The organism is Bradyrhizobium sp. (genome assembly GCF_035570375.1).
In the GTDB taxonomy this organism is placed as follows: domain Bacteria; phylum Pseudomonadota; class Alphaproteobacteria; order Rhizobiales; family Xanthobacteraceae; genus Bradyrhizobium.
Window position 1 is genome coordinate 1 of sequence record NZ_DATMLW010000244.1, and the last position, 41,542, is coordinate 41,542.

The window sequence follows — 41,542 nt, forward strand, 5'->3', positions numbered from 1 at the left end:
AGGCGGGGGCGGTTCAGCAGCAGGTTGCGACCGCGGTGATGAAGCAGAATCTCGATAGCGAAAAGTCGTCGGTCCTGACGCTGCTCGGCTCGGCCCAGCAAAGCCTGTCGCTCGCCAATGTCGGACCCGGCGTCGGCGGCAATCTCAATATCGCGGCTTAAATAGATTCAATCCAGTCATTCCGGGGCGACGCGCAGCGTCGAACTATGGTGCGCAATTGCGCGCCTGAGAATCTCGAGATTCCGGGTCCGGTCCTGCGGACCGTCCCGGAATGACTGTTGGACTGCTTCGCTCGCGATGACGTGTCGCGCCTAATGATTATCCCTCGCCACGCCGACCCGGCCGGCGATGTCATGGTAGCGGGTAGCGAACTCCATGCAGGCGCCGGTGGCTTGCTGGCCGACGGTCGAGCGATAGAGTTCCTGCCAGGGCGTCTGGTTCGCCGGGTAGGGGAAGCCCCCCCTGGCTTTCAGTTCGGCGCGCCGCTTCTTCACCTGGTCATCGGAAATCAGGATGTTGGCGGCGCCCCTGTTGAGGTCGATGCGAACCTTGTCGCCGGTCTTGAGGATGGCGAGCCCCCCGTCGGCGGCGGCTTCCGGCGTGGCGTTGAGGATTGATGGCGATCCGGACGTGCCGGACTGGCGGCCGTCGCCGATGCAGGGCAGCGACAGGATGCCGCGTTTGATCAGGGCTGCGGGCGGCTGCATGTTCACGACCTCGGCGCCGCCGGGATAGCCGATCGGGCCGGTGCCGCGCACGAACAGGATGCAGTGCTCGTCGATGTCGAGCGAGGGATCGTCGATCCGCGCGTGGTAATCCTCCGGCCCCTCGAACACGATCGCGCGTCCTTCGAACGCGTTCGGGTCTTTCGAATTTGAAAGATAACGGTCGCGAAACTCCTTCGAGATCACGCTGGTCTTCATGATGGCGGAATCGAAGAGATTGCCGCGCAGGACGAGGAAGCCGGCATCCTTCACCAGCGGCTTGTCGTAGCTCCAGATGACATCGCCATCGGGCGGAGCAGCCTCACGGCAATTGTCGCCCATGGTGCGGCCGTTCACCGTCATCGCGTCTTCGTGGATGCGCCTTTGCTTCATCAATTCGCGCACCACCGCCGGCACGCCGCCGGCGCGGTGGAATTCCTCGCCGAGGTAGAACCCGGCCGGCTGCATGTTGACCAGAAGCGGAATCTGGTGGCCGAGCTTCTGCCAATCGTCGATCGAAAGTTCCACGCCGATATGGCGAGCGAGTGCGTTGATATGGATCGGCGCGTTGGTCGAACCCCCGATCGCAGAATTGACGACGATGCAGTTTTCGAAAGCTTTCCGCGTCAGGATGTCGGAGGGTTTGAGATTCTCCCAAACCATCTCGACGATGCGTTTGCCGGTCTCATAGGCGATCTGGCCGCGTTCGCGGTAGGGCGCAGGAATCGCCGCGCAGCCCGGCAGCGACATGCCCAATGCCTCGGCAAGCGAATTCATGGTCGAGGCGGTGCCCATGGTGTTGCAATGACCGATCGAGGGTGCCGACGAGGCGACGATGGTCATGAACTCCTCGTAGTCGATTTCGCCGGTGGCAAAACGCTCGCGCGCCTTCCAGACCACGGTGCCGGAACCGGTGCGCTGGCCGTTGTGCCAGCCGTTGAGCATCGGTCCGCCGGACAACACGATGGCCGGCAGGTTGACGGTGGCCGCCGCCATCATGCAGGCCGGCGTCGTCTTGTCGCAGCCCGTGGTCAGGACCACGCCGTCGAGCGGATAACCGAACAGGATCTCGACCAACCCGAGATAGGCCAGGTTCCGGTCGAGCGCCGCGGTCGGGCGCTTGCCAGTCTCCTGGATCGGGTGGGTCGGAAATTCCATCGCGATACCGCCGGCCGCCCGGATTCCCTCCCGAACCCGATGCGCCAGTTCGATGTGATGACGGTTACACGGCGACAGATCGTTGCCGGTCTGGGCGATGCCGATGATCGGCTTGCCGGATTGCAGTTCCTCCCGCGTCAGGCCGTAGTTAAGGTAGCGCTCGAGGTAGAGCGCCGTCATTCCGGGGTTGTGGGGGTTGTTGAACCACTCGCTGGAACGGAGTTTGCGCTTTGTGACACCGGTTGGCGGCTTGTTCATGGGTTCTCCCGCAGCGCACACGCTTTATTCTTGTGCGTAATCTTCTTGTTGGCGGCCAATGTTCGCATGCCACCGCAGGCTTCGCAACGGCTCGGGACGGGCCGTCATCGCCTACGACTTTGATCCAAGGACTCAAGCGAAAAAGTCTGATATGACGCCGTTCAAATAGAGGGTCGCTGCGGCTTTGCCGGTGACCGCAAGCGTTTTCGGGAGGAAGTTCATGTCGTCTGTGCATATCCGCGACGTGCGGAAATCGTTTGGCGGCTTTGAGGTCTTGCACGGCGTCACGATACCGATCGAAGACGGCGCATTTGTTGTGCTGGTCGGCCCCTCCGGCTGCGGCAAGTCGACCCTGTTGCGGATGCTTGCGGGACTGGAAAACATCACCTCTGGCACTATTTCGATCGGCGAGCGCGTCGTCAACAATGTCCAGCCGAAAGAGCGTGACATCGCCATGGTGTTCCAGAACTACGCGCTCTATCCGCATATGACGGTCGCCGACAATATGGGATTTTCGCTCAGGCTGCGGGGAGCGAACCCGGCCGAGATCAAGAAGGGCGTCAAGCGCGCGGCGGAAATCCTGGCACTGACGCCGCTGCTTGACCGCTACCCACGGCAATTGTCCGGCGGGCAGCGCCAGCGGGTTGCGATGGGACGCGCGATCGTGCGCGACCCCCAGGTGTTCCTGTTCGACGAGCCGTTGTCGAACCTCGATGCCAAATTGCGCGTGGCCATGCGTACTGAAATCAAGGAACTGCATCAGCGGCTGAAGACCACCACTGTCTATGTGACGCACGACCAGATCGAGGCCATGACGATGGCCGACAAGATCGTGGTGATGCATGATGGTATCGTCGAGCAGATCGGCTCTCCGCTCGAACTTTACGACCGGCCGGACAACCAGTTCGTTGCAAGCTTCATCGGCTCGCCCGCGATGAATTTCCTCAAAGGCAGCATCAGGGTTAACGGCAGCGCGGTTTTCGAGGGTCCCAACGGCGTCAAACTGCCGCTCGCGAAAGCGCCGGCCAATTCGGTCGGTCGCCCCGCAGTCTATGGTGTGCGGCCTGAGCATTTCACGATTGCCGATGACGGCGCGGAAGCCGAGATCGTGGTGGTCGAGCCGACCGGATCGGAAACGCAGGTGTTCGCCACCCTCGGCGGCGAGCAGGTCGTCGCGGTATTTCGCGAGCGCCATCAGTTCAATCCGGGTGACAGGATCCGGCTGAAGCCGAATCCGTCGCTCGTGCATCTGTTCGATGACGCGACCGGCAAGCGGCTATAAACTTGGCAAAAAGCGATTGGTCGATCTACGGACCAATCAAACAGGGAGAAGTGAGACGATGAGCCATTTTACACTGGATCGGCGGTCCTTGCTCAAGAGCGGCGGCGGCCTGCTCGCGGTCGCGGCCACCATGTCGAGCGAGCAATTGCTGGGCTATGCAAAGGCCTGGGCACAGAGCGCACCGTGGAAGCCGGAAGCCGGAGCCAGGATCAACCTGTTGCGCTGGAAGCGCTTTGTAGAGGCCGAGGACGTCGCGTTCCTGAAGATCGTCGATGCCTTCCAGAAGGCGACCGGCGTGACCATCAACGTCTCCAACGAATCCTATGAGGACGTCCAGCCCAAGGCGTCGGTTGCTGCCAATGTCGGGCAGGGCCTCGATATCGTCTGGGGTCTCTATTCGCTCCCGTTCCTGTTCCCGACCAAGGTCGCCGACATGACCGATGTAGCCGATTACGTCGGAAAAAAAGGCGGTGGCTGGTCCAAATCGGGCGAGGCCTACGGCAAGCTCGAAGGCAAGTGGATCGGCGTTCCGGTTGCCGCGACCGGCGCTCTGCCGAATTACCGCATCGCCGCGATGGAAAAGGCGGGTCACAAGGAGTTCCCGAAAGACCTCGCCGGCTTTGCCGATCTGATCAAGGGCCTGAACAAGAACGGCACGCCGGCCGGCATGGCGCTCGGACACGCTTCCGGCGACGCCAACACCTGGCTGCACTGGGCCTTGTGGGCGCACGGCGGCAATTTGATCGACGCCAACAACAAGGTGGTGATCAATTCGCCGGAAACGGCCAAGGCGCTCGAATACGTCAAGGGCCTTTACGACAACTTCATTCCGGGCACCGCGTCCTGGAACGACAGTTCCAACAACAAGGCTTTCCTGGCCGGTCAGCTTTTCCTGACCGTTAACGGTATTTCGATCTACGTCACAGCGAAGAGGGAAAATCCGCAGATCGCCGAGGACATGAACCACGCGCATCTCCCTGCGGGTGTGGATGGAAAGACCCGGGAACTCAATCTCGGTTTTCCGATCCTGGTCTTTAACTTCACCAAATTCCCGCAGGCCTGCAAAGCCTTCACCGCCTTCATGCTCGACCCCGATCAGATGAATCCCTGGGTCGAGGCCTCCCAGGGTTACCTTTCGCCGTTCCTGCTTGGCTTCAACAAGAACCCGATCTGGGCCGCCGATCCCAAAAACACGCCGTTCCGCGACGTCGCCGAAACATCGCTGACGCCTGCGGGCCTCGGCCAGATGAGCGAAAACGCCGCGGCTGCGATTGCCGACTTCGTCGTGGTCGACATGTTTGCAAATTACTGTACCGGTCGCGAGGATGTGAAAACCGCGATGGCCTCGGCGGAGCGCTCCGCCAAGCGCATCTTCAGGTAAGATGGAGCGCTGGCGCGGTCAGTGTCCCGGTTCTGACATTCGTATTATTGTCGCGGCGGGTTCATTTACGAATGTCAGAACCAAAAGGACACTGTAAAATATCAATTCTGGTGTGGTTTTGGATTTGACATTCGCTTTGAGGACCCGCGGCGAATCTGAAGCGAATGCCAAATCCACCACGCCAGGCGCGCCGGCCTCTATCTAATGGAAATCCGGGTGGCGTGCCCGCGTTGATACAAATGCACGGCCGGGCATATTTCCCCGGGAGTGGAATTGGAGCGAGATGACAACCCTTCAGACATCCGTGCCCGTGCCGGCGGCGAGCGTCGAGACGCCGCCGCTGTGGTCGCGGCTCAAGCACAACCGCAATCTCCTGGCGCTTTGGTTCATGCTGCCGGCCGCGGCATTCCTCATCCTGTTCCTCGCCTATCCCCTCGGCCTCGGTGTCTGGATGAGCTTCACCGATGAGCGGATCGGTCGCGGCGGCGGTTTCATCGGCCTTGAGAATTACGAGTGGCTCTGGGATGACGCGATTTTCTGGCTCTCGGTTTTCAACACGCTGCTCTACACCATCGTCGCGAGCGCCATCAAATTCGCAATCGGCCTTTATCTTGCGCTACTGTTGAACCGGCACATGCCGTTCAAGGCGATCATCCGCTCGATCGTGCTGATCCCCTTCATCGTGCCGACCGTGCTGTCGGCGATCGCGTTCTGGTGGATCTACGACTCCCAGTTCTCGATCATCTCATGGTCGCTGATCAAGCTCGGTTTGATCGACCACAACATCAATTTCCTCGGCGATACGAACTGGGCGCGTGCCAGCGTGATCTTCGCCAACATCTGGCGCGGCGTTCCCTTTGTCGCGATCACGCTTTTGGCCGGCCTGCAGACGGTCTCGCCGTCGCTCTATGAAGCCGCAACGCTGGACGGCGCCACCAACTGGCAGCGCTTCCGTTACATCACCTATCCGCTCCTGACCCCGATCATCGCGGTGGTGATGACGTTCTCGGTGCTGTTTACCTTCACCGACTTCCAGCTGATCTGGGCGCTGACGCGCGGCGGCCCGGTGAATGCCACGCATCTGATGGCGACCTTGAGCTATCAGCGCGGCATCATCTCAGGCCGCCTCGGCGAAGGCGCGGCAGTTGCGACCGCCATGATCCCGTTCCTGCTCGCGGCGATCGCGATTTCCTGGTTCGGCATGCAACGCCGCAAGTGGCAGCAAGGATCGAGCAATGACTGATTCCGCGCTCGAAGCCAAAGTCAGGGTTGCCCATGGTGACGATACCGAGGGCATGAGCTATCTGGAATCGTTGCCGCGCCGCTTGGTGACACTCTATCTGCCGCTGGCCATCATCCTTTTGGTGCTGCTGTTCCCGTTCTACTGGATGGCGCTGACGGCGATCAAACCGGACGAACAGTTGATCGACATGAACACCTATAATCCGTTTTGGGTGGTTCATCCGACGTTCAAGCACATCAGCAAGCTGTTGTTCGAGACCCAGTACCCGCGCTGGCTCTGGAATACGATGTATGTCGCGGTCGGCGCCACGACATTGTCGATCTTCGCGAGCGTGCTTGCCGCCTATGCCATCGTGCGGCTGCGCTTCAAGGGCGCCGACACCGTTGGCGTGCTGATCTTCTTTGCCTACCTCGTGCCGCCTTCGATCCTGTTCATTCCGCTGGCTTCCGTGATCCAGGCCTATGGCCTGTTCGACTCGCCGCTGTCGCTGATCCTGGTCTATCCGACGCTGCTGGTGCCGTTCTCGACCTGGCTGTTGATGGGATATTTCAAGACCATTCCTTACGAGCTTGAGGAATGCGCCCTGATCGACGGCGCCTCGCGCTGGCAAATTCTCACGCGCATCGTCGTGCCGCTAGCGGTCCCCGGCCTGATCTCGGCCTTCATCTTCTCGTTCACGCTTTGCTGGAACGAATTCATTTACGCGCTGACCTTCCTGCAATCGACGCCGAACAAGACCGTGCCGGTCGCGATCGTCAACGAGTTCGTCGACGGCGATATCTATCGATGGGGTTCGCTGATGGCGGGCGCGCTGGTCGGCTCGCTGCCGCTGGTGATCCTTTACGCGTTCTTTGTCGAGCACTACGTGTCGGCGATGACCGGAGCCGTCAAGGAATAAATAGTGCGACGGCAGTCGCGAGGTGAACATAGTTGCTACCGCGTACGCGAAACTAACCCTCTCCCCCTGCGGGAGAGGGTGGCGCCGAAGGCGCCGGGTGAGGGGTCCTTCTTTGCGAGAGCGAGATTGCGTTGCTAACCCTCACCCCGAGTGAGTATGTCGCGGATCCGGTGCTGCCCTCTCCCGCAAAGGGAGAGGGCGCAACAACGAGCACTGCGCGACGATGAACCACACATAAGGAGTGGGTCTTGCATATTCTGGTTTTCGGAGCGGCCGGCATGGTCGGCCGCAAATTGGTTGATCGCCTCGTCACTGACGGCAGGCTTGGCAAAGACGCCATCACTAAAATGACGCTGCACGACGTGGTGGCGGCGAAGAAGCCTAAGAAGGTCGGCTTTCCAGTCGAGGTTTCGGCCGGCGATTTCGCCGTGCCTGGTGTTGCCGAAAAACTCCTCGCCAATCGCCCCGACGTGATCTTCCACCTGGCGGCGATCGTTTCCGGCGAAGCGGAACTCGATTTCGACAAGGGCTATCGCATCAATCTCGACGGCACGCGCATGCTGTTCGATGCGATCAGGCTAACGGGGAGCTCCTACAAGCCGAGGGTCGTTTTCACCTCGTCGATCGCGGTATTCGGAGCGCCATTTCCCGAGGCGATCGGGGATGAGTTCTTCACGACGCCACTTTTGAGCTACGGCACCCAGAAGGCGATCGGGGAGCTTTTGCTTGCGGATTATTCGCGCCGCGGATTCATGGAGGGCGTCGGCATCCGCCTGCCGACCATTTGCATCCGGCCGGGGCTTCCCAACAAGGCGGCTTCGGGATTTTTCTCCGGCATCCTGCGCGAGCCGCTTTCCGGCAAGGAAGCGATTTTGCCGGTGTCGGAAGACGTGCGGCACTGGCACGCCTCGCCGCGTTCGGCCGTGGGCTTCCTTATTCATGCCGCAACCATGGACACGGCCGCTATCGGTCCGCGCCGAAACCTCACCATGCCCGGCCTGTCGGCAACCGTCGGCGAACAGATCGCAGCCCTCAAGCGCGTCGCCGGCGAGAAGGTCGCCGCGCGCATCAGGCGCGAGCCCGATGCTTTCATCGCGGGTATTGTCGCCGGGTGGCCGCGCAATTTCGACGCCCGGCGGGCGCGCGAACTCGGCTTCACGACGGCCGAAAAGACCTTTGACGATATTATCCGGATTCACATCGACGAGGAACTTGGTGGTAAGTTCGTCGCCTGAACCTTGTGCGGGAGAGAAACCATGACTGCCAGTATCGTCGGATGGGCGCATACGCCGTTTGGCAAGTTCGATGCGGAGACGGTGGAGAGTCTGGTGGTCCGGGTAGCGAATGAAGCGTTGGCTGACGCCGGCGTTGCCGCCGCGGATGTCGATGAGATCGTGCTTGGTCATTTCAACGCCGGCTTCTCGCCGCAGGACTTCACCGCAGCGCTGGTGCTGCAGGCCGATCCGAATTTGCGGTTCAAGCCGGCCACACGCGTCGAGAATGCCTGCGCCACCGGTTCCGCCGCCGTTCATCAGGGCATCCGGGCCATCGCCGCGGGCGCGGCAAAGATCGTGCTCGTGGTCGGCGTGGAGCAGATGACGCGGACGCCTGCAGCCGAGATCGGCCGCAACCTGTTGCGCGCATCATATCTTGCCGAGGACGGCGATGCGCCTGGCGGTTTCGCCGGCGTGTTCGGCAAGATCGCGCAGGCCTATTTCCAGAAATACGGCGATCAGTCGGATGCACTGGCGATGATCGCGGCGAAGAACCACAAGAATGGCGTTTCCAACCCCTATGCGCAGATGCGCAAGGATTTCGGCTACGAATTCTGCCGCGCCGAAAGCGAGAAGAATCCGTTCGTCGCAGGTCCCTTGAAGCGCACCGATTGCTCGCTGGTGTCGGACGGCGCGGCCGCGCTGGTCATGGCGGATGCGGAAACCGCCAAATCGATGGGCAAGGCGGTCAATTTCCGCAGCGTAGCCCATGCCCAGGATTTCCTGCCGATGTCCAAGCGCGACATCCTGCAATTCGAAGGTTGCAGCGTCGCCTGGGCCCGCGCGCTGCAAAAGGCCGGCATCAGGCTCTCCGATCTTTCCTTTGTCGAAACCCACGACTGCTTCACGGTCGCCGAATTGATCGAGTATGAGGCGATGGGATTGACGCCGCGCGGGCAGGGCGCGCGAGCGATCAAGGAAGGCTGGACGCAGAAGGACGGCAAGCTGCCGATCAATCCGTCCGGCGGATTGAAGGCCAAGGGCCACCCGATCGGCGCCACCGGTGTTTCCATGCATGTGATGACGGCGATGCAGCTTTTGGGCCAGGCGCCAGAGGGGATGCAGATCAGAGACGCAAAGCTCGGCGGCATTTTCAACATGGGAGGGGCCGCTGTCGCCAACTATGTCTCGGTGCTGGAGCCGGCGAAGTAGTTGTCCTCAAAGGGGTGAGCGATGAACGTCGCCGAATGGCTCGCGGCAACGGCGCGTGTTCGCCCCTCAGCCCCGGCGCTTCTGACCGGCTTCGATCTTGACGCGGACTATAAAACCTTTGCGCGGCGCTCGGCGGCGATCGCTTCGGCATTGCCGCGCGACTACGGGATTGCGCCCGGCGATCGCGTCGCGCTGTTTTCGACCAATTGCACCCAATACCTCGAATGCCTTTACGGCATCTGGTGGATGGGCGCGGTCGCAATTCCGATCAATGCCAAGCTCCATGGCCGCGAGGCGGCGTGGATATGCAGCGATGCCGGGGCGAAACTGGCCTTGGTTTCCGACGACACCGTCGAAGCGTTGGTGGAAGCGAAAGGCGATCTGCCTGAAGGTATGAGAACGCTGTCGGTCGAGAGCCAGGCCTATCGGGCACTGCGCGAAGGCGAGGGTGCGCGCCAGCCGGTCGAGCGCGAGGTCGATGACCTCGCCTGGCTGTTCTACACCTCGGGCACCACCGGCCGGCCGAAGGGCGTGATGCTGAGCCACGGCAATCTGGTGGCGATGACGATGTGTTATCTCGCCGATGTCGATCATGCGACACCCAACGACGCCTCGCTTTACGCCGCGCCGATTTCGCACGGCGCCGGCCTCTATAACTTTCCGCATGTCCGCACGGGCGGGCGGCATGTCATCCCGGAATCCCGCGGTTTCGATCCGGATGAAGTGCTCAATCTCGGCCGGCAGCTCGACAATGTCGTGATGTTTGCCGCGCCCACCATGGTCCGTCGCCTGGTCGATGCCGCCAGGCGCCGCGGCGTCCATGGCGAGGGGATTCGCACCATCATTTACGGCGGCGGCCCGATGTATCTCGCCGACATCCGCGATGCGATCGCGACCATGGGCCAGCGCTTTGTGCAGATCTACGGCCAGGGTGAATCGCCGATGACGATCACCGCGCTGAGCCGGGAATGGCACGGACACACCGACCATCCGCGTTATCTGGAGCGGCTGGCGTCCGTCGGCACGGCGCAGAGCGTGATGTCGGTTCGCATCACCGGCCGAGATGGAGAGCTGCTGCCGCCCGGCGAGACCGGCGAAGTCGAAGCCAAGGGCACCGCCGTCATGCTGGGCTACTGGAACAATCCCCAAGCCAACGCCGAAACGCTCAAGGACGGCTGGCTGCGCACCGGCGACGTTGGACGGCTCGATGAGGACGGTTTCCTGACACTCTCGGATCGATCCAAGGACGTCATCATCTCAGGCGGCACCAATATCTATCCGCGCGAGGTGGAGGAGGCGCTTCTGACGCATCCGGACGTGCGCGAGGTCTCCGCGATCGGCGTCCCCGATCCCGATTGGGGCGAGATCGTCGTCGCCTGCGTGGTACTGGAACAGGGCATTGCGGGGGACGACGCCAAGCTCGACGCGCATTGCCTTGCCTCGATTGCGCGCTTCAAGCGGCCCAAGCGCTACGTCTATCTCGACGCCTTGCCGAAGAACAATTACGGCAAGGTGCTGAAGACCGAACTGCGGCAAATGATGCGGAAGTAAGCTTGCCGCTGCTCCCTTGCGTGCGCTCACTCGATGACTTCGTCGGCACGCGCAAGCAAGGTTGGCGAAACTGAAAGTCCCAGGGCCTTGGCGGCCCTGAGATTGATCGCCAATTCGTACTTTGTCGGCATCTGCACCGGGAGTTGAGACGGCTTTTCACCCTTGAGGATGAGATCCACATAGCCTGCCGAACGCCGGAATATGTCGGCGCGGTCGAAGCCGTAACCGATAAGGCCGCCGCTTTTGACGAAGGCCGGGGTCGAATAGATGGCTGGCAAGCCTTGCCGGGCGACCAGATTTGCAATCATATCACGGTGGGACGACGTAAAGCTGTCGGGCAGGAAGACAAGACCGCCTTCCTGCTGCCCGCCGGCAATTGTGATGGCTCGCTCGAGATCGTCCTCTGTCCGAACCTGGGAAACTGCCAGCTCGAATGAAAGGGGCACCTCGACGTTCTTCATGGCCGGCAAAAACATTCCCGCAGAGGGAGACGAGTTGGGATTGTAGATCGCGGTGATGTGCCTGACCTTCGGCGCAATCTCTTTGAGCAACTCGACCCACTTGGCTCCCATTTCGGGTTCTTCGACGGCAAATCCGGTAATGCTGCCGCCAGGCCGCTCCAGACTATGCACGAAGCCTTGCGCGACCGGATCGGCAACCGCAACCATGACAATCGGTATGGTGCCCGCGACGCCGCGCGCAGCGATAACGCCCGCAGTCGCATTGATCACGAGGATATCGGGCCCGGCCGCGACCAGCTCTTTCGCAAGGGCTTCGGCGAGACGGACGTCGCCCGGGGTCCAGCGATAGATGATCTCAACGTTGTGGCTCGATTTCCATCCGAGTTGCTCGAGTGCCTGGTGGAAGGCGGTGATGTAGCCTTCACCCTCCGGGTCGTTTTCGGGACGCGCGATCAACACACCGATGCGCTTCTTGCTCTGGCCCTGCTGCGCATGCACGAGCAAGGGCCAGCCGACGATTGTCCAGCCGACGAATCCTGTGAACTCGCGCCGCCTCATGCCGGCTGCCTCCGGGGCAATGGCGCAATCATAGCGGCTCAGTCCGGGCCAAAGGAAGGGGATGAATGCTGCCGACATGCGGGATCGAAGCGAGGGTCAATCTGCCCTTCATGCGATCCGCCCGGGATTGCTGCAAAGGCTGTTACGAATACCGCAAGAAGTCGGAACTTTGTCCGCCCTTGATCGTCATCGGTTCCTCGGACGTCAGCGTTATGACGGGGTGCATGCGCCCATCCGCGGGGAAGCCTTGATCTTCCCTTTCCCATGCCGTTACTAGTGTCCTGATTCCGAAGTTCGCATCATTTTGCGGCGACCCCTTTTGCGAACTTCGGAATCGAAAGGACTAGCAAATCTATGATTCTAGTGTGGCTTTTGGTTCAGAAGTCCGCATAACGAATGCGCGGGCTGCAATGATGCGGACTTCTGAACCGCCACACTAGGGAGAAATTGCAACGTGGCCGACCACCGCGCCGCGCATGAGGGAGCAAGCGCAACCATGGGACCTCTGGAGGGCGTCAAGGTCATCGACATGACGACCGTGCTGATGGGCCCCTATGCCACCCAGATGCTCGGCGACTACGGTGCCGACGTCATCAAGGTCGAAAGTCTCGATGGCGACGTGACGCGCCTGATCGGCCCGACCCGCCACCCCGGCATGGGGCCGGTATTCCTCAACACCAACCGCAGCAAACGCTCGATCGCGCTCGACCTGAAAAAGCCCGCGGGCCGCGATGTGGTCCTCCGCCTGATCGCATCCGCCGATGTGCTGGTCTACAATGTGCGACCGCAGGCGATGGCGCGGCTTCAACTCGGCTATGATGTCGTCTCCGAGGTCAATCCGCGTCTGATCTATGCCGGCGTGTTCGGCTTCGGCCAGGACGGTCCCTATGCAGCCAAGCCCGCCTATGACGATCTGATCCAGGGCGCGACCGCACTGCCGGCGTTGATGGCGCAGACCGGCGATGGCGTTCCGCGCTACGTTCCCAATGCACTGGTCGATCGTATCGTCGGTTTGACGGCGGTCGGTGCGATCTGTGCGAGTCTGGTGCATCGTGACCGCACCGGGCGCGGCCAGCGGGTTGATATTCCGATGTTCGAAACCATGGCGGGCTTTGTGATGGGCGATCACATGGGCGGCCTGACCTACGAGCCACCGCTGGACAAGGGAGGCTATGCGCGGCATCTGTCGCGTGACCGCAGGCCTTACAAAACCTCCGACGGCTTTATCTCCGTGATCGTCTACAACGACAAGCAGTGGGAAAGGTTCTTCGAGGCGACCGGCCGCGACGATTTGCGCCGCGATCCGAAGTTTGCGACCTTCGCCGGCCGTGCCACCAATATCGACACGGTTTATGCCGAGTTGGCGCGCATCTTCGAAACCAGGACCACGGCCGAGTGGACCGAACTGCTCAACAGGGCCGACGTCCCGGTGATGCCGATGCACGATCTCGAAAGCATTTTGCAGGATGAACACCTGGTCGCTACGAATTACTTTCCGGTCGTCGAGCACCCGAGTGAGGGCAAGATCCGCAGCATGAAGGTGTCGGCGAAATGGTCCGAAACGCCCGGCGAGCCGACGCGGCTAGCGCCGCGCCTGAACGAGCACGGTCTCGAGGTCTTGCACGAGGCCGGATTTTCCGATCGGGAGATAGCGGCCTTGGTACGCGATGGCGTGACCAAACAAGGCAGTTGAGTTGAGGGGCCATGGATTTCGCGCTCACGGCCAGCCAGGAATCGATCCGCGATGCGGTTGCGAAAATCTGCGCGCGCTTCGATGACGCCTATTGGCTGAAGAAGGACAAGGAGGGCGGCTATCCCGCCGATTTCCACAAGGCGCTGGCGGATGCCGGCTGGCTCGGCATCTGCATTCCCGAACAATACGGCGGCTCGGGCCTCGGCATTCTCGACGCCACGATCATGATGCGGACGATCGCCGAATCCGGTGCCGGCATGTCCGGCGCGTCTGCAATCCACATGAACGTGTTCGGGCTCAATCCCGTCGTCGTGTTTGGCACGGAAGAACAGTGCGAGCGGATGCTGCCGGGAATCGCATCAGGCGCGGAACGGTCGTGTTTTGCCGTCACCGAGCCCAACACCGGACTAAACACCACGCAATTGAAGACCCGCGCGGTGCGCTCGGGCGGCAAATATATCGTCAATGGTCAGAAGGTCTGGATTTCGACCGCGCAGGTCGCCGAGAAAATTCTCCTGCTCGCGCGCACCACTCCGCTCGAGGAAGTCAAAAGCCCGACCCACGGCTTGAGCCTGTTCTACACCGATTTCGATCGCAGCCGCATCACCGCCCGGGAAATCGAGAAAATGGGGCGCAAGGCCGTCGATTCCAACGAGCTCTTCATCGAGAATTTTGAAATTCCCCTCGAGGATCGCCTTGGCGAAGAAGGACGCGGCTTCGAGTACATCCTGCACGGCATGAATCCCGAACGCATCCTGATCGCGGCCGAAGCGGTGGGGCTCGGCAAATGCGCATTGTCGCGTGCTTCCGCCTATGCCAAACAGCGCAACGTGTTCAACCGTCCGATCGGCAAGAACCAGGCTATCCAGCATCCGCTGGCAAAGAACTGGATGGAACTAGAGGCGGCGTGGCTGATGACGTTATCGGCGGCCTGGCAATATGACCGGGGCGAGCCTTGCGGCCCTGCGGCGAACGCGGCGAAATATCTCGCCGCCGAAGCCGGCTATCATGCCTGCGAACAGGCCGTGATGACCCATGGCGGTTTTGGCTATGCCAGGGAGTTTCACGTCGAGCGTTACTTGCGCGAATCCCTGATCCCCCGGATCGCCCCGATCAGCCCGCAGCTCATTCTCAGTTTCATCGCCGAGAAGGTGCTGGGCCTGCCGAAGTCGTATTGAGGGTCAACCCGCAAATGTACACCCTTGCAGTTGCCGCCGTCATTCCGGGATGCGCCGCCAGGCGCAGACCGGGAATCTCGAGGTTCTCTGATGTGCAAGTGCACATCATAGTTCGCATCTTCGATGCGCCCCGGAACGACGGTTTAGCCGGTTAGATCGTCCCGGAGTCAAACTTCATGAGCCGTCTCAAGGCCGCACTTGATCCGCGTTCCGTCGCCATCATCGGCGCGTCGGAAAATCCCAACAAGGTCGGCGGTCGTCCCGTGCATTACCTCGACAAGTTCGGCTTCAAGGGCAGGATTTTCCCGATCAATCCGTCGCGCCCCGAGGTGCAGGGCCACACGTGCTACAAGAGCCTTGACGACCTGCCGGAAGCGCCCGAGATGGTGATTGTGGCGGTCGCGGGCGACAACGCGATCGGCGCGGTCGAGGATTGCGCGGCCCATGGCGTCAAGGTCGCCGTGGTGATGGCTTCGGGCTTTGGCGAGGTCGATGCGGTTGCCGGCAAGGCGAAGGAGCGGCGGATGGTCGAGGCCGCGCGAAACGCCGGCATGCGCATCGTCGGCCCCAATTCGCAAGGGCTCGCCAATTTCGGCACCGGCGCGATCGCCAGCTTCTCCACCATGTTCATGGATATGGACCGCGCCGAAGGGCACGTCGCGATGCTGAGCCAAAGCGGCGCGCTCTCGACGGTACCGGTTGGATTTTTGCGCCAGCGTGGCATCGGCGTGCGTCACACCCACGCCACCGGCAACGATTCCGACATCACTGTCGGCGAACTGGCGGTTGCGGTGGCCGAGGACAGGGAAGTCAGGCTTTTGCTGCTTTATCTGGAAAGCATCCCGGAAACGAAATATCTGGAAGAGCTTGCCGCGGTCGCGCTCGACCGCGATCTGCCGATTATCGCCTTGAAATCCGGCCGCTCCGAAGCCGGGCGCCAGGCGGCGCAATCGCACACCGGCGCGCTCGCCAACGAAGACCGCGTGGTCGACGCCTTTTTCGAGCGCCACGGCATCTGGCGCGCGCCGGACATGCGTGGCCTCGTCGAGGCGACCGAGCTTTATCTGAAAGGCTGGAAGCCGAAAGGAAGGCGGCTCGTCGCCATCAGCAACTCCGGTGCGGTCTGCGTCCTGACGGCGGACGCGGCAAGTGCCGTCGGCATGCCGATGGCGAAACTCTCGGCTGAGACTGACAGGAGGCTCAAGGGCATCTTGCCGAGTTTTGCCACGACCACCAATCCGATCGACCTCACCGCGGCGCTACTGTCGAACAGCCGCCTGTTCGGCGACATTCTTCCGGTGCTCGCCGAAGACCCGGCCGCGGATGCGTTCCTGATCGGCGTGCCGGTCGCGGGCCCAGGCTACGATGTGGAGGCGTTTGCGCGTGATGCGGCCGCGTTCGGCAACAAGACCGCAAAGCCGCTCGTGATCGCGGCAACCCAGAAGAGCGTCGCCGATCAATTCGCAGCCGAAGGTTCTTCGGTATTCCCGACCGAGACCGAAGCCGTCACAGCCTTGCATCAATTCCTGGCCCACCGCGAACTGATGGCGCGCACATTGGCGCGCAGGGCACAGCAGGGCGGCGTCAGCGCGCCTTCGATCTCATCGGCTTCGATGACGATGCTCAACGAAGCCGACAGCCTCGCTCTGCTGGCAGCGCGCGGCGTTGGCGTCGTCGCCCACCGGCTCTGCCGGTCGCGCGCCGAGGCCGTTGCGGCGTTCGAAACGATCGGCGGGGTGGTCGTGGTCAAGGGATGTTCCTCCGACATCGCCCACAAATCCGAGCTAGGGCTGGTGAAGCTCGGCGTAACCAGCCGCGAGGAGGCCGGCGAGATCTGGTCGCAGATGGAGGCCATCATCCGCGCTCAGGGCGCGCGTTTCGACGGCGTCATTGTCGCGGCGATGGCGAACGGCCGGCGCGAGATCATGATCGGTGCGCATCGCGATGGCGTGTTCGGCCCCGTGGTCGCGGTCGGCGACGGTGGAAAATATGTCGAGATCTTCCGCGACACCGCGCTGTTGCTTCCGCCATTTTCGAAGGAGGAAGTGAGGCAGGCGCTTGGTAAACTGAAAATCGCGCCGCTGCTTGCGGGCGTGCGCGGCGAGCCTGCGATGGATGTCGATGCCCTCTGTGAAGCCGTCCTGCGGATCGGCGAGCTGATGCTCGATCCGGCAGCGAAGGTGATGAGCCTTGACCTCAACCCGGTGCTGCTCGACAGCGAAGGAAAGGGTTGCGTCGTGGTGGATGCCGTTGTTTTTCGGGACTGATGTCTATCGGGGCTGATGTCTTTCGTGGTTGACGTCTTCCGGGCTTGATTTCCTTTAAGAGCTGCATGGTCGCGAACGCAACGAAGCAATCCCCCGGTTACGCAAAACTGTTCCCCGATATTGCTTCATCGCATTCGCTAACTGCAATGACGATTTTGAATCTCAACGCGTGTAGAAGACGAAGCTGGCGATGACGAGCATCGCCGTCACCGCCAGCATTTGCGCGAGCACTTCCGAGGCCGCCCTCCTGGTGGCGTCCTTCATGCCGTTCTCCTTCGGACTCAAGCTCCCTAGACCTGGGCGCGATTCATCGTTGCCCGCAAAGGCCCGACGATCCGGTTGTTTTACTCGGAACACCCCACGACGAGTATTCGCTTTGACGAGTCCCCACTCAGCGAATATCGATGTGCCAAGGTCGATCAGCAATGCGGCGGCATTTTGGCTCGCCTGCAGCCGGTTTATGCGCGTCACAAGGAATTTTCGGGCGTGATGTTTGCTCTCATTGAAGCGCATGCCGTTGATGCTGCATTGCCCACAGGATGCGGTTTGGAAACTGCCCGCCGATCGAAAACGGTCAAACAACTCAAGGTGAAAGATGGCCCGCATCGACTATTGCGACACGAAATCGAACGAACGCACGCGCGAACTTCTTGGCAAGAACCGCAATGCCAATATCTTTCGGATGATGGCCCATTCGCCGAGCCACCTCGAACAATATTGCCGGCTGGGTGGCGCGATCCGTCATAGGGGCGAGCTCGATCCGGTAGTGCGCGAGCTTGCCATCACGCGCACCGGAATTTTATGCCAGGCGCCTTACGAGATCGTGGCGCACAAGCGGATCGGAAAGAATGTCGGGGTCAGCGACGAGCAGAATGCGGCGCTTGAGAATTGGCGGGAGGCAACCTGCTTCAGCGAGGTGCAGCGCGCGGCGCTCGCCTTTGCCGACGAGGTCGTGGCGCTGCGCCGTCCAACCGACGCCACGTTCAACGCCATTGCCGCCAGGCTGACTCCAGGCGCGCTGGTTGAGTTGCAGCTCGCGGTCGGCTTTTACGTCATGACGTCGAAGTTTCTGGAAACCTTCGATATCGACCTGCAGCCGGTGGAGCAGGTGGTGTGACGAATTGATCCCGGCAGCGGCAAGCCGGTTGCAATGCCGGATGATACCGCCGAATGTGCGCCTTGCGTGCCCTCAGGTCTCGAGAATGACGAGAGCCTGTCCCTCGGCCACGACGTCATCGAGATTGACAAGGATCGATTTGATTTTGCCGGCAGCGGGCGAGGGCACCGGGATTTCCATTTTCATGGCTTCGACAAAGGCAACGTCATCGCCTTCGTCGACCCTTGCGCCCGCCTGCACCGAAAGCGTGCAGATGCGGCCTGAAACCTCGGTGATGATCTTGATTTCTGCCATGCCGTTCTCCAGGAGACACGCTGCGAGCTCGATAAGTGCGTTGGGCGAGGCCTAGTGGTCCGCATTCGCATCCCTTTCGGCCGGCACTCTTGCGAATGTTGGAATAAAAGGACCACTGGAAAATATGGAGTTCTAGTGGAGTTAGGGATTTGACATTCGCTGACGAACTCGTGGCCGGGTGGGGGGCGAATGTCAAATCCCCTCCACTAGCTTCCGGTTGTGGGCTCACGTTGCTCAAGGTAGTTTGGCTTGCAATGGAAATTTATCGGTGACCCCCACCCGATCGTCCCGCGCTTGCGGGGGAAGGAAGGGAGGGGTGGCGAACGGAGCGTCTGAATGAACTGGAAGCCGGAACTCGACGAACTCGCCCGGCGCGAAGCGCTTGCGCGCGCCATGGGCGGCGTTGACAAGGTCAAGCGGCAACGCGACCAGGGCCGGCTCACCGTGCGCGAGCGCATCGACAAGCTGCTCGATCCGGAAAGCTTTCACGAGATCGGCGCCATATCCGGCACCGGTGAATATGACGAGAACGGCGAGCTTACCAACGTGACACCCGCCAATTGCGTGTTCGGCCGCGGCAGGGTTGAGCGGCGCACCGTGGTCGTGGTCGGCGACGATTTCACGGTGCGCGGCGGCTCGGCGGACGCCTCGATTTCCGCAAAGCCCTTGATGGCCGAAGAGATGGCGCACGACTTCCGCCTGCCCATCATCCGCCTGATCGAGGGCTCCGGCGGCGGCGGCTCGGTGAAAACCATCGAGACCAAGGGCGCGGCCAACCTGCCGGGCGGCATCGGCGGCACCCGCTGGTATGCCTACACGGCCAAAAACCTTTCGCGGGTCCCGGTGGTGGCCCTGGGGCTTGGTTCGGTGGCGGGGCTCGGCGCGGCGCGGCTTGCCGCCAGCCATTATTCGGTGATGACAAAGACCTCCGCGATGTTCGTTGCCGGGCCGCCGGTCGTCAAGCGGCTCGGCCAGGATCTCGGAAAACGGGAGCTCGGCGGCGCCGATATCCAGACCCGTGCGGGCGCTGTCGATCACGCCGTCGATACCGAGGAAGAAGCATTCGCCTGCGCGAGACGATTTCTCTCCTATCTCCCGGCGTCGGTCTACGAGCTCCCGCCGACGACACGGTGCGACGACGATCCGCAGCGCGCGGAGGAATCGCTGCTCTCCGCGGTGCCGCGAAACCGCCGTCAGGTCTACAAGATGCGCCCCATTATCAACGCGGTCGTCGATGAGGGTTCGTTCTTCGAGATTGGTGCGAATTTCGGCCGCCCGATCATCGTGGGGCTTGCGCGTCTTCAAGGCCGCGCGGTGCTTGTGCTTGCGGGCGACCCCTTTCACTACGGCGGATCATGGACGGCTGACGCCTGCCAGAAGGTGGTGCGGTGGGTCGACTTCGCGGAGACCTTTCATTTGCCGGTGGTCTATCTGATGGACTGTCCGGGTTTCATGATCGGGCTCGAGGCCGAAAAGGCCGCGACCATCCGCCATGGCGTTCGCGCGATGGCGGCCGTCAACCAGAGCACGGTTCCGTGGTGCACCGTCATCGTGCGCAATTCGTTCGGAGTAGCCGGCGTGGTGCATCAGCCGGCCGACCGCTTCTCGCTGCGCTATGCGTGGCCGTCGGCCTATTGGGGCTCGTTGCCGCTTGAAGGCGGCATTGAGGCGGCCTATCGCGCCGAGATCGACGCGGCCGAAGACGGGGAAGCCAAGTTGAAGGAGATCGAGGAGCGTTTGAACAGGCTGCGCTCGCCGTTCCGCTCCGCCGAAAAATTCTGGGTCGAGGAAATCATCGACCCGCGCAAGACCCGTTCGCTCTTGTGCGAATTCGCGCGCCTCGCCGAGCCCCTGCGGACACCGGGCCCTCCAACCAGCATGACGACGAGGCCTTAAAACCCTGGTGCCGCCCGTTTGAAGTTTCTGCAGCGCTTGCGGCAAAATTTTTCCTGGAACTTCAAATGGAAAAGCGGCACCAGATTGATCTTTGCCAGGGTAAAGCGGACATCGCCGGGTGACGGCGAAACGGAAAGCGGCGGGACATCGCCGCGCATTTGCGCCGGGCCTGGTCGCTCACGGTGTTCTGGCCGGACCGATCTGCGGCGCGCGCACCGGCTTGGCCATGCCGAAGAACACTGTCAGTCCATTCCCTCCACAGAGTGTTGAGGTTGCTTCGCTCGCATAGGGAGCAAAGCAGCTCTGCGGTCGCTGCCAGTTGTCCGCGACCCAAACGTTGCCCGCTGGATCTATGCCAATGTCGGTCAACGGCTGCATGCCGCCGCCCACATAGCCGCCGGGCGGTGAGATCGGATCGCCCGTCTTCATTCCCGGCGGGCAGGTCTCGGTGCGCGCGCCACAGAGATGCGTGATGGACGCGCCGGCAAAATTCGAGCTCCAAACCTGATCGTTCCCGTCGATGGCGACCCCCCAAGATCCCCAAGCGCCGCCCCCATGGAATGGCGAGCCTGGTGCCGGGGTCCCGTCAGGACGCAACATCGAAATGTTTCCGAGCGAAGAGTTGCCGTTCAGATAATCGAAAATCACCCGATGTAGCTGGCTCATTCGACCCGTAAGCTTCAGCTCGAGCAGCTCTAGTTTCGTTCCAACATCAAGGCCGGTTCCAAGCGTGTTGGCAATCCAAGCGTTGCCCTGACTGTCGATCGCCATGCCCTTACCACTGTGCCCGCCGGTCTGGAGCACTTCGACCTTGCTAGGGTCACTCGCTGGAAAACGTGTGACCGTGTCGCCAATCGCATTGGTAATCCAGATCCGGTCCTGCTGGTCGATGGCAAGGTGGAAAGGACCGCTCAGTTTACACGGGTTGTCTTTGTTCGGTTTGCCGTCAGTGGATCGGCAATAGAACTTTACTTTGCTTGCATCGCCTTTAGGCAGATGCACTACCTGGTCCTTTTCGAAATCGAGCGTCCAAATGTCCCCATTCGGCGCAACGATGATTCCCTGCATGATTCCAAGCTGCCCACCGAAATTGTAGCCATCAGGCGGAGAAATCGGTTTGCCGCTCTTGTCAAAAAGCGAAATCGTCTTGCCGCCCGTGCTGGTGACCCACACGTTGCCATCGGCGCCTATCGCCGTGCCGAAGCCGGGCCCTTCGACGCCTCCACCTTGAAATCCGGTCGTCTCGGGCGACAATGGTCTGCCGTTCGGGGCGAACTTCGACAGGTTGCCGTCCCATAGATCGTCTGATGCTTGCGAGCCGACGATGAAGTTGACACCTGTCCAGGCATTACCCTCTACGTCGAACATGATCTTGCCTGGTGCACTTAGCCCGCCGCCGGTGAATTTGAGGGGCAGCGTCCAGGCACTCGGCGCATAATTCAGATATGGCATATATGGCGTCCGCCGTAAGTTTTTGCCCTGCGGAACGGGATAGAACGCATCCAAAAGCGCAATGAGCCTCTCCGGTCGGTACGCGCAATTGCGTGCAACGGATTGCAACGCGCCGAGCGTGTCGGTCGGCGCCTTGCCTCCTGGCGGCGTTGTTGCGTCGAGCAGGCTTGCGCAAGCGTCGGGCCTGACGCGCGTGGTGCAGCCGGCCAACAGACTGGAGAGCGTGGCGAAGTTTGCCATCGTTGTCGTCTGCGAGCTGTTGACCGCATCCTGGATGGCCGCGCCCCAGCCGCCGGTTTGGAGATTGACAAAGCTCGGCACGTTGCCGGCGGCGATCTTGAGACCAAGCGCATGACCTCTGATCGCGGTCCCATCAATAAACTGATTGTGGGTCCACACCGATGCCACGGTTGTCATCTCGTTGATGACCACTGTGGACGCAGGCGAGTTTCCCAGGACCGACAACATCGTAATTGCCGGATTGTCACCACTGCCCTTGTTGACCGAGGCTTCGCCACCTTTGGCGACAACATACAGGATCACGTCCGCACCCGGCGTTTCCTGGCTGGAAAGATCGAACCGGCCGTCGCTATTCGTCCTTGCTTGCGCCAGTTGCCTGGGATCGCCTGCACTCGCTGCCCATAGCGTAACGGTCGAGTTTGCGAGCGGGCCTCCGCCAGCCTGGACTTGTCCCTCGATCCGAACCGCAGCCTCACTCTGACCGCAGCCCAGTATGCCAACTGCCAGCAACGTGGTGACCATGTGAGCTTTATTGATTGTAAACAAGGTTTTCTCCGCGCCCTCGTACCGTTGTCTCAGCGGTGCCTTGTCGTAAGTCGCCCGCGTGCCGGCCGCCGGCCACAACTTAAAATCCTTCGCAATGTCGCCATTGATCCAAGTCAACGCTTGCGGAACCAGACACCGGCTTCAGAAACTGACATCGCTCACGTCCCAAGGGCATATCCACCGACCCATGCATCAAAGACAACCTATCTGCTGGAAATTTGCCTGGAAGCGTGAGCTGTCGCTTCAATGCCGAGCCACGCCGGCTGGAGCGGCGACCGCGTTTTGAGTTGCTATTTAGACCTGGATTTCAATATCGTCTGCGCAAGTGACTTTAGCGCGTCGGATTGCTTCAGGATTAGTTCACATTGCCTTGGTGCTTGCGCGCTCGATAGCTCGACAAATTCTGCGACCGTTGTCGCGCCGGCCAACTCTCGCGCGTACTTCAGGGTCGTGATCACGTTCGCTTTCATCAATTCGATTGCCTCGGCGCGGAATTCCGCTGCGGCTCCCTCGACGACCACCAAAAAATCGCTTTCAAGGCTGGAATCGCTGTCGTCGTTCGACGCGCTTTTCACCGGTGTCTCTGTCAAATTCTTCGCATGGTCCAACGCAGCATTGAGGCTGATTTTGACGTTTTCAAAAATCCTGTTCTGACAGTCCTTGGCAATTCTCACCGCCATTTCGGCGGTGCTGCCGGAATCGACAAGTGACATTGCCGCATTCAGCGATGCCGCCGCCGCAGGAATCGGGGCCGTCGCTTGCCTTGTGGCGACTGTTCGGTCAGATGTCTTCGCTGCGTGCTCCGGTCGAGACGGATCGTCAGGGGAAGCGGCAATCAGGCTGGCAGACAATACAACCAAGCCGTCGTCAACGGCGCGGCTCGCCGCCGCGGTGAGCTCCACCAGCGAGCGGCGCCCGGACCGTGTATTGCTAGCAGGCCGCCTTGTTCGCGTTCTGCTCATGATCAAACGAACCCTCGGCGAGCTTCTTCAAGACCCAGCGCCACAGCCCTCGAATTTCCTCCGAGGCTCTTCCCTCTTGCGCAAACTCGGTCACGCCCAACCCTGTCCCGAGGGCGTCCTGGTGGTCGTTGCGCTGTCCGACATAGGGAAGCGCAAGCACGCCTAGCGAATTGAGCGACGTTGCAGCTTCGCTCACTCGGCAGCCCCGCGGTGGCGTTTGATTGAGGACGAAGGCAAATCGGCGGTTAAGCCTGCGAAGGGCGAAGAGCGTCGGTATCGCAGCTTCGATGTCGGCCGGGCTCGGACGCGCCGGTATCAGGCAAAGATCGGCCCCGGCGATGGCGCGCATGGCCAACGCGTTGTTTGTAGCGGCGGTATCGATGATCGCGAGCCAGACCCCCTCGGCCTCGAGGCCGGACAGCGCCCCTTCTATTTCGGCGGGATCGGTGACCCGAACGACGCGCGGATAGGGATTGCTGCGCCGTGCTTTCCATTTCGATACCGTGCCTTGTGGATCCGCCTCGACAAATGCGACGCGTTCCCCGTTCTCCATCGCCGCGACAGCAAGTCCGACGGCCAGCGTGCTCTTGCCGCTTCCACCTTTTTGCGTGACCAGAGCAAGGACGTACATTTCCCGCTCATCCTCGGATGACAACAACGTGAAACAAAAAAATCGCCGTAAAAATTCAGCCCGCCAAATGCCGCGACATAGCACTCCACGTCGTGAGTCGCATCAAGCGCGAGTGGAACTCACAACCAATCCATGCCCACTGTGCTACAAATGCCATACTGCGCAAAAGCGCTCGGCCGCAAGGTTCCGCAACACGTGCTCGCACGCGCGCGACGGGCTTGATTATCTTGTGCGGTTGGTTTGTTTGTCATGTTTCGCCCTCGAGAAAGGTCATCTCGCCAGCCGCGTTTGCCACCAGATATTCCCCCAAAGCCGACATGGCGGATTTATGAGCAAATGCCCTGGTGCCCGTGACTTTCCGAAGTTCGTGAAAGGTGGACGCTGCGATCGAGCACGAACTTCGGAAAGTAGGCACTAGGCCGCGACCGGCTTTCCCGCCCGAGAAATCGCCAGCGCGATCAGGGCCGCCACCACGCACAGCGCGCCGGCCAGGAAGAAGGCGGGCAGGTAGGTCGCAAGCGCCGTGCGCGAAAGGCCGGCGCCGAAAGCCGCGAATGCGGCGCCAAGCTGATGCCCGGTGAAAATCCAGCCGAACACCAGGTTGGCGCGCTCCGGCCCGAAGCGCTGCGCGGTCAGCCGCACCGTCGGCGGGACCGTGGCAATCCAGTCGAGACCATAAAACATGGCAAACAGCGACAGGCCATAGAACGAAAAATCGGTAAACGGCAGCATCAACAACGACAGGCCGCGCAGGCCGTAGTACCAGAACAACAGCCAGCGATTGTCATAGCGGTCCGACAGCCAGCCCGAGAACATGGTTCCGAACAGATCGAACACACCCATCGCGGCGAGCAGGCTGGCTGCCTGAATCTGGGGAATTCCGAAATCCAGGCACATCGGAATCAAGTGCACCTGGATCAGGCCATTGGTGCTGGCGCCGCAGATGAAGAATGTCACAAACAGGATCCAGAAAGCTTTGGTCCGCGCCGCATCGCGCAAGGTTCCCAGCGCAGCCGTCACGATCGGCCCGCTGCTCGGAGCAGGAGGTGGCAGTGGCTCCTTGCCTTCATCGCCGAAGGGACGCAGGCCAACATCGCCCGGACGATCGCGCATCACCAGCAACACCGCAAAAGCTGCGAGCGCGAGCATCACGCAGACCAGCGACAGCGCAATCCGCCAGCCCATTTTCTCGGTGACGCTGGCGAGCAGCGGCAAAAACAGCAATTGCCCGGTGGCGACGCTCGCGGTGAGGATCCCAAGCACCAGCCCCCGCCGCGCCGTGAACCAGCGCGTGGCGACGGTTGCGCCCAATACCAGCGCGGTCATTCCGGTGCCGATGCCGATCACGACGCCCCACAGCAGCATCAGCTGCCAGACCTGTGTCATCAGAAGCGATGACATCAGCGCGCAACCCACGATCAAGAGGGCCGAAAGCGTCACGTTGCGAAGGCCGTAACGGTTCATCAGGGCGGCGGCAAAGGGCGCCATCAGGCCGAACAGAATGAACCGGATCGACAGCGCCGAGGAAATCTCGGCGGTGCTCCAGCCGAACTCCTGCTGCAGTGGGACAATGAAAACACCGGGCGCGCCGACCGTACCGGCGGTGATCAGCGCGGTGAGGAATGTCACCGCCACCATCACCCAGCCATAGTGGATGTTACGGCGGGTCAGCGCAGCCGACAGCCAGCTTGAGATCATGGCTTTTCCTGTTTTGGCATCAGATGCGCGATCTTCCGGCCCGGCGCCGCTTGATGGAGGAGGGATTTTTCGGGACTTTAGTGGACCGCGCGCTCCACTGCGATGGCGGTTGCCTCCCCGCCGCCGATGCACAGCGCAGCAACGCCGCGCTTGAGATCTTGCGCTTCAAGCGCATGCAGCAGCGTGACGATCAGGCGCGCACCCGTCGCGCCGATAGGATGGCCGAGCGCGCAGGCCCCGCCATTGATGTTCAGCTTCTCGCGGGGGATTGCGAGGTCGCGCTGAGCCGCCATGGCCACAACCGCGAATGCCTCGTTGATCTCGAACAGATCGACGTCGCCGACACGCCAGCCGACCTTGTCGAGCAGCTTGCGGATCGCCGGGATCGGTGCGGTGGTGAACCATTGCGGCTCCTGACTGTGGGTCGCGTGGCCTCTGATCTCGGCCAGAACCGGCAGACCCTCGCGGTTCGCGATCGATCGCCTGGTCAGGATGAGCGCGGCGGCGCCATCGGCGTTTGCGGAGGACGCAGCCGGCGTGATCGTTCCATTGGGGCGGAAGGCCGGCTTCAGGCCCGGGATCTTGGCGGGATCGACCTTGAGCGGAATTTCGTCCTTGTCGATGATGCGAGGGCCGGCTTTTTCCTTCACCGTCACGGCGGCGATTTCGGCCCCGAATGCGCCGCCTTCGACCGCCTTGCGCGCGCGCCTCAAGGTCTCCATCGCATAGGTGTCCTGGGCGTCGCGCGTGAACTGATAGGCTTCCGCGGTAGCTTCGCCGAAATCGCCCATTGAACGTCCGGCCTCGTAGGCGTCCTCAAGTCCGTCCAAGAGCATGTGATCGATGATCCGGTCGTGACCGGCGCGATAGCCGCCTCTCGCCTTGGCCAATAGATAAGGCGCATTGGTCATGCTCTCCATGCCGCCGGAGACGACGATGTCGGCCGAGCCGGCGTTGATGATGTCGTGGGCCAGCATGGTGGCTTTCATGCCGGAGCCGCAGACCTTGTTGATGGTGGTCGCACCCGTCGCATCCGGGAGGCCCGCACCGCGAGCGGCCTGTCGCGCCGGGGCCTGGCCCTGTCCGGCGGGGAGCACACAACCCATGAAGACCTCGTTAATCCGTTCCGGCGAGAGTTTTGCCCGCTCGACCGCGGCACCGATCACATGCGAGCCGAGCTGGTGCCCGCTCAACGGCGAGAGGTCACCCATGAAACGGCCAAGTGGCGTGCGGGCGGCGGAAACGATGACGACGGGATCGGGGGTTGCGGCCATGACGGTGATCCTCAGAATCGGGGTGATTGGATTACGATAATCATATGATGCGTTGCAAAACTTGCAATGCATGTCTCACATGACAAATTGTCGTGATCGTATGAGTTCTCCGGCTCGCCGCCAAAAGCAGGGTTTCCGCAACCCGCCGACTGTCAATCTGCCGACTATCGCTTCCGATCGATAAAGCCCTGCATCAGCCGTTTTGGTTCATCCGTGAGGTAGGATTGGCCGAACACGCCGATGCTCAAATTGACCGATTCCGTCAGCGGCAGCTCTTCCCATTGACGCAGCAGAGCCTTCTGCGTGCGCAGGGCTTCCGGACCGCAGGCCAGAAGGGAGGCAACGGTTTGCTCCACCGCGGCATCAAGACCGCCTTCGGGCGCGACCACGTCGATCAGTCCCCAGGCGAGTGCGGTGGCTGCGTCGATGTTCTCGGCCGTCATCACCAGCCAGCGCGCGCGACCCCAGCCGATCAGGCGAGGCAGCAGTGCCGCGTGAATGACGCTGGGAATGCCGACCCTGACTTCCGGCATGCCGAATTTGGCACCGTGTGCCGCAATCCGGAAGTCGCAGGCTGCCGCGACCTCTAGCCCGCCGCCGAGACACCAGCCGGGCATTCGCGCGATCACGGGCGAGGGAAACGCGCGCACCGCTTCGCAGAGATCGCGCAAGCCGGTGATGAATTTCTCGGCCGAGGCCTGATCGAGCTTCGCCAGTTCCTTGATGTCAGCGCCCCCGATCATGCTCTTTTCGCTCTGCCCGGCGATGACGAGCACGCGAAGCTGTCGTTCCGTTGCAAGCGCCTGCAATCCCTCGCGCACGCCGTTGATGACGGCCGAACCGAGAATATTGAGCGTCCCTGCATTGCAGATCGTAAGACGGACGACGCCGCGCGTGTCGCGGTCAATACCGCAGTAGGGATTGAGCATGAGCATGAACGGACTCGCAATTGAGGATTACGGCCGTGGATTGTGCCACTTTCGGGCGAAAAAACCATGGGCTGTCAAGGTCCGCCGAAGCAGGATTATTTGCGGCGGTAAAACTTTAGTTCCGAAATAAGTGCAGCTTTTCGCGCCGTCCGATGTTATGAGGATGGCGAACGGCATTGTATGATTTTGAACATATCATAGGTCTGGCATGCGGTACTCCAGGGAACACAAGCTCGAAACTCACGCGCGGATCGTGCGCAAGGCCTCAGTCAGGCTTCGCCAGAAGGGTGCGCACGGTGTTGGCGTTGCCGACCTGATGAAGGAGGCCGGTCTTACCCATGGCGGGTTTTACGCGCATTTCAATTCGCGGGACGATCTGGTGATCGAGGCCTTTACGCACGCGATGGATCGATCGACGGAGCGCTGGCGGAAACTGGCCGGACAGACGTCACGCGAGAAGCGTTTTGCAATGATCGTCGATAGCTACCTGACCTCGCTTCACCGCGACGATCCCGGTCGCGGCTGCGCCATACCGACGCTCGGCGCAGAGATCGCCCGTGAAAGTTCCAGGACGCGAAGGGTATTTGCGGGCCGGCTCGATCAGATGATCGACATGCTCGCGGACCAGATTCCGGGTCTGCCGCGCAAGGCCGCACGCAAGCGGGCGATGGCCACCATGGCTACCATGATCGGGACGCTGGTGATGGCCCGTGTTGCAGGCAGCGGCGAATTTTCCGATGAAATCCTTGGCGCCGGCCGCGAGGCTCTGCTTGGCCGGGCGAAGTCGCCAAGGCCAGGGAAATCGGCGTCCCGAAGGGCGGTCGCCTCGACGCGTCACTGACATTGGCGGCTAGAGCATGATCCGGAAAAGTGGAAACCGGTTTTCCGAAAAGATCATGCTCAAACAAAGAGATGAGATCATGATGCGGTTCCACTTAATCGCATCATGATCTAGTGGAGTGGATTTGACATTCGCTACCCGTAGGCCACGGGCTCGCGAAGCGAATGTCATATCGAAAACTCCACTACATACCTGTGTTTACTCATGGTCCTTTGATTCTAACATTCGAAAAAATGCCTACCGAAACGGGATGCGAATGTTAGAATCGGACCATTAGAATCCTGGCCCTTCCATCAAGCCGCATGGGACATTGGTCGCATGCGGCGGGAAACGCCACGAAGCCGGTATTTTCGCAATTCCGCCTCCCGCTGAAAGTCCTTTCCAAACGCGGCAAAGACTGCAAGATGCCGGTGAAGTGGATTTGACATTCGCTACCCCTTGGCGGCTAGCTCGCATAGCGAATATCAAATCCTAAACTTCACCGGAAACCTATACTTGCTAGGGTCCCTTGGTTCTGACATTCGTAAACGAACCCGCCGCGACAGCAAACGAATGTCAGAACCGGGACGCTAGCCAAAACCCGCAAGTCGTGGAGGAACGCATGCGTATGATCGGGCATTTTATCGGCGGCCGCGAGGTGAAGGGCACATCCGGCCGGTTTGCCGACGTATTTGAACCCATGACCGGCGATGTCCAGGCCCAGGTGGCGCTGGCATCCAGGGCCGAAGTTCGCTCCGCCGTGGAGAACGCCAGGGCGGCTCAAGGGGAATGGGCTGCGACCAATCCGCAGCGCCGCGCCCGCGTGATGATGAAGTTCCTGGAACTGGCGCAGCGCGACTATGACAAGCTCGCCGACGTGCTCGCGCGCGAGCACGGCAAGACGGTTCCTGACGCCAAGGGCGACATTCAGCGCGGGCTTGAGGTGGTGGAGTTTGCCTGCGGCATTCCGCACCTGATGAAGGGTGAATATACCGAGGGCGCCGGCCCCGGCATCGACATCTATTCGTTGCGCCAGCCGCTCGGCGTCGTCGCCGGCATCACCCCGTTCAATTTTCCGGCGATGATCCCGATGTGGAAATTCGCGCCCGCGATCGCCTGCGGCAATGCGTTCATCCTCAAGCCGTCGGAGCGTGACCCGGGCGTGCCGATGCTGCTGGCGCAATTGATGATCGAAGCCGGCCTGCCGCCCGGCATCCTCAACGTCGTCAACGGCGACAAGGAAGCGGTGGACGCGATCCTCGACGACCCCGACATCAAGGCCATCGGTTTCGTCGGCTCCTCGCCGATCGCGCAATATATCTACGAGCGTGCCGCGGCGAACGGCAAACGCGCCCAGTGTTTCGGCGGGGCGAAGAACCACGCCATCGTGATGCCGGATGCCGACATGGACCAGGCCGTGGACGCCCTGATCGGCGCGGGCTACGGCTCCGCCGGCGAGCGCTGCATGGCGGTCTCGGTCGCCGTGCCCGTCGGCAAGACCACCGCCGACCGGCTCATGGAAAAACTGATCCCGCGCGTCGAATCCCTGAAAATCGGAACCTCGATCGATCCGTCCGCCGATTACGGCCCGCTGGTAACCAAAGAAGCGGTCGAGCGCGTCAAGAACTATGTCGAGATCGGCATCAAGGAGGGCGCGACGCTGGCGGTCGACGGCCGCGGATTCAAGATGCAGGGCTACGAAAAAGGCTTCTACTTGGGAGGCTGCCTGTTCGACAACGTCACCAAGAACATGCGGATCTACAAGGAAGAGATTTTTGGCCCCGTATTGTCGGTCGTGCGCGCCAGGGATTACGCGGAGGCGCTCGCATTGCCTTCCGATCATGACTACGGCAACGGCGTTGCCATCTTCACCCGCGATGGCGATGCCGCGCGCGATTTTGCCGCCCGTGTCAATGTCGGCATGGTCGGCATCAATGTGCCGATTCCAGTGCCGATCGCGTATTACACCTTCGGCGGCTGGAAGAAATCCGGCTTTGGCGATCTCAACCAGCACGGTCCGGACTCGATCCGCTTCTACACCAAGACCAAGACAGTGACGGCGCGCTGGCCGTCGGGTGTCAAGGAGGGCGCGGAGTTTTCGATTCCGACCATGAACTGACGAGCGCTGGCTCGTCATTGCGAGGAGCCGAAGGCGACGAAGCAATCCAGGTTGTTGCCGCAGCATTATTTCTGGATTGCTTCGCGGAGCTTGTCATCGGGCCGCGCGTTCGTGCGACCCGTCGGCTCGCAACGACAGCAGGGGTCGCATAGGGTAGGCCAGAGGAAACGCAACGACACATGCAATTTGCTCTTACCGACGACCAGATTGCAGTTCGCGATATGGCGCGGGATTTCGCCGCGGAAAAAATCGCGCCACATGCGATCCGCTGGGACGAAGAGAAGCATTTCCCCGTCGATGTGATGCGCGAGGCGGCCAAACTCGGCATCGGCGGCATCTATATCCGCGACGATGTCGGCGGCTCGGGACTGACGCGGTTCGACGCGGCGTTGATTTTCGAGGCGCTGGCGCAGGGCTGCCCAACCGTGTCGGCTTTCATCTCGATCCACAACATGGCCGCGTGGATGATCGATGCCTTCGGCAACGATGCACAGCGCAGCAAATGGCTGCCGAAATTGTGCAGCATGGAATATCTCGCAAGCTATTGCCTCACCGAACCCGGTTCGGGATCGGATGCGGCCGCACTTCGCACCCGCGCGGTGCGTGACGGCGACCACTACGTCCTCAACGGGCAGAAGCAATTCATTTCCGGCGCGGGCGGAGGCGACGTCTATGTGGTGATGGTGCGGACCGGCCAGGATGGACCCGCCGGCATCTCGACGCTGGTGGTCGAGGGCGATACGAGCGGACTCTCGCTCGGCGCAAACGAGCGCAAGATGGGCTGGAATGCGCAGCCGACGCGCGCGGTGATCTTCGAAAACGCGCGCATTCCCGTCGCCAATCGGCTGGGCGAAGAAGGGATCGGCTTCAAGATTGCGATGGCCGGCCTCGACGGCGGACGTATCAATATCGCGGCATGTTCGCTCGGCGGGGCGCAAAGCGCGCTGGACAAGTCGCTTGCCTATATGAAGGAGCGCAAGGCTTTCGGAAAGCGCCTCGACGAATTCCAGGCGCTGCAATTTCGCCTCGCCGACATGGCGACCGAACTGGAGGCGGCGCGGACCTTTGTGTGGCGTGCGGCCGCGGCCCTCGACCGCAAGGATCCGGATGCCAGCATGCTGTGCGCGATGGCAAAACGCTTCGGCACCGATGTCGGCTTCGAGGTCGCCAATCAGGCGCTGCAATTGCATGGCGGCTACGGCTATTTGAGCGAATATGGCGTCGAAAAAATCGTCCGCGATCTGCGTGTGCACCAGATTCTCGAGGGCACCAACGAGATCATGCGGCTGATCGTGGCGCGCAAACTTATCGAGGGGGCGCGATGATCGCTGGTCGGACGTCACCCTCTCCCCCTGCGGGAGAGGGTGCCGAGCGCGAAACGCGCGAGGCGGGTGAGGGGGCTCGGCCCCTCACGAAGGCTGCTCCCGCCTCTCCCGCAAGGGGAGAGGGGAAGAAAGAGGAGGGGGCGCGATGACCAGTCAAGCCCCTGCCGCGGCCGAGGAAGGCGACCTGATCGTGCGGCGCGAGGGATCGGCCGGCATCATTCGCCTCAATCGGCCGAGGGCGATCAATGCGGTGACGCTCGAGATGTTTCGCGGCGTCGACAAGGCGCTCGATCAATTCGAGGCGGAGGCCGCGGTCAGTCTGGTCCTGCTGGAAGGGGCAGGGGATCGAGGTCTCTGTGCTGGCGGTGATATCCGGGCGCTTTATGACAGTTCGCAGGTCAAGGGTGATCTCGGCAAGATCCTTTGGCGCGAGGAATACATTCTCAACGCCCGTATCGCCAAATTCCCAAAACCCTATGTCGCCTTCATGGACGGCATCGTGATGGGCGGTGGCGTCGGCCTGTCCGCGCACAGCGCCCATCGCGTCGTAACCGAGCGCACCAAGCTCGCGATGCCGGAAGTGGGCCTCGGGTTCTTTCCCGACGTCGGCGGCACCTGGCTGCTTTCGCATTCTCCGGGAGAGATCGGCACCTATTTCGGATTGACCGGTCAAACCATGAACGGCCCCGACGCCATCTATGCCCGCTTCGCCGACGCGGTCGTGCCATCGAGCCAGCTCCCGGTCTTGCGCAACGTTCTCACCGAAGTCAGGCCCGGTACGGCGTCCAGCGAGGTCGGGGCTTTGATCGACGACTTTGCGACCGGTGAGTCCGCGGGCCCCGTCGCAGCAACGGAGCCGCGCATCGATGCCTGGTTCGGCCACGACCGCATGGAAGACATCTTTGCCGCCCTGCAGCGGGACGGTTCGGAACTGGCGAGGGCGACGTTCAGGACATTGAACGAAAAATCGCCGCGAGGCATGGTCGTCACGCTCAAACTGTTGCGCCTGGCGCGCGCTTCTTCGTCGCTCGAACAGTGCCTGGCGCGGGAATATCGTGCTGCGCTCGAAGTATTCCGAAGCGATGATTTTCGCGAAGGCGTGCGCGCCGCCGTGATCGACAAGGATCGTAATCCAAAATGGTCGCCCTCGCGCGTCGAGGACGTAACGCCGGAAATGACGGCGCCGTATTTTGCCGATATCGGTGCCGACGAACTGGTATTTTGAGAAGACGACAAGAAGCGCGCTAGTGGAGTGGATTTGACATTCGCTACCCATCTGGCCGCGAGTCCGGAAAAGCGAATGTCAAATCCTAAACTCCACTAGAATCTTATATCTACTAGTGGTCCTATGATTCTAACATTCGCAACAGTGGCCACCGAGAAAGGATGCGAATGTTAGAATCGGACCACTAGAGCGGAGGGAATTGAAGATGGCCAGCATCGCATTCATCGGTCTCGGCAACATGGGCGGCCCGATGGCTGCCAATCTGGTCAAGGCAGGACAGAAGGTAACGGCGTTCGATCTGGTGGCGGCCTCGCGCGATCAGGCCAGAGCCGACGGCGCGGCGATTGCCGAAAGTTCGGTGGGGGCCGTCAAAGGCGCTGACGTCGTCGTCACGATGCTGCCCGCCGGCAAGCATGTGGTCTCGGTCTGGAATGAGGTGGTTCCGGCGATGGCAAAAGGCGCGCTGATCATCGACTGCTCGACCATCGATGTCGAAAGCGCCAAGCAGGCCCACGCGCTGGCCTCAAGGCACGGCGTCGGTTCGGTGGATGCGCCGGTCTCCGGCGGCACCGGCGGCGCCAAGGCCGCGACCTTGACCTTCATGTGCGGCGGCGACGAAAAGTCCTTCGCGGCGGCAAAGGGCGTGCTGGAAAAGATGGGCAAGAAGATCGTGCATTGCGGCAGCGGTGGGGCCGGGCAGGCGGCAAAAATCTGCAACAACATGATTTTGGGCGTTTCCATGATCGCGGTGAGCGAAGCCTTTGCGCTCGCCGAAAAACTCGGCCTCTCGCATCAGGCGCTGTTCGACGTCGCCTCGACTTCATCGGGGCAGTGCTGGTCGTTGACGTCCTATTGCCCCGTGCCTGGTCCTGTGCCGACCTCGCCCGCCAACAATGATTACAAGCCCGGCTTCGCCTCGGCCTTGATGGTGAAGGACCTCACTTTGGCGCAGGATGCGGCCAGGGCTGCGGGCGCCGCGACCCCGCTGGGCAAGCATGCTCAGGAGCTCTACAAGGCCTTCGATGCGGAAGGAAATGGCGGGGTGGATTTCTCCGGGATCATCCGGCACGTGCGCAGGCTCGCGAAAACATAGCTGAAGGCCGATGACGACATTTCAGGAAGCCCGTGCCTTCTTGCTGGCTCACCGCACGGATTACGACAAGGCGGTGGCGGAGTTCCGCTGGCCCGACCCCGTTCCCTTCAACTGGGCGCTGGACTGGTTCGACGCGGAGCTCGCGCGTGACGCCGATAGCCGGGATCGTCCGGCGCTCTGGATCGTCGATTCCGCCAGCAACCGCGAGACGAAGCTTTCCTTCGCAGCGCTATCCCGCCGTTCCAGTCAGGTCGCGAATTTTTTGCGTGCGCAAGGGATCAAGCGCGGCGATCATCTTCTGCTGCTGCTCGGCAACGTCGTTCCGCTCTGGGAGACGATGCTGGCGGCGATCAAACTGGGCGTGGTGGTGATTCCCGCGACCACCTTGTTGACGGCAGATGAACTGCGCGACCGGCTCGAGCGAGGCCGCGCCAGGGTGGTGGTGGCGACGCAGGACCAGATCGCGAAATTCGCAGGCCTTGGCAGCGAAAAGCTGGTCCGCATCGTTGTCGACGCCGCCTCGAAACAAGAAGGCTGGCTCGCCTACGAGGGTTCCGCGAATTCTCCAAAATCCTTCTCCCCCGATGGCCCAACCCGGCCTGACGATCCGATGCTGCTTTATTTCACCTCCGGCACCACGGCCAAGCCGAAGCTGGTGCGGCACAGCCAGCGCAGCTATCCCGTCGGCGGGCTCTCCACCATGTACTGGCTCGGCCTAAAGCCCGGCGACATCCATCTGAACATTTCCTCGCCCGGCTGGGCGAAACATGCCTGGAGCTGCTTTTTCGCGCCCTGGAATGCCCGGGCGACCGTGTTCGTCGTCAATCAGCCGCGCTTCGACGCCAGGGGATTGCTCGCGACCATCGAACGCTGTGGCGTCACCACGCTGTGCGCACCGCCGACGGTGTGGCGGCTGTTCATTCAGGAGAAGCTTGCGGATTTCAAGGTGAGCTTGCGCGAGGTCTGTGGCGCCGGCGAGCCGCTCAATCCGGAAGTGATCGATCAGGTGCGCAACGCCTGGGGGCTCATCATTCGCGACGGCTACGGCCAGACCGAAACCACCGCGCTCGCCGGCAATTCGCCGGGGCAGAAGGTCAAGATTGGCTCGATGGGCCGGCCGATGCCGGGATATCGTGTGCGGATCACCGATGTCGACGGCAACCTCACCAAGGAAGGCGAGATCACGCTGTTGCTCGGCGACGACCGCCCCGCGGGCCTGATGCAGGGTTATCAGGGCGACGACGGCAAGCTCTCCGGTGCGGACGGCGCGCTCTATCGCAGCGGCGACGTGGTGTTTGCCGATGAAGAAGGCTATCTCACCTTTGTCGGCCGTTCCGACGACGTCTTCAAATCATCGGATTACCGCATCAGCCCGTTCGAGCTCGAAAGCATCCTGCTCGAACACGAGCTGGTCGCGGAAGCCGCCGTCGTGCCGAGCCCGGATCCCATTCGCCTTGCCGTGCCCAAGGCTTACGTGCTGCTGGTCTCGGGCGCGGCGCGTTCGAGCGAAACAGCGCTTTCGATCTTCCGGTACCTTCATGCGCGCCTTGCGCCATTCAAGCGAATCCGGCGGATTGAACTGGTGACCGAATTACCCAAGACGATCTCGGGAAAAATCCGCCGCGTGCAGTTGCGCCGCCTGGAGCATGACAATGATCGCAACAGTTCGCTGCGGGGCGCGGAGTTTCGCGAAGAGGATTTCCCGGAATTGCAGAAAGCGCGATCGGAGAGCTGAGGAATGAACGAAGTCTGGAAGAAGCCGCCCCTTTCGCTTGAGGCGTATCAGAACATGGTCGGGCGTGAGATCGGCGTGTCGTCATGGCATGTGGTCGATCAGGGCAGGATCAACGCCTTTGCCGACGTGATCGAGGATCACCAGTTCATTCACGTCGATCCCGAGCGCGCAAAACGTGAAACTGCGTTTGGCTCGACGGTTGCGCACGGCTTCCTGACCATGTCGCTTCTGAGCATCATGTCATATGAGGTGATGCCCGTGATCGAGGGCACCACGATGGGCGTCAATTACGGTTTTGACAAACTGCGCTTCATTTCGCCGGTTCGCGCCGGCTCGCGGGTGCGCGGCCGCTTCACCCTGATGGAAGCAAAGTTGCGCAAGCCGAAAGAGCTGCAATCGCGCACCAGCGTCACGATCGAAATCGAGGGCGAGGAAAAACCCGCTCTGATCGCCGAATGGATCGGCCTGATTTATTTCGCGTAATCGTCGTCATGGCCGGGCATGACCCGGACATTTATCGTTGCTGGGTCACACCCTCTCCCCTTGTGGGAGAGGGTGGCGAAATCGAGCGAAGCGAGATAAAGCCGGGTGAGGGGTTTTCTCTCCGCAAGCAGTAACCCCTCATCGGCGCGAATTTCATTCGCGCCACCTTCTCCCACAAGGGAGAAGGCCCCCTCGAGAAGCTTAATAACATTCGGGAAGTTTATGCATGACAATCAGGTTTGATGGACGCGTCGCTATCGTCACCGGCGCGGGCAATGGTCTTGGCCGCGCGCACGCGCTCGGGCTGGCGAGCCGCGGCGCGAAGGTCGTCGTCAACGATTTCGGTGGCGCACGCGACGGCACCGGAGGTTCGTTGACGCCGGCGCAAACGGTGGTCGAGGAGATCCGCAAGGCGGGCGGCGTGGCAATGGCCGACGGCGCCGATGTCTCCGACTTCGAGCAGGTTCAGGCGATGGTCGACCGCGCGACGAGGGAGTGGGGCAAGGTCGATCTGCTCTGCGCCAATGCCGGCATTTTGCGTGACAAGTCCTTTGCCAAAAATGGAAAGTGCCGATTTCGCCAAAGTGCTGGACGTCCATCTCATCGGCACCTTTAATTGCTGCAAGGCGGTGTGGAACGGCATGCGCGAACGCAACTATGGCCGTATCGTCGTCACCACCTCGTCCTCGGGCCTGTTCGGCAATTTCGGCCAGGCCAATTACGGCGCGGCGAAGGCCGGTATCGTCGGATTGATGAACGTGCTGGCCGAGGAGGGTCGCAAGAACGATATCCGCGTCAACACGATTTCGCCGACGGCGGCGACGCGAATGACGGAAGAGCTGTTGCCGCCGCAGGCGCTCAAGCTGATGAGGCCGGAATCGATCACACCCGCGGTGCTTTATCTGCTCTCCGAAGACGCGCCGACGCGCACCATTATCGGCGCGGGCGCGGGATCGTTTGCCGTCATCAAGATCATGGAAACCGAAGGAATCAACCTTCCGCAAGATGAATGGACGCCCGAAGCGATCACGGCACATTTCGCCGAGATCAGCGACATGGGCCGCGCGAAGGCGCTGGAAAACGCATTCCAGCAGACGCAGAAATATGTGACCCAGGCGGCGGCGCGCGCAGGCGTGAAGTTGTGAGGCAAACCGTCATTCCGGGGCGCGCGCTAGCGCGAACTACGATGTGCAATTGCACATCGGAGAATCTCGACCGACAACCTTCGGATTCCGGGCCCACGCGAAGACGCGTGTTCCGGAATGACGTAAACCCGATCCATGCGAATCTCCCAAACTGAAGTGGCCGTCATCGGCGCCGGTCCTGCCGGGTTGATGGCGGCCGAAACGATCGCGCAGGGCGGGGGCCGCGTCACGGTCTATGACGCGATGCCGTCCGCGGGGCGGAAATTCCTGATGGCCGGTCGCGGCGGGCTCAACCTCACGCATAGCGAGCCGTTGCCGACGTTTCTGTCGCGATACCGCGAAGCAAGTCCGCAATTGGCCCCCGCCATCGAGGCGTTTTCGCCGGATCGCTTAAGGGCATGGTGCGAGGCGCTGGGGCAGCCGACTTTCGTCGGCTCCAGCGGGCGTATTTTTCCGAAAGTCCTGAAAGCGTCTCCGCTGCTGCGCGCCTGGCTGCGTCGGCTCGATGCGATAGGCGTGCAGTTCTCGCTGCGCCATCGCTGGAGCGGCTGGGACGAAAAGGGGCGGTTGCTATTCCAGATGGGCGAGGGACAAATCGCCGTCGAGACGCGCGCAACCGTGCTGGCGCTTGGCGGCGCAAGCTGGCCGCGGCTCGGCTCCGACGGCGGATGGGTGGAAACGCTTCGCGCCAGGGGCGTGAAGGTTTTTTCGCTCGAGCCTGCCAATTGCGGTTTCACCGTCCTCTGGTCGGATATTTTTCGAAAGGGTTTCGAAGGCCAGCCTCTAAAGAATATCACGCTCTCGTTTGGCACCCGCAACGTCCGCGGCGAAGCCGTGATCACGCGGGGCGGCATCGAGGGCGGCGCGATCTATGCGCTTTCGGCCGACCTGCGCCAAGCGATCCGCGGCTCGGGTGAGGCGACCCTGCACATCGCCTTGCGGCCTGATTTTCAGGCAGCAGCCCTTGCCGCGCGGTTGTCGGCACCGCGCGGGAAGCAGACGCTTTCGAACTGGCTGCGCAAGGCGGCGTCCTTGTCGCCGGTTGCGCTTGGGCTGTTGCAGGAAGCCGCAAAATCGTCCGGGATATCGCTGTCGTCGTTATCGCCGGAAGCTCTTGCAGAGCAGATCAACGATGTGCGGCTGCGTCTCACCGGCGCCTCTGCGATCGCGCGCGCGATCTCGAGCGCCGGCGGCATTGCTTTCGATGAACTTGAGGAAGATTTCATGATCCGCCGCTTGCCTGGCGTCTTCGTCGCAGGCGAAATGCTCGATTGGGAAGCGCCGACCGGCGGCTATCTCTTGCAGGCTTGTTTTGCCACCGGAGCTGCGGCGGGGCGGGGAGTGCTGAGGTGGCTCGAGAGCCAGGCCCCATATTCATAATTCGCACTGCATCGCGCAAAGTCTAGACTCGGTCAATCCCTGCTAATATCCTTCGCGCACGCCGCCGCGCTCGTCTTCGGACTTTCCCAACATCCGGTGCGACGGTGAGCACGCTTGCTGCGCTGAGCGTCTGCGCCCTCGGGCTATGCGATCGTCCCGCAATCGAACTCATCGAGAGGCAATGAAATGACCACTCAACCGTCACACGCTAGCCCGATCCTGGTGACCGGCGCGGCGGGCGCTGTCGGTTCCATCGGCCGCAATGTCACCGAAATGTTGCTCGCCAGGGGGCACAAGGTGCGAGCTTTGGTTCGCCGAGAGGATGAACGCGCCCAAGCCCTGCGCCGGCTCGGCGCCGAGGTCATGCGAGGCGACCTGACCGACCTGGTCGGGATGCACCGCGCGATCGAAGGTTGCGCGCGTGTCTACTTCGGCATGTCGGTTTCGGCCGATTACTTGACGGCCACCGTCAACACCGCTGCCGTGGCGCGCCACCACGGCGTCGAGGCTTTCGTGAACATGTCGCAGATGACCGTTACGCAGATGAGCATCAGCGAGAGCACCGATAGCCCTCAGCACAAACTGCACTGGCTGGCGGAACAGGCTTTGTCCTGGTCGAGCCTCCCGGTCGTCACCATGCGGCCCACGGTCTTCCTCGATGGGTTCTTCCGGCTTTTCGCTGCCCCGGGCGTGCGGGACGCCGACGAACTGGCGCTGCCAATGGGTGCGGGCAAAACCTCCCCGATCTCGGCTGTGGACGTAGCGCGCGCCGTATCGGTCGTCCTCGAGGATCCCACGCCGCACATTGGCCAGATCTACAATCTAACCGGTTTTGAATCGGCCGATTTGGAATACTATGCACGCGCGTTCTCCAAGGCGCTGGGTCGGACGATCCGCTATCGCGACGTGCCACTCTCCGGCTGGAGCGAGAAGCTTCTCGCGGCGGGTGCGCCGGCGCACACTGTCAAGCACCTCTCGGTGATGACGGAGCTGAATAAGCAGGGCCGCTACGACCGTATGACCGACGACGTGTTCAAGCTCACGGGCCAGAAGCCGATAAGCATGTACGACTTCGTCAAGCTGCATGCCGCCGAATTCACGCCGGCCTGAACCGCGGCTTGAGCGGTCCGTTCGAACCAGAATGGTCGTTCCGTCGTTTCACACAGCCAGGGTCATTTTCAGACCTCGACGCGCTCGACTGGTAGATCCGCGTTGCGCCGGACAGCAGACATGGGCAGAGCGGTCGGCGACGTCCGAAAAGTGCCGATAGTGTTGCAAAAGTCCTTTTGCAGCATTGGGTCAGAAATTCTCCGCGCCCCAGGCGCGACGATTGAATAGTGATGTGGGGGCCACGTCGTCATGCGCCAAACTCACAGGCGATTTTCGTGGTGGGTTTGAGGCTCTATTGATCGGCGATTGTCGTTCCTTTCGTCCTTTGGCGGAAATTGGCCGCTGCGCCTTTTGGGAGAAGGGGCGGCAGTTGCCAGCGCTTCCCATGCCACATTATGTGCTAAGCTTGAACCAAATGCGGGATCTTGGCGAATATTTGCGAGCTTACGTGGCCTATGTCTCGGCCAATCTTGGCTGGGGCAAGGCGCTAAGGTTTGTACTTGTATGGCTTGCTGGAATGTTTGCCCCGCTGGCTGCGAGGACTTTGGTGCAGTTGCCAGAATGGGTGGCGATGACCTGGATGGTTGGTTGGGCGCTTCTTGGCTATATCTTCGCACCTTACGGAATGTGGAAACACCACCGTGCGCAGATTGCGAGCTCAATTCAGCCAAACCAAAAACAGCCGCGGTAGAGGGCGGCCGAGATCGCGCGGCGGTGTAATCTGTCGCTTCGTTCGCGAAGGCTTCATCCAAATCGGCCTCCAACCACTCAACGGAAATTTATTGGTTCGCCCGTTCGGCGGCGGCGGTGGCCACGTATTTCGAATAGAACTCGGCAACCCGGTCACGCCACATTCCGACGAACGCCCACGATGTCAGCTTATCGACCGATTTCCACGCGTGTTTGACGGCCGGAAGAGTATTCCGCCAGATCGCGCGTTTGCACCATTTTTCGCCTTTCTCCATGCCTTCGCTGGTGGCACACATGGATTTCCAAGCGATGCGATCAGG

33 protein-coding genes and 2 pseudogenes are annotated in these 41,542 nt (G+C 61.5%); 24 read left to right on the forward strand and 11 right to left on the reverse strand.

Going from position 1 to position 41,542, the window contains the following annotated elements; translation table 11 throughout:
* A partial coding sequence (locus VNX23_RS26750; protein ID WP_325634608.1) for a YjfB family protein occupies positions 1 to 161 on the forward strand: 161 nt, incomplete at its 5' end.
* A 150-nt stretch (positions 162 to 311) separates the two neighbouring features.
* Here VNX23_RS26750 and VNX23_RS26755 read toward each other — a convergent pair.
* Positions 312 to 2,120 carry an IlvD/Edd family dehydratase gene (locus VNX23_RS26755; RefSeq protein ID WP_325634577.1) on the reverse strand — a complete coding sequence of 603 codons (1,809 nt, stop codon included), beginning with the start codon at positions 2,118 to 2,120 and terminating at the stop codon, positions 312 to 314.
* A gap of 220 nt (positions 2,121 to 2,340) precedes the next feature.
* On the opposite strand from VNX23_RS26755, the gene VNX23_RS26760 reads away from it, so the two are divergent.
* The 7 genes from VNX23_RS26760 (at position 2,341) to VNX23_RS26790 (ending at position 10,901) form a co-directional block, all read left to right on the forward strand.
* Positions 2,341 to 3,402: a sn-glycerol-3-phosphate ABC transporter ATP-binding protein UgpC gene (locus VNX23_RS26760; RefSeq protein WP_325634578.1), complete on the forward strand. Its 1,062-nt coding sequence runs from the start codon at positions 2,341 to 2,343 to the stop codon at positions 3,400 to 3,402.
* Between the two features lie 58 nt (positions 3,403 to 3,460).
* A complete protein-coding gene (locus VNX23_RS26765) occupies positions 3,461 to 4,783 on the forward strand; it encodes an ABC transporter substrate-binding protein (RefSeq protein ID WP_325634579.1) in 1,323 nt (440 codons plus the stop codon).
* 283 nt (positions 4,784 to 5,066) lie between these two features.
* Positions 5,067 to 6,026 (forward strand): sugar ABC transporter permease, encoded by a 960-nt coding sequence (locus VNX23_RS26770; protein WP_325634580.1) that lies wholly within the window; start codon positions 5,067 to 5,069, stop codon positions 6,024 to 6,026.
* Positions 6,019 to 6,924: a carbohydrate ABC transporter permease gene (locus VNX23_RS26775; RefSeq protein WP_325634581.1), complete on the forward strand. Its 906-nt coding sequence runs from the start codon at positions 6,019 to 6,021 to the stop codon at positions 6,922 to 6,924. The genes VNX23_RS26770 and VNX23_RS26775 overlap by 8 nt, the downstream gene beginning before the upstream one ends.
* A 248-nt stretch (positions 6,925 to 7,172) precedes the next feature.
* Positions 7,173 to 8,159 (forward strand): D-erythronate dehydrogenase, encoded by a 987-nt coding sequence (gene denD, locus VNX23_RS26780; RefSeq protein WP_325634582.1) that lies wholly within the window; start codon positions 7,173 to 7,175, stop codon positions 8,157 to 8,159.
* A 21-nt stretch (positions 8,160 to 8,180) separates the two neighbouring features.
* A complete protein-coding gene (locus tag VNX23_RS26785; RefSeq protein WP_325634583.1) occupies positions 8,181 to 9,350 on the forward strand; it encodes an acetyl-CoA acetyltransferase in 1,170 nt (389 codons plus the stop codon).
* 21 nt (positions 9,351 to 9,371) lie between these two features.
* Positions 9,372 to 10,901 carry an AMP-binding protein gene (locus VNX23_RS26790; RefSeq protein ID WP_325634584.1) on the forward strand — a complete coding sequence of 510 codons (1,530 nt, stop codon included), beginning with the start codon at positions 9,372 to 9,374 and terminating at the stop codon, positions 10,899 to 10,901.
* Positions 10,902 to 10,927: 26 nt separating this feature from the next.
* Here VNX23_RS26790 and VNX23_RS26795 read toward each other — a convergent pair whose 3' ends face one another.
* Positions 10,928 to 11,920 (reverse strand): ABC transporter substrate-binding protein, encoded by a 993-nt coding sequence (locus VNX23_RS26795; RefSeq protein WP_325634585.1) that lies wholly within the window; start codon positions 11,918 to 11,920, stop codon positions 10,928 to 10,930.
* 496 nt (positions 11,921 to 12,416) lie between these two features.
* On the opposite strand from VNX23_RS26795, the gene VNX23_RS26800 reads away from it, so the two are divergent.
* From VNX23_RS26800 to VNX23_RS26810, 3 genes are all read left to right on the forward strand, one after another.
* Positions 12,417 to 13,613 (forward strand): CoA transferase, encoded by a 1,197-nt coding sequence (locus VNX23_RS26800; RefSeq protein ID WP_325634609.1) that lies wholly within the window; start codon positions 12,417 to 12,419, stop codon positions 13,611 to 13,613.
* Positions 13,614 to 13,624: 11 nt separating this feature from the next.
* A complete protein-coding gene (locus tag VNX23_RS26805; protein ID WP_325634586.1) occupies positions 13,625 to 14,791 on the forward strand; it encodes an acyl-CoA dehydrogenase family protein in 1,167 nt (388 codons plus the stop codon).
* A 176-nt stretch (positions 14,792 to 14,967) separates the two neighbouring features.
* Complete coding sequence (locus tag VNX23_RS26810; protein ID WP_325634587.1) at positions 14,968 to 17,058, forward strand: acetate--CoA ligase family protein; 2,091 nt, start codon at positions 14,968 to 14,970, stop codon at positions 17,056 to 17,058.
* Positions 17,059 to 17,220: 162 nt separating this feature from the next.
* Here VNX23_RS26810 and VNX23_RS26815 read toward each other — a convergent pair whose 3' ends face one another.
* Entirely contained in the window at positions 17,221 to 17,664 is a 444-nt protein-coding gene (locus VNX23_RS26815; RefSeq protein ID WP_325634588.1) for a hypothetical protein, read from the reverse strand.
* Here VNX23_RS26815 and VNX23_RS26820 point away from each other — a divergent pair.
* Positions 17,654 to 18,175 (forward strand): carboxymuconolactone decarboxylase family protein, encoded by a 522-nt coding sequence (locus VNX23_RS26820; RefSeq protein WP_325634589.1) that lies wholly within the window; start codon positions 17,654 to 17,656, stop codon positions 18,173 to 18,175. The genes VNX23_RS26815 and VNX23_RS26820 overlap by 11 nt on opposite strands.
* Positions 18,176 to 18,247: 72 nt before the next feature.
* Here the strand turns inward: VNX23_RS26820 and VNX23_RS26825 are convergent, their stop codons facing one another.
* Entirely contained in the window at positions 18,248 to 18,469 is a 222-nt protein-coding gene (locus VNX23_RS26825; RefSeq protein ID WP_325634590.1) for an acetyl-CoA carboxylase biotin carboxyl carrier protein subunit, read from the reverse strand.
* 336 nt (positions 18,470 to 18,805) lie between these two features.
* On the opposite strand from VNX23_RS26825, the gene VNX23_RS26830 reads away from it, so the two are divergent.
* Complete coding sequence (locus VNX23_RS26830; protein ID WP_325634591.1) at positions 18,806 to 20,365, forward strand: acyl-CoA carboxylase subunit beta; 1,560 nt, start codon at positions 18,806 to 18,808, stop codon at positions 20,363 to 20,365.
* A 177-nt stretch (positions 20,366 to 20,542) separates the two neighbouring features.
* On the opposite strand, the gene VNX23_RS26835 is transcribed toward VNX23_RS26830, so the two are convergent.
* From VNX23_RS26835 to VNX23_RS26860, 6 genes are all read right to left on the reverse strand, one after another.
* Positions 20,543 to 22,720, reverse strand: a complete 2,178-nt coding sequence (locus VNX23_RS26835) for a hypothetical protein (protein ID WP_325634592.1) — start codon at positions 22,718 to 22,720, stop codon at positions 20,543 to 20,545.
* A 173-nt stretch (positions 22,721 to 22,893) separates the two neighbouring features.
* The gene (locus VNX23_RS26840) at positions 22,894 to 23,505 is read right to left on the reverse strand and encodes a hypothetical protein (RefSeq protein ID WP_325634593.1); all 612 of its coding nucleotides are present in this window, start codon (positions 23,503 to 23,505) and stop codon (positions 22,894 to 22,896) included.
* Positions 23,506 to 23,533: 28 nt separating this feature from the next.
* Positions 23,534 to 24,196 carry a ParA family protein gene (locus tag VNX23_RS26845; RefSeq protein WP_325634594.1) on the reverse strand — a complete coding sequence of 221 codons (663 nt, stop codon included), beginning with the start codon at positions 24,194 to 24,196 and terminating at the stop codon, positions 23,534 to 23,536.
* A 414-nt stretch (positions 24,197 to 24,610) separates the two neighbouring features.
* Positions 24,611 to 25,894: an MFS transporter gene (locus VNX23_RS26850; protein WP_325634595.1), complete on the reverse strand. Its 1,284-nt coding sequence runs from the start codon at positions 25,892 to 25,894 to the stop codon at positions 24,611 to 24,613.
* A 77-nt stretch (positions 25,895 to 25,971) separates the two neighbouring features.
* Positions 25,972 to 27,168, reverse strand: a complete 1,197-nt coding sequence (locus VNX23_RS26855; protein WP_325634596.1) for an acetyl-CoA C-acyltransferase — start codon at positions 27,166 to 27,168, stop codon at positions 25,972 to 25,974.
* Positions 27,169 to 27,332: 164 nt separating this feature from the next.
* Positions 27,333 to 28,103 (reverse strand): enoyl-CoA hydratase, encoded by a 771-nt coding sequence (locus tag VNX23_RS26860; protein WP_325634597.1) that lies wholly within the window; start codon positions 28,101 to 28,103, stop codon positions 27,333 to 27,335.
* A gap of 202 nt (positions 28,104 to 28,305) precedes the next feature.
* Between VNX23_RS26860 and VNX23_RS26865 the strand changes: the two genes are divergently transcribed.
* The 11 genes and pseudogenes from VNX23_RS26865 to VNX23_RS26915 all read left to right on the forward strand — a co-directional run bounded on the left by VNX23_RS26865 (position 28,306) and on the right by VNX23_RS26915 (position 41,223).
* Positions 28,306 to 28,938, forward strand: a complete 633-nt coding sequence (locus VNX23_RS26865) for a TetR/AcrR family transcriptional regulator (RefSeq protein ID WP_325634598.1) — start codon at positions 28,306 to 28,308, stop codon at positions 28,936 to 28,938.
* Between the two features lie 601 nt (positions 28,939 to 29,539).
* Entirely contained in the window at positions 29,540 to 31,036 is a 1,497-nt protein-coding gene (locus VNX23_RS26870; protein WP_325634599.1) for a CoA-acylating methylmalonate-semialdehyde dehydrogenase, read from the forward strand.
* 179 nt (positions 31,037 to 31,215) lie between these two features.
* Positions 31,216 to 32,361 carry an isobutyryl-CoA dehydrogenase gene (locus VNX23_RS26875; RefSeq protein ID WP_325634600.1) on the forward strand — a complete coding sequence of 382 codons (1,146 nt, stop codon included), beginning with the start codon at positions 31,216 to 31,218 and terminating at the stop codon, positions 32,359 to 32,361.
* Positions 32,362 to 32,506: 145 nt separating this feature from the next.
* On the forward strand, positions 32,507 to 33,586 hold the full coding sequence (locus VNX23_RS26880) for an enoyl-CoA hydratase/isomerase family protein (protein ID WP_325634601.1): 1,080 nt from the start codon (positions 32,507 to 32,509) through the stop codon (positions 33,584 to 33,586).
* A 199-nt stretch (positions 33,587 to 33,785) separates the two neighbouring features.
* Positions 33,786 to 34,679, forward strand: coding sequence for a 3-hydroxyisobutyrate dehydrogenase (gene mmsB / locus VNX23_RS26885; RefSeq protein ID WP_414643089.1), 894 nt, complete (start codon positions 33,786 to 33,788; stop codon positions 34,677 to 34,679).
* Positions 34,680 to 34,689: 10 nt separating this feature from the next.
* Positions 34,690 to 36,414 (forward strand): AMP-binding protein, encoded by a 1,725-nt coding sequence (locus VNX23_RS26890; RefSeq protein ID WP_325634603.1) that lies wholly within the window; start codon positions 34,690 to 34,692, stop codon positions 36,412 to 36,414.
* A 3-nt stretch (positions 36,415 to 36,417) separates the two neighbouring features.
* The gene (locus tag VNX23_RS26895; RefSeq protein WP_325634604.1) at positions 36,418 to 36,897 is read left to right on the forward strand and encodes a MaoC family dehydratase; all 480 of its coding nucleotides are present in this window, start codon (positions 36,418 to 36,420) and stop codon (positions 36,895 to 36,897) included.
* Between the two features lie 226 nt (positions 36,898 to 37,123).
* Positions 37,124 to 38,042, forward strand: a pseudogene (locus VNX23_RS26900) (SDR family NAD(P)-dependent oxidoreductase).
* Positions 38,043 to 38,177: 135 nt separating this feature from the next.
* A complete protein-coding gene (locus tag VNX23_RS26905; RefSeq protein ID WP_325634605.1) occupies positions 38,178 to 39,422 on the forward strand; it encodes a TIGR03862 family flavoprotein in 1,245 nt (414 codons plus the stop codon).
* A 186-nt stretch (positions 39,423 to 39,608) separates the two neighbouring features.
* Entirely contained in the window at positions 39,609 to 40,532 is a 924-nt protein-coding gene (locus VNX23_RS26910) for an NAD(P)H-binding protein (protein WP_325634606.1), read from the forward strand.
* A 220-nt stretch (positions 40,533 to 40,752) separates the two neighbouring features.
* Positions 40,753 to 41,223 carry a hypothetical protein gene (locus tag VNX23_RS26915; protein WP_325634607.1) on the forward strand — a complete coding sequence of 157 codons (471 nt, stop codon included), beginning with the start codon at positions 40,753 to 40,755 and terminating at the stop codon, positions 41,221 to 41,223.
* 88 nt (positions 41,224 to 41,311) lie between these two features.
* Here VNX23_RS26915 and VNX23_RS26920 read toward each other — a convergent pair.
* A pseudogene (locus VNX23_RS26920) lies at positions 41,312 to 41,542 on the reverse strand (transglycosylase); the annotation flags it as partial.

Excerpts from the sequence above, each read along its gene's own strand:
- VNX23_RS26765 (WP_325634579.1), top strand. The coding sequence starts at position 3,461 with ATGAGCCATTTTACACTGGATCGGCGGTCCTTGCTCAAGAGCGGCGGC.
- VNX23_RS26790 (WP_325634584.1), top strand. The coding sequence starts at position 9,372 with ATGAACGTCGCCGAATGGCTCGCGGCAACGGCGCGTGTTCGCCCCTCA.
- VNX23_RS26870 (WP_325634599.1), top strand. The coding sequence starts at position 29,540 with ATGCGTATGATCGGGCATTTTATCGGCGGCCGCGAGGTGAAGGGCACA.
- VNX23_RS26770 (WP_325634580.1), top strand. The coding sequence starts at position 5,067 with ATGACAACCCTTCAGACATCCGTGCCCGTGCCGGCGGCGAGCGTCGAG.
- VNX23_RS26810 (WP_325634587.1), top strand. The coding sequence starts at position 14,968 with ATGAGCCGTCTCAAGGCCGCACTTGATCCGCGTTCCGTCGCCATCATC.
- VNX23_RS26905 (WP_325634605.1), top strand. The coding sequence starts at position 38,178 with ATGCGAATCTCCCAAACTGAAGTGGCCGTCATCGGCGCCGGTCCTGCC.
- VNX23_RS26815 (WP_325634588.1), bottom strand. The coding sequence starts at position 17,664 with ATGCGGGCCATCTTTCACCTTGAGTTGTTTGACCGTTTTCGATCGGCG.
- VNX23_RS26785 (WP_325634583.1), top strand. The coding sequence starts at position 8,181 with ATGACTGCCAGTATCGTCGGATGGGCGCATACGCCGTTTGGCAAGTTC.
- VNX23_RS26880 (WP_325634601.1), top strand. The coding sequence starts at position 32,507 with ATGACCAGTCAAGCCCCTGCCGCGGCCGAGGAAGGCGACCTGATCGTG.
- VNX23_RS26890 (WP_325634603.1), top strand. The coding sequence starts at position 34,690 with ATGACGACATTTCAGGAAGCCCGTGCCTTCTTGCTGGCTCACCGCACG.
- VNX23_RS26875 (WP_325634600.1), top strand. The coding sequence starts at position 31,216 with ATGCAATTTGCTCTTACCGACGACCAGATTGCAGTTCGCGATATGGCG.
- VNX23_RS26795 (WP_325634585.1), bottom strand. The coding sequence starts at position 11,920 with ATGAGGCGGCGCGAGTTCACAGGATTCGTCGGCTGGACAATCGTCGGC.
- VNX23_RS26860 (WP_325634597.1), bottom strand. The coding sequence starts at position 28,103 with ATGCTCATGCTCAATCCCTACTGCGGTATTGACCGCGACACGCGCGGC.
- VNX23_RS26830 (WP_325634591.1), top strand. The coding sequence starts at position 18,806 with ATGAACTGGAAGCCGGAACTCGACGAACTCGCCCGGCGCGAAGCGCTT.
- VNX23_RS26855 (WP_325634596.1), bottom strand. The coding sequence starts at position 27,168 with ATGGCCGCAACCCCCGATCCCGTCGTCATCGTTTCCGCCGCCCGCACG.
- VNX23_RS26775 (WP_325634581.1), top strand. The coding sequence starts at position 6,019 with ATGACTGATTCCGCGCTCGAAGCCAAAGTCAGGGTTGCCCATGGTGAC.
- VNX23_RS26825 (WP_325634590.1), bottom strand. The coding sequence starts at position 18,469 with ATGGCAGAAATCAAGATCATCACCGAGGTTTCAGGCCGCATCTGCACG.
- VNX23_RS26910 (WP_325634606.1), top strand. The coding sequence starts at position 39,609 with ATGACCACTCAACCGTCACACGCTAGCCCGATCCTGGTGACCGGCGCG.
- VNX23_RS26820 (WP_325634589.1), top strand. The coding sequence starts at position 17,654 with ATGGCCCGCATCGACTATTGCGACACGAAATCGAACGAACGCACGCGC.
- VNX23_RS26805 (WP_325634586.1), top strand. The coding sequence starts at position 13,625 with ATGGATTTCGCGCTCACGGCCAGCCAGGAATCGATCCGCGATGCGGTT.
- VNX23_RS26755 (WP_325634577.1), bottom strand. The coding sequence starts at position 2,120 with ATGAACAAGCCGCCAACCGGTGTCACAAAGCGCAAACTCCGTTCCAGC.
- VNX23_RS26800 (WP_325634609.1), top strand. The coding sequence starts at position 12,417 with ATGGGACCTCTGGAGGGCGTCAAGGTCATCGACATGACGACCGTGCTG.
- VNX23_RS26850 (WP_325634595.1), bottom strand. The coding sequence starts at position 25,894 with ATGATCTCAAGCTGGCTGTCGGCTGCGCTGACCCGCCGTAACATCCAC.
- VNX23_RS26845 (WP_325634594.1), bottom strand. The coding sequence starts at position 24,196 with ATGTACGTCCTTGCTCTGGTCACGCAAAAAGGTGGAAGCGGCAAGAGC.
- VNX23_RS26760 (WP_325634578.1), top strand. The coding sequence starts at position 2,341 with ATGTCGTCTGTGCATATCCGCGACGTGCGGAAATCGTTTGGCGGCTTT.
- VNX23_RS26895 (WP_325634604.1), top strand. The coding sequence starts at position 36,418 with ATGAACGAAGTCTGGAAGAAGCCGCCCCTTTCGCTTGAGGCGTATCAG.
- VNX23_RS26865 (WP_325634598.1), top strand. The coding sequence starts at position 28,306 with ATGCGGTACTCCAGGGAACACAAGCTCGAAACTCACGCGCGGATCGTG.